Source organism: Curvibacter sp. CHRR-16 (genome assembly GCF_018474005.1).
Taxonomy (GTDB): Bacteria; Pseudomonadota; Gammaproteobacteria; order Burkholderiales; family Burkholderiaceae_C; genus Allorhodoferax.
On sequence record NZ_JAHCSH010000003.1, the window covers coordinates 456,973 to 512,574 of the forward strand.

Here is a 55,602-nt window from a genome sequence, read left to right on the forward strand (position 1 = left end):
CCGCTTGGCTGCTGTTCACACGCTGAACGTGGTCGATCCGGACTGACCCGCTTTTTCGCCCAGCCAGCGTATGCAAATTGCAGCCAACCAGCTAGCGCGGCACTTGCAAGGAGGGGTGCGCCCCTTGTACGTGCTGCATGGTGACGAAGCCTTGCTGCAGCAAGAAGCCGCGGACGCCATCCGCCAAGCGGCCCGCGCCCAAGGCTATACCGAGCGCACCGTGCACACCGTGGCGGGTGCCCACTTTGACTGGAGTCCGGTGCTGGCCGCAGGCGGTTCGCTCAGCCTGTTTGCCGACAAGCAGATCGTGGAGATCCGCATTCCCAGCGGCAAGCCCGGCAAAGACGGCAGCGTGGCTCTGCAGCAGGTGGCCCAAGACGCTGTGGGCAACGACAGCACCCTCACCGTGGTGGTGCTGCCGCGCTTGGACAAAGCCACCAAGAGCACGGCATGGTTTGTGGCGCTGGAGCAAAACGGCGCCAGCATCCAGCTCGACACGCTGGAGCGCGCTGCCTTGCCCAACTGGATTGCCCAGCGTTTGGGTGCCCAAGGCCAGCGCGTGGAAGCGGGTGAGGCTGGGCAGCACACGCTGCAGTTCTTTGCCGACCGGGTGGAGGGCAACTTGTTGGCCGCGCACCAAGAGATCCAGAAGCTGGCTTTGCTCTACCCCCCTGATCAGCACCCGGTACTGACGTACGAACAAGTAGAACAAGCGGTGCTCAATGTGGCACGCTACGACGTCTTCAAGCTCAGCGACGCGGTGCTGGCAGGCCAGCTGGCACGGGTGCAGCGCATGCTCGACGGGCTGCAAGCCGAAGGTGAGGCCGAGGTGTTGGTGCACTACACACTGGCCGAAGACATCCGTGCCTTGCAGCGCGTCAAGCTGGCTTTGCAAAGCGGCAAGCCCATGCCCATGGCCTTGCGCGAGAACCGCATATGGGGCAACAAAGAGCGTTTGTTCGAGCGCCTGTTACCGCGCTTGGAGGCTAGCCAAGTGAGCCAGTGGCTGCAAGCGGCGCACGCAGTCGATGGCATCGTCAAAGGACTCAAGCGTCCCGATTGGCCACTCGATGGCTGGCAAGCCCTGCACCAACTGGCGCAGCAGGTGTGCCAAGCCTGCGCACAGGCTTTGCAGGGCAAAGCACAGCGCAGCTAAGACCCACCAGTCCCCAGCGCTAGTCAGTAGCCATGGCGCGCTGGGTGACAAGCCACGCTTGCAGGCGTTGGTTGAACAGCGCCACATCTTCAATCTGGGGAATATGGCCAACGCCCTGCAGTACATCCAAGGTGCTGTGCGGTACTAAGCGGTGCAGTGTTTGGGCTTGCTCCAGCGGTGTGACGCTATCCAAGGCCCCCCACATGATGTGCAGCGGCATGCGAAGGCGCTGCCACTGCTGCGCTTGTTGGCTGGCGTTGCCATGGTCGTCAAAGGCGAATTGGTAGGCCCAATCGCCCAAACTGGCGCTGTATTGGCGCACCCGAAATGGCTGTTGGTAAATAGCGGTTCGCTCCGGGGTAACGACCTCGGTGCGGGCGACAAATTGGCTCAGCCAGTAGCTGCTCAGACTGGGTTGCAGAACCACGCTGGCCACCATGGCGCTGCGCAAAGAGCGTAGCGCCAGCAGCGTTTGCGCAGCGCTCCCAGACGCTGGTTTGCTCGGTGCTGGTGGGCTTTCTTGCAGTCCCAAAGCGGCATCGACCAATACCAAGGCGCGGACCTGCTCGGGTGCGCGCATCGCCAACTCGGCCGCAGGGCCTCCACCATACGAATGCCCCAGCACGATGGCGGGTGGCAACTGCAAATGGCGCAGCAGTGCGGCCAAGCGCTGGGCCTGCGCTGGGCGTGAATAGTCGCGGTTAGCGGGTCGCGTGCTAAAGCCAAAAGGTGGTAAATCCACTGCGATGACGCGGTAGCCCGCTTGCACCATGGCGCTGGTGTTGCTCACCCAGGTGCCACTCCATGCCCCGGTGCCGTGCACCAGCAGCATGGGCGGGTCTTGGGGATTGCCGAACTCTTGCACGTACACATCGACATCATGGGCGGCAACCCAGCGTCCTGGTGGTGCCGCTTGCTGGGGCGTTTGGTCTTCGCGCCAGAGCGTGCCAGCCCAAGCGATCAAGAACAACTCCAGCACTAGCCACAGCAGCAGAGCGAGGCTGTAGCCGAGCCAGCGCCAAGGCTGGGTGGTGAGGTACGAGCCGATGCTGCGCATAGCCTGTGCTCCCGCTTCAGTAGTCAAAAATGTGCTCGACAGGCACCCTCGCTGCTTGCCACTGCCGCAGGTGCTGGCTGAGGGATGCAACGGGCACCATCAACGCCACCCGTTGCCCTTGATTACCCGTGATGATGGGTTGGCTGAACAAGGTCTGCACATCCGCTGGTGCCTGCCAAGTGCGTGGCACCAAGAGGCTGACCAAAATGCTGCCGTTGTTGCCGGCAATGCGCTCTAGCTGCACGCCGTGCTGTGCCAAGTACTGGGCGTAGTGGGTAAAGGCTTCGTAACGCGGAACCGTCAGCAGGGTTTGGCCATCGTCCCAGCGTTGCAGTACCTGAACGTCGGGCCACTGTGGGTCTGCTGCCGGCAGCGTGCCTCGGGCAATCACGGCGGTGGTGGGCAAGGGAGCGTCGTACACGCTGTGCGTACCCAGTGTGATGAGCTGGGCGTAGAGCATTTTCACGGTGTACTCGGTGCTCAGTGCGAATTTGCGCTCCCACTTGCGCAAGGGGGCGTCACCCCACCAACCCGTCTGGCTCCACAGGCGCTGCAGCGGTGCTGCAAAGTCAAACTCGTACCAAGGCCGCACCCGAATGAAGTCCACGTACTCTTGGGCCACTTGGGCACCTAGGCGATCCTCTGCCGTTGCGTTGCTGGCGGTGCTTTCGGTCAGACGCCCCACCAGGCTCTCGTAGGCGCTGCGAATAGCGTATTCCACCGTGGTGCTAACCCCAATGACCATGATCATCAGGTGATAGCCTGGGTTGGGTGCCATGTCGCGGCGCTGGCTTTCGCGCGTGACGCTGGCGTAGCTCCCCCACAACTGCCCGATATGTCCCCACCAAGGGAACTGGCTCGGGGCGTTGGCGGCAGTCCACTGCGCGAATTCGTTGGGGCTAAAGACCAAAAACCACTCCGGAAAGGTCAACAGCGTTTGCTCTGCGCCGCGCACATGCTCGGCAGGTGTGCTGCCCACCGCAAGTGCTTGGGTAGGGGCTTGGGGTGGTGCGCTTGGGGTGCTTTGGGCGGCGCAGAGCGAAGTCCACAGCAGGCTGAACAGGCTCAAACAGCCAACCCACAGCCATGGGCGAAAGCGGTGCAATGGTGTCATGCTGCAGCTCCTGTTTGGGTGCTGGTTTTGCAAAACAGCAGCAGCACGTTGTCCGACGGATCATTGGCCTGCACCAAACGCATGCCTTGGTCGTGCAGGCCGTGCGCTGCCAAATAGTCCACCCACTGGGCCACACTGCGGAAATGCCGCAGTTCTTGCGCATTGGTTTCCCAGCTTTCGCCCAGCCCGGCGTTGAAAACGGCGTGGATCAGCGACACGAAGGTGTGCATGGCCGGATCGCGCACATCGTGCTCGCGCAGCACAAACAAACCACCTGGGCGCAAGACCCGCACGATGGAGCGGACAAAGGGATCGAGTTTGTCCAATGGGCAGTGGTGCAGGCCGATGTAGCAGGTCACCATGTCCACACTGGCATCGGCAATGTGCACTGGCAGGGGCTCGTACTGGGCCATGGGGACGTACTGCCCTATGCGGCGCAACCCACCGCGCTCGGCAATGTCCACGGGCGAGTTGGTAATGGCTTGCTCGTTGACCAAATACACCGGCCCACGGATCGCCAACTGTTGGCGCAGCGTGCTGATGTAGCGCCCTGTGGTTCCCAGTTCTAAGTAGCCATTGATCTCCTTGCGTGGCCCCAGCAGCGCCAAGGTTTGTCGCGCCATTTCGCGTTTTTGCTTGAACAGGGCTGGCAAGGCCAAGCGCACATCGGCCAAAAAGGGCTTGAGCTGTGCTTGTTCGCGCTGTAAGCGGCGGTAAATGGCCTCGTCGTTGCCCAGTTCACCCGTGAGTTTTTTGATCAGTGTGTGGTAGCGATCTTCGGGGTAGAGGCGGTAGATGTTTTGCAAAAACAAATACAGCTTGTCGTGCCACAGGGTATCGTCCAGCACGCGGTGGAACTCCCCATCGCCTGTGGCGGCGGGCTGGCTCGGTGGCGAATCGGGGGCACCCACTGTGGGGGCGTAGTACTTGTCCCACAACACGTTGCGCAAGCGAAATGCCGGGTCGTACTGTCGCTTGAGGGCAAACAGTGCCTGCGCTCCGGGATATGCGGAATGGAATTGGGCATGCGTGGCATGGGGTTGGTAAGGCAGGTAGTAGGTGCCCCCGCAGCGCAGTACCGCATCAATGAGTTCGCGCGTCCATACGCCCACCCGGTTGATGGCGTTGTCGCGCGTGCGCTGCTTGTAATAGAGCACAAAGGCAAAGGTCTCGCCACGGGCCCAAGCCATCAAGGCACCGCTGTCGGCCAGGGCATGCCGGATAGAGATGTTCAGCACATTGACCCGGTGGCGTTGCAGTATCTCGGCCATCAGTGGCACAAATGCGTCGAACTGGTCTACGGGCACAAAGTACTCTTGCAGCACATAGGTGGTGTGGTGGCGCGAGATGGGTTCTAGCTCGGCGGCGTCATAACTGGCCTCGAAGTTGCGCCAGTGCACTTTTTTGCGCAGGAATAGCAGTGGGTCGATGATGTGCTCACGCCGCCACTTGCCCAGTGGAGTCTCCGTGATGGCCCACAGAAAGTAGCGTTCCAGCGGGTAGTCACGCCCGCCGCTGTGCAAACGGCGGGGCTCCGTGACGGGCTCGTCGGTATGCACCCACGTCACCGCATGCACCTTGTTGTAATGTGGTGGGTACAGGTCAGCGTTGTGGAATACCGCTTCGCGCTGCGGCCGCACCATTTGTTTGAAGTAGGCCAAGTAGTCGGCTGTGCGCAGCGTGCGGTGGGTACGCAGTACTTTCACGTTGTCGGCCAACTCCAACTCGGCTTCCACGATGATGCCCAAGCCACCATAGCCACCCACCACGCCGTAAAACAGCGCGCTGTTGTGGCTGGGTGAGGCGTCTTCAATGCGGCCATCGGCCATGACCAAGCGGATGTGGCGCACAGACAAAATCACCGGCCCCAAACCCATGTAGCGGCCATGCACGTTCACACTCAGTGAGCCGCCCACCGTGAAGTTGGCGTAGGTTTGCATGATCTTGACGGACAGGTCATGTGGATCGATGAAGCGCTGGATATCGCACCACCGAATACCCGCTTGCACGCGGATGGTTTTGCTCTGGGGTGAGAAAGAAATCACTTGGTTCAGGTGCCGCATGTCGATGTGCAAGCTGCCGGGGCTGGCGGTTTGCCCACCCATGCTGAAGTGCCCGCCACCCACCGATATAGCCCCGTTGGCGCGCTGCACGGCCTGCACCACCTCGTCCACGCTGCGTGGTTGGCTAATGGCCCACACCGGCACAGGGTTGAGGCGGGTGACATCGTTCACGATCAAAGTAGAAGTGCTCATGCTCATCTCCTGGCGCTTATCGCTGCTTATTACTGTCTATTGCACGGTCAAAAAATCGCCGTGCTGGGCCTGTGGATTGGGCCCCCAGCGATTGCTTTGTGCATCGCCTTGGCGGCAGGCCAGTTGCCAGAGCAGCCACAGCGCCCCTCCTACCGGAACCACCACCACGGCCAGCCACCAGCCGCTGTAGTGGCGGTCGTGCAAGCGTCGGGCGCACAGGCAAACCAATACCCACACAACAGGGGCATTGATCAGCCATGTAGTCCAGCCATTGACGGGGATGGCAAGCCCTTCCCACAGGGCATAAAACAGTCCCCACAGCAGGGCGCTCTGCAGCCAAAAACCACCGCGTGACAGGCGTCCTTTCGCACTCAAAAACTGTCTCATCATCATCATTGCTCCTTGTGCATCAATTGGTCGATTTGCTGGCGCAGCGTGGGCAGCGTCAGCCCTTGGGGTACTAGGGCAGCACCCACTTGCAAATTCACCCGGTTGAGCCATCCGCGGCGCAGGGGTTTGACCATGGCGGTGGGGTTGCTGCCAACCAGCTCGATGCGGCTGAAGAACGATCCCCACAAGCCCTGCAAAGCCATGGGAATGACAGGTGCAGGGTGGCTCTCGATGATCTTCATGATGCCGCCTTTGAATTCCTGCATATGCCCATCGCGGGTAATGCCTCCCTCGGGAAATATGGCCAACAAATCCCCTTGCTCCAGCACCCGCTGGGCCGCTGCAAAAGCCGCTTCATAGGCCTGCGGGTCTTCGCTGCGCGGGGCAATCGGTATGGCCTTGAGCAAGCGAAACAGCCAGCCCAGCACCGGGGTTTTGAAGATGCGGTGATCCATCACAAAGTAAATGGGGCGGGGGCTGGCCCCCATCAGCAGCACTGGGTCTACAAAGCTCACATGGCTGCAGGCCAAGACCGCTGCGCCCGTGGCGGGTATGTGCTCTTGGCCACGCACCGCAAAGCGGTACACGCAGTGCGAGAGCACCCAGGCCAAAAACCGCAGCAGGTATTCCGGCACCAGCAAGAAGATGTAGGTGGCCACCACCGCATTGGCCAAGCCCACCCACAAGAAGACTTGCGACACGCTGAACTGCAGCGACAGCAGCAAGCCGGCTAAGAGCGAGCTGGCGATCATGAACAAGGCATTGAGGATGTTGTTGGCTGCGATGATGCGGGCGCGGTGTGTGGCAGGGCTGCGCATTTGGATCAAGGCATACATGGGCACGCTGTACAAGCCCGCGCACAGGCTGAGCAGCAGCAAATCGACCAGCACACGCCAGTGGGCATGCACCGCCAAAAACGCTGTCACATCCATGGTGGGGGCTGGTGGCAATTGGCTGGCCGCCCAGTACAAGTCGATAGAGAACACGCTCATGCCGATTGCCCCCAGAGGCACCAAGCCAATCTCCACTTGGTGGCGGCTAAGTTTCTCGCACAGCAAAGAGCCCGTGCCAATACCCAGTGAAAACACCACCAAAAGCAGCGATGCCACTTGCTCGTTGCCGTGCAGAACGTCTTTGGCAAAGCTGGGGAACTGGCTCAGAAATACCGCGCCAAAGAACCACATCCAGCTAATGCCCAGCAGCGAGCGAAACACGGACAGCTGGCTGCGCGCCACTTGCAAGTTGCGCCATGTCTCACTGATGGGGTTCCAGTTGATGCGCAGGTTGGGGTCAGTCGCGGTCATCTGCGGCACAGCCTGCACGCACAAGCGGCCCAGCACGGCCAAGGCCAAGCAGGCCCACGCCACCCACTGGGCACCCACTTCGGGCATGGCGATGAGCAAGCCCCCCGCCACATTGCCCAACAAGATGGCCACAAAAGTGCCCATTTCCACCAGCCCATTGCCGCCGGTGAGTTCGTGCTGCTGCAGCACTTCGGGCAGGTAGGCGTATTTCACCGGGCCAAACAGGGTGGAGTGCACCCCCATCAGCAGCACACACACCAACAACACCCCCACGCTGTGGCTGTAAAAGCCCCATGCCGCCAGCGCCATGAAGGCAATCTCCAAGTTTTTGATGGCGCGCATCATGGTGGCTTTGGGGTATTTGTCGCTCAGTTGCCCGCTGGTGGCACTGAGCAGCACAAAGGGCAAGATGAACAAGGCCCCAATGACCAAACCGGCCATGCTGGCGGGCAGCCAGTCCACGCTCATTTGGTAGGTGACCATGACGGTCAACGCAAACTTGAACAAGTTGTCATTGCACGCCCCCAAAAACTGGGTGCCAAAGAACGGGGCAAAGCGCCGCTGCGTGAGCAGGGCAAATTGACCAGAGCTGTGGGGTTGTTCGCTCATTGCGCAGTCTCCTTGAGGTGTCGGGCATTCTGCATGACGCTCTGCAGCGCCTGCACAACAGGCCATGCAGCGGCTGCAGCACACACGTGCTTGAGGGTGTGTCCAGCTACCCACCCATCCAGGGCATGCCACAGCAGATGGTCACCCCACTCGCACAGTTTGGCCAGCGTATAAGCCAGCACCACCCAGTGCCACGCCACACGCCAGCCTGCGCACTCTGCATGGCCGGGTGTGGGCTTGCATGCCAAGAGCAAGGCCACCATGCCACCGCCTTGCAGCAGCACCCACAGCAGCAAGTCGCCATGGGCGTACCACGACCACAGTGCAATGGCTCCCAGCAGCAGCGCACCGACGGCAACGCCATAGCCAGCGTGGGCTGCAGACAGTGCACTGCGACGGGGCCACCATTCATAAGCCCACAGACCCAGCAAGCCTGCAAAGGGCAGCACCATGCCCAAGCGATCGAGCAGCAGCCCTGCGTCGTTGGGCATCCAGTGGTAGTAGCCTGAACCCAGTGCGGTAGCCACCAAACCAGCAAAAAACAGCCCGCAACCATGCACCACAGGGCGTGCCAGCGCTGCGTGATGCTGCACCCTACGCAAGCACAGCAGGCCCCAAACGCCCATGATGGCAAAGGGCAGATTGCTCAACACATCGGCTATATGCGGTATGCCTAGCCAGGTGCGTTGGTCGGCAAACTGGTGGTAGTGCTCGTACTGCGGAAGCACCGGGGCACTGCGTGCGCCCAGCAGCAGCGCGAATGTCGCCAGCACTAGCAACGCCAACGGCGTCCAGTGGCTGGTGCGGGGTAAAGCGGGGTGTTTGAAGGGCATACCAATCCTTTCCTTATCAACAGCAGCACTGTGGGCGTGGATGCGCAAAAAAGGATTGTTTAAAGCTGCTAGATTGATTTTGGAATACGATGGGTATCAAAAAAGGATACTTTTATGGCCGCAGCCACCGAACTGGTACAGGCTTTGAAGCAGGAGCTCAAAGCCGCCCGCATGACCTACGCCGATCTGGCCCAGCAGCTTGGCATGGCCGAGAGCAGCGTCAAGCGCATGCTGGCCAAAGGCGATATGCCGCTGTCGCGCGTCGATGCCATTTGCCGTGTGCTGCGCTTGGATTTCGCCGATCTGGCCCGTCGCGTGGCCGACGCCCAGCCCTTGTTGCAACAACTTGGCCATGAGCAGGAAAAACTCTTGGTCACGGATCGCAAGCGTTTGCTCGTCGCCATCTGCGTGCTCAGCCAGTGGACCTTGGAGCAAATGTTGGCTACCTACCGCCTTACCGAGGCGGAGTGCGTGCAGCACCTCACGCAACTTGACCGCATTGGTGTCATTGAGTTGCGTCCACTCAATCGTTACCGCCTCAAGTTGGCCAAAACCTTTCGCTGGCGTCCCCATGGGCCTGTGATGGCGTATTTCCGCGAGCATGCTTTGCTGGACTATTACAGCGGCAGTTTCGATGGCCCTGCTGAGGGCTTGATGCTGGTGCATGGCAGCATCAGCCACAGTCTGGCACCCGCATTTTTGGAGCGCTTGCAGCGTGTAGCGCAAGACTATGCACAACAGCACTTGGCCGATCAGCGTTTACCCGAAGACGCCCGCAGCGGCTACACCCTGCTGCTGGGCATGCGCCGCTGGGTATTTTCGGAGTTTGCTGATCTCATGCGCTAGGCCTGATGACGCGATGGCCAATCCTCAGCACAATGGGGGTATGAGCCAAGCCAGTCTCCAGCGAGCTAGCGTTAGGATTAACCACATTACTATCCGTTTGCACTACTTGCATGACGGGCAGTGGCACATGGTGCGAGCGCAACGCTGGAACGCAACGGGTTTTTGCTTTTTCTACGACCAGCCTTTGCCACTGGGGCTGCTTCCATTCAAACGCAGCTTGCAGCATTTCGACGGTGAGCTGGTTTGGACTAGCGTGCAGCAAGACCCACTGCAAGTGTTGGAAATGCTGGTCAATGAACAAATTCACCAGTACGTCCAGTCGTTGCACGACCAGCCGGTACTGCAAGGGCGATTGCTCCAACTCGCGCGCGTGCATGGCATGGTCGATGACAAGCGGCGCGTATTGGCATCGTTGGGCGTCAAGGTGACAGAGCAACAGTGGCATCAGCAACTGGCCAATCGCATGGCCCAGCCTTTGTACCAGTCGGGTGTACATGTGCGCTCTGCTGTGTGGAAGGAGATCGTGCACGAAGCCAACAAGGTGGCTGGCGTGGTGCAGGACTTGGGTAACTGGCCCGGTTTCGGCGATAGCGCACAGTGAGCCTGGTACACAATCCAGTTCATGACTGCGAAACCCCGCATCCTCATTGTTGAAGACGAATCTGGCATTGCCGATACTTTGCAGTACGTGTTGTCTACCGACGGTTTTTCGCCCGTGTGGGCCAGTACCGCACACGATACCATAGCCCAGTTCAGTGCAGAGCCGCCAGCGCTGGTGGTGCTCGATGTCGGCCTGCCCGATCTCAACGGTTTTGAACTCTTTCGCCGCTTGCAAGGCCTGCCCGGTGGCAGCCACGTGCCCATGCTGTTCTTGACCGCTCGCAGCGATGAGATTGACCGTGTAGTGGGCTTGGAGTTGGGGGCGGATGACTACATCGCCAAACCCTTCTCCCCGCGCGAGCTAGTGGCGCGTGTGCGCACCATATTGCGCCGCAGTGCTCGTTTGGCCGCATCCAGCGCAACTGCAACCGTGCCAGCGGTGCCAACACCCGCTAGCAACCCCGCCATCTGGGCGCTTGATGAAGAGCGCTACCAAATCCGCTTTTACGGCAAGCTGCTGGAGCTATCCCGCTACGAATACGGCGTGCTGCGCCTGCTGGTGCAAAAGCCCGGCCGCGTCTACACCCGCGATGAACTGCTGCTGCAGGTCTGGGGTGGCGACAACGACAGCTTTGACCGCACGGTAGACGCCCACATCAAAACCCTGCGCGCCAAGCTCAAGGCCGTAGCACCCACGCTGGAGCCTATCCGCACCCTGCGCGGCACGGGCTATGCGCTGAACGAAGAACTGCCCGCCACTGCGGCATGAGCAAAAGAAGCCGCATCTTCTTAGGCTTGCTGCTCATCTACGCAGTGGGCATGGCCTTGGTGCTGTACCGCGTGGTGGCAGACCTAGACCCGCGCTACCGCGAGTCCGCCGAAGAGTCATTGGTCGAAACATCGCAAATACTGGCCAGTTTGGTCGAGCAAGACGAGCGCGATGGCGCCATCGACACGGCCCGACTGGACAGCCTCTTTAAGGCCAGTTACGCGCGCGAGTTCGACGTACAAATTTTCAACACCCGCAAAGCCCATGTCGAATTGCGCGTCTATGTCACCGACAAGCACGGCGCGGTGCTGTACGACTCTACAGGGCAGGCACAGGGGCAAGATTTTTCGCAATGGCGCGATGTTCGCCTCACCCTGCAAGGCGAATACGGAGCCCGCACCACGCTGGACATACCCGGCCACCCCGACTCTGCTGTCATGTACGTGGCCGCCCCCGTACGCAGTGCCACCAGTGGCGAGATCATCGGCAGCCTGACCGTGGGCAAGCCAGTGCAGAGTTTTGGCCAGTTTGTGGTGGCAGCACGCAGCCGCACGCTGTACGCGGGCCTTCTCTCCGTGCTGGCCGTGCTGGTGCTGGGTGTGACGGTTTCGGTATGGCTGGTGCGGCCCTTTGGCCTCACTGCCGACTTTGTGCGCTATGTGAAGGCCCAGCCGGGTTTTCACCCCGGCCGCCTGCTGCGCCGCGCCTGGGATTTGCTGCGCGCTGCGTTTGACGAAATGCGCGACGCCCTGGCCGGGCGCAACTACGTGGCCGACTATGTGCAGACCCTCACACATGAAGTGAAAAGCCCGCTGTCCGCCATCCGCGGCGCGGCCGAGCTGCTGCAAGAGCCCATGGAAGAAGCGCAACGCCAGCGCTTCCTTACCAACATCCAGCGCGAGACCCAGCGCATCCAAGAGATGGTGGACCGCATGATGGAGCTCACCGCACTGGAAACCCGCCGCGTGCTGGACAACGTGCAACCCGTGCCACTGCGCCCCCTGCTGGAAGAACTGGCCCATGCCAGCCAAGGCGTGGCCACGCAGCGTGGCATCCGCATCAGCGTGCAAGCCGAGGCCGACGCCACCGTGGAAGCCGACCCCTTCTTGCTGCGCCGCGCCGTGAGCAACCTGCTGGACAACGCCCTGGACTTCTCCCCCCAGGGCGGCACTATCGAACTTGGTTTGGCGCTAAATGGCCGCTGGGCCCAGATCAGCGTGCGCGACCAAGGGCCGGGCATTCCTGCGTACGCGCAAGACAAGGTGTTTGAGAAGTTCTATTCGCTCGCGCGGCCGCATTCGAAGAAGAAAAGCACGGGGCTGGGGCTGAGCTTTGTGAAAGAGATTGCTTCGCTGCACCGGGGGCGTATTGAATTAAGCAATCGGCCAGAGGCTGAAGGCACTGGCGCTGCTGCCACCCTGTGGCTGCGCACGCGTCAAGGCTAAGCCCGGCAGATACCTAGCGTTTCAGCTGCGTGTAGAAATTTTCATGCGGCCCCACGGCCAGCAGAACCAGCTCTGTGGGCTTTTTCTTGTCTGGCCGCAAGCTATACGCCAGCAAAGTTTCTTGCGCGTTCATTTTGAACTTGTAGACAAACACCTCAGCCAGATCGCCCCGCTTTTCTATGCCCAAGCTAAGGTCTGCAGCGACTGCCCGAATCGCCGCATCCAGCACCTTTTTGTCTTTGGCATGGAGCTTCTTGGCAATGCGTGTGAAAGACGGAGTGGCAACGACGTTCAAAGCCACAACGCATCAACCGAACTGATAGGGCTCAGCTTGCCCGGCCTTGGTTTCCTCCAGCGACAGCATGGTGTCCTGAATCATGCGCAGGGGCATGTCCGGGTTCTCCAGGACGCATTTGCCAATGCGAGCCCAGTATTCAATCTGCTTGGGCACTGACCGGTGCTCGGCCGCAGCAGTAGCCTTAGCGTCTTCTACCAATTCGTCCGATAACTTGAGTGCAACAGCCATTTGAAACTCCCATTGGATGGGGGTATTTTGCCGCAGAATGCAACCTTTTGCAACCAGGTATGGAATGGTCATTGAATTAAAGCCACTGAACTTAGTATCGGCAAGCCTTCGGGAACTACGGTGAACTGGCGAATGCAGGCTGACGGCATGTCAACTTGACGGCACCTTCGGTAGCGACCTGAGTGGAGCGGCTGCACGATGCACCTACCAAACATGAGAATCCCCTGCTATACGCAGGACAAGGTGTTTGAGAGGTTCTACTCACTGGCGCGACCGCACTCCAAAAAGAAAAGCACGGGGTTGGGGCTGAGCTTTGTGAAAGAGATTGCTTCTCTGCACCGGGGGAAGGTGGAGTTGGGAATACGCCAGAGGCGGAAGGCCCGGGTGCATGCGCGGTCCTTTGGTTGCCGCGAAGTGCAGAATAGCGTTTCAACTAGGTCCGCTTTGCGGCGATAACTGACTGTGATAGACCGCAGCAAATATGCCAACTCCGCCGCATAGCTGACATCCCTTTCTCTTGTAGTGCTGGCGTGGGCTACTGAGCTTGAAACCCCGGGAGTTTTTTGTGGACTACTGTATTTACATTCTCGTCAGCGCCAATGTCGAAAGGAAAAGACTCTCGCTTGAAGAGCGAGGAGGCGATATCAACCTTAATCCGAAGAGTCTTTTCGTCTGAGCAATTATTTAGGATGAAAACCCCGGCATGCGAACCAATAGTCGCTCTCGCGATTGCGTTCAATTGTTCATCAGTGGTATTCGGCGCCATCGTCAGAAAAGCGGCACTCAATGCAGCACCAAGCTTAGGGCGAAGTAGGAGGTCTTCATCGACGCGGTGATTTGGCGCAACGAGTGTTAGCGCTTTGAGTACGTCAGCATAGTTGCTCTCGAGGTCGCTTGGCTCTGAGGAGTCAAATTTTGCTGCCACTGCTGCCGCACGATCAGGTTTGCTCTTGTCTGATACTCCATCGTCGTAGTAGTTTTCGATCGCTCCGCGCGTGAGAAAAAAACATCCCAGTCTGGAGAGCGCTTCGAGAAGCACCAGATATCGAGTTCGTAGACCAGATGCATCTGCAACCGCAGATTCATCAAAAGAGTTTGGCTTCGTTAACAGGCGCGCAAGAGTAACCCGTCGAACGCTCGGCGACTTCGAACCACTGCTGGACCAGTCGTCGTACGCACTCGCGGCCGCGTCGACTGCAGTCTCGTGCTTAGTGATGAACTTCGACAAGTCAACGCGCAAGTCTCCGTCGAGGTCCGCGAGCGATGTTCGCCCGATACTTTGAGCAACCGATGATGCGTCTGGAAGGTCACTGAAGTCTCGGACCAGAGTGTTGTCATCTGCTAAAGCATCCAAATCTGCGAGTACGGCAACGTGCTTGCCCATCAATCGAAAGAGTTTCGCGACTTCCGGAAACTCGCCTTTACCTGTAACTGGGAGAATCTGTGCATTGCGAGCCAGAAGTCGTTGGTTCATGCGACTTGCGAGTTGTGACGCGATGATTTCGTCGCTGGGCCCCTCCACCAAAAGCACGCGCTCAGCGAATACCGCCATACGGTGGGTGGCGCTAAGTCGGGCCATCAGTGCTGAGAGCTTGGATCGTTTAAGTATCTCGTCGCTTGCATCGACTTGCGCGGGAGCTCGAAGAGCCGAACTAAAGAAAGCGATTGATGGCAACTCACTCAGTGAGCGGAACTGCATTAGAGCCGCCGAATGTGTTGCAATGACAATCAGTTTCTTACCTGGGTCGATAGGATCTCCCGCGACACGTTGCATCTCCTCAAGAACGAATGCCTGATGCTGAGGATGCAGTGATATTTCAGGCTCATCTATCAGAAGTGCGCCGATGTCATCATTGTGGATGGCGGCCAGTAGAGCAATCAGTTGGAGAACTCCACTTGCTTCATGGTTTGCCGCGTACGGGCTACCACCCAGCATCGGAGAAATCGCAACCGTCAGTCCAGCTTGCGACCAATTTAGTTCGATGCTTCGATCGAACAATTGTTGCAGTCGTGCCTCAACCTTAAGGCGTAAATCTGCTCTTTGATTAAGTGCTAGCAAGACACCGGTGATTGACTCCAGATTCCACCACTGACTTTGAAAGCCGATATGGCCAACGGCTGCATCCTCTAGGGGAATGTAGCTTGGATTGTCAACCGCCGATCGGAATCGCTCCATCGGACTGGTTCGCCCTGCTGCGAGTAAAAGGACCTTGCGTCCCGTATCCGAGATGCCCCGCACCGATGCAACGGCACTCTTGATCGCACGCAGTGCGCGTGTTTTGCCAGTACCGTTCGGGCCTACCAGAGTAGTCAGCCCTCGTTGAACGAAGACGGTACCCTGATTGGGGGACTGCCCAATCAAATTGATACTGACCTTCAAAGGCCAAGCCTGCTCAACTGACATGTAACCTCCCTTGTCTCTCTTTTTAGATAGCTAAATCACCTGATTGATTCTGCCTGTAGTTCTTGGATCCGCTAGCGCCGAATTCTGCTTTACTCCGAAAGCCATCGCTCGAAAGGCGCGAGGCGTATGGCAGCAACCAGCTTGCAGAAGACATTGGCGCCCCCTTCACCCCGTTTTCACTCAGACTTCACACAAGCCCCTAGCCCCTTCAAATTGACTTCTCGCTCGGGCGGGATGCTCTCTCCACCGTGCATGCGTGCACATCGACTGGAGAAGCTTCATGGCATTGGCCACCCCCCTTAGGGCTGCACAGCAAGCCCTTTTTCAGCAACCCAACACAGCCGGGCAGTCTGCCCGCGTTACCCGCATACCGGCGGCGCTGTCCCGCTGGTTGGGGGCCACTGCAGCGGCGGCAGTGTGTTTTGTGGGTTTGACTTTGCACCCACCAGTGCATGCCCAAGACTTGGATGCCGCGCCGCGCCAAAAGACCGAAAGCCCCTATTTCTTCGTCAAGAGTGATGACCCAGCGCTGGATCAGCTACCGCTCAAGTCCACCCAGGTGAATGTGAAGGTCAGCGGCGTGATTGCCGACGTGACCGTGGTGCAGACCTACAAGAACGAAGGCCAGCGCGCCATTGAGGCCAAGTACGTGTTTCCCGGCTCCACGCGCGCCGCGGTGTATGGCATGAATGTGCGTCTGGCGGATCGCCTGATCACCGCCAAAATCCGCGAGAAGCAGCAAGCCAAGATCGAGTACGACGCGGCCAAGCAAGAGGGCAAGACCGCCGCGCTGCTGGAGCAGCACCTGCCCAATGTGTTTCAGATGAACGTGGCCAACATCATGCCGGGTGACGACGTGAAGGTGGAGCTGCGCTACACAGAGCTGTTGCTGCCCACGGATGGCAAGTACCAGTTCGTCTTCCCCACCGTAGTGGGCCCACGCTACAACAGCCCGCAGAGTTCGCAGGCCAACGCCACCTGGGTGGCCCAGCCTTATCTGCCCAAGGGTAAGAGCACGCCTACCAGTGCTGCTGCACCAGCCTTGGATATCCACGTGGCGCTCAACACCCCGGTGGCGGTGAAAGAGGTGCGCTCTAGCTCGCACAGCATCAAGACCTATACAGAGCAAGGCGGCGCTACGGTGGTGGGTTTGACCCCCAGTGAAGAGCCCGTCAATAACCGCGACTTCATCCTGGATTACCGCCTAGCGGGCGACAAGATAGAGAGCGGCGTGATGCTCTACAAGGGCAAGGACGAGAACTTTTTCCTCGCCATGGTGGAGCCACCCAAAGCCCCGCCCGCCACGGCCATCACCCCGCGTGAGTACATCTTTGTGGTGGACATCTCGGGCTCCATGCACGGCTTTCCACTGGACACGGCAAAGGGTGTGCTGCGCGAGCTGATTGGCGGCCTGCGCCCCAGCGACACCTTCAACGTGCTGCTGTTCTCGGGCAGCAACAGCTTCCTGAGTCCGCAGTCCGTGCCCGCCACCAAGGCCAATATCGATCAGGCCATCCGCACCATCGACCAACAAGGTGGCGGTGGCAGCACCGAGCTGATCCCGGCGCTCAAGCGCGTGTACGCCCAGCCCAAAAACGCCGACACCTCGCGCACCGTGGTGGTGGTGACCGACGGCTATGTGACCGTGGAGCGCGAAGCCTTTGAGCTGGTGCGCAATAACCTCTCCAGCGCCAATGTGTTTTCGTTCGGCATTGGCTCCAGTGTGAACCGCCACCTCATGGAAGGCCTGGCCCGTGCGGGCATGGGCGAACCCTTCATCATCACCAAACCAGAGCAAGCGGCCGAACAAGCCAAACGCTTCCGCCAAATGATCGACTCCCCCGTACTCACCAATGTGAAAGTGCGTTTTGAAGGCTTGGACGTGTACGACGTGGAACCCCGCCAGTTGCCTGACCTGCTGGCCCAGCGTCCGCTCGTCGTGTTTGGCAAATGGAAGGGTGAGGCCAAGGGCGCGCTGGTGGTCGATGGCAATACGGCCAACGGCCCGCTGCACATGGCCTTGCCCATAGACGCCAGCAGTACCAAAGACACCGCTGCACTGCGCCAGATGTGGGCACGCCACCGCATTGCAGAGCTGAGTGACCAAGAAGCCATGCAAGGAGGCGATGCCATGCGCCAAGCCATTACCGATTTGGGGCTGCAATACAGCTTGCTGACCCAGTACACCAGCTTTTTGGCGGTAGACCAAGTGGTGCGGAACAAAGCCGCATCCGACACGCCCAGCGTGAACCAAGCATCCCCCTTGCCTGAGGGCGTGCAAGAGACCGCGCTGGGGGCCGAGGTGCCCAGCACGCCTGAGCCAGCCACTTGGGGAGCCATGTTGGTAACGCTGTCTGTTTTGGCCCTGCTGGTGCGCCATCGCCGCCGTGCAACCCGTTGCTCCAACCACTTCACACGCTAACCATGTCGTCCCTCATGCAAAAACCACGCTTCGTGCAGTTTGGGGTTGCCATAGACCGCGTGCCGCAGTGGCGCTGGTTGGCGCTCTTAGCACTGGCCTTGTGGCCCACTTGGTGGTGGATGGTGCAGCGAATGGTCGATGGCTCTGACGATCCACTGGGCGCGCTGGCCTTGGCCGCACTGGCTGTGCTGCTGTGGGGGCATCGCCGCCAGTTGCGGGCAGCGCCCCGGTTGGGCTTGCAGGCCACTGCCCTCATGGGGGCAGTGCTCACCACCGTCTTACATGGTCAGTGGCCTGATTTGTTGGTGGGCTTGGTCAGTCTGCTGGCCTTGGCCATGGGTTTACTGGCCTTTTTGCCTACACGGGTGGCTGTAGCGCCGGTGGTGGGCTTGTCGGTTTTGTCTTTGCCGCTGTTGGCCTCGCTCCAGTTTTACGCAGGTTTCCCTCTGCGCGTGGTTACGGCCGAGGTCAGCGCTTGGGTGCTGTCCTTGGTCCATAGCGTGGAGCGCACTGGCAGTAGCTTGGTGGTGGATGGGCAGCTCATCATCGTCGATGCCCCGTGCTCGGGCGTGCAAATGGTGTGGCTGGGTTATTTCACCGCTTGCACGGTAGCGCTGACGGTGGGGCTTGGCAATCGCAGTTTTGTACTGCGCTTGCCCGCAGTCAGCAGCTTGGTGCTGCTGGGCAATGTGGTGCGCAACACCGCGTTGGTGGGCTTGCAAGCAGGGGGTGTGCATGTGTCCTCTTGGGGGCATGACGCCATAGGCCTGCTGGTGTTGGCGGCTGTATGCACAGGCATTGCTGCGGCCATGGGCGCATTTGCTGGCCGGGAGACGGTGGTATGAACCTGTTTGCCAACCTTTTTGTGAACCGTGTGCTGCACAAAACCCTGTGGGCCGTGCTGCTGCCTGTGTGCGCGCTGTGGGGGCTGGCGCAGGCGGTAGGGCATCGCCACACGGATGCAACGCCATCGGCTCGCTCAGTGGCTGAGTGGCCAAGTCACTGGCAAGGCCAAGCGCTGCGGCCCTTGGCATTGAGTGATGTGGAGCAGCGCTTTGCCCAGCACTTTCCGGGTACGGTGACGCGCCTCACTACAGGATCGCAGGTGCTGGTGCTGCGCACGGTCGGCAAGCCGACCCGCATGCTGCACCCCGCCACGGATTGCTACCGCGCATTGGGCTATCGCATCCACAGCGAGCAGTTGGAGCGGCAAGCGGCAGAGCAGTTGTGGCGCTGCTTTGTGGCCGAGCGCGCTGGCCGCCAAGTGCGTGTGTGCGAACGCATAGAGGATGCGCAAGGCCACGGCTACACCGATGCCTCGGCTTGGTATTGGGCTTCCATCGTGGGGCAGTCCACCGGCCCATGGTTGGCCTACACGGTGGCCACCCCGTTGTAGTGCTGCGCTACGGATGAAGGACGATGCCATGTATCTCCCAAAACACCGTGTTACCCGCAGTTTGTTGCTGCTTGGGGTGGTGTTGATGCTGGGGCTGGGTGGGTTGTTGCTGGGAGCCCGTGCCCTGCTGCGACCCGCAGCGGGTGATTGGGCCACTACGTTGCACCTAGGCCCGGTGCGCATGGAGGTGGGGGTGGCTGCGCTGGTTCGGTGGGGTACTGCCCCGTGGGTGGCTAGGCAGTTGCACGGGCGCAGCGTGCCAACACGCTTGGGCCCAGTGCGCATGGCATGGGACGAAGCCAGCCAGCAGCTAAGCCTGCAATGCCAGCCCTGCACGCTGCGCAGCAGCAGTTGGGGTGGGCAGCCTTTGCGCTTGGATAGCGTCGTCATGACTGTGCAGCGCCATGCCCATGTGCTGCACGGCACTGTGCGCAGTGGGGCGGTGCGGGCTGCATGGCATGGCAATTTGCAGGCCAGTGGACTAGAGCTGCATATCGATGTGCCCGAGACGCCATTGGCCGATGGCTATGCCTTGTTTGCCAGCGTGATTCCTGAAGTAGCCCGTGTGCGCATTGGCGGTACTTTTGCACTCCAAGCCACATTGCAATTGCCCAGCAAAGTGCTGCGTCTGCAGCCGCGTATCAACGCCATGGTGGTGCGCGGATTGGGCACCGAGGCCTGGGGGCAAGCGCGCAGCCAGTGCAGCCGTGCATTGCCTGCGCCATTTGCACGGGCAGACCTCTCTACCAGCAGTGTGCTGGCCCGCGCCGTATTGGCCGCCGAAGACCAGCGCTTTTACGAGCACCCCGGCTATGACTTGGTGGAAATGGCCAAGGCGTTGCAGCGCAACCAAGACAGCGGCGCTACTGCGCCGCGTGGTGCCAGCACCTTGTCGCAGCAGGTGGCCAAGCTGCTCGTTACCGGTGGCGAGCGCTCGCCCGTGCGCAAGTTGCGCGAACTACTCTATGCGGTGGAAATGGAGCAAACCATGGGCAAGGCGCGCATCTTGCAGTTGTACCTGTCGCACGCTCCATGGGGGGCAGGGGTGTGTGGCGCGCAGGCGGCTGCCCATGCCTATTTTGGTTTGCGGGTGGATCAGATCAGCCCTGCCCAAGCGGTGTGGCTGGCCGCCATGCTGCACAACCCCACGCTAGAGGCCCAGCGTTGGCACCAGAGCGGGCGTATCAACTTGGAACGTGCCCAATGGGTGGCCTCGGCTGTGCGTGGTTTCTCACCCAGAAAACGGGCGCAGTTGTTCGAAGCCCTGCCGCAGCTTTTTCTTGACTTGCAGCAAAACACCCTGCGTCCAGTAGGCGCAGAGTAAGCACCATAGCAACCCGAAGGAGAGGAGAAAACCATGGTGCAAAAGATGAAGGCCGCTGTTGTGCATGAATTTGGCAAACCGCTGGCCATTGACGAAGTGGACGTGCCCGAGGTGCCCGATGGGCAGGTGCTGGTCAAGGTGGTGGCCTCTGGCGTGTGCCACACCGACCTGCACGCTGCCGATGGCGACTGGCCCGTTAAACCCGCGCTGCCCTTTATTCCCGGCCACGAAGGCGTGGGCTTTGTGGCGGCGGTGGGCAAGGGGGTGAAGCACCTCAAAGAAGGCGACCGCGTGGGCGTGCCATGGCTGCACACCAGCTGTGGCTGCTGCGAGCACTGCATGGGCGGTTGGGAAACCCTGTGTGACCACCAGCAGATGACGGGCTACACCGTCAACGGCGGCTATGCCGAGTACGTGCTGGCCGACCCCGGCTACGTGGGCCATTTGCCCGACAACTTGGAATTCGCCCCCGCCGCCCCGGTGCTGTGCGCCGGTGTCACGGTCTACAAAGGCCTGAAAGTGCTCGACTGCAAGCCCGGTGACTGGGTGGCCATTTCCGGCATTGGTGGTTTGGGCCACATGGCGGTGCAGTACGCCAAGGCCATGGGCTTTCATGTGATTGCGGTGGATGTGGCCGAAGACAAGCTGGCCTTGGCCCGCGAGTTGGGGGCGGATGTAGCGCTCAACGCCGCCACCCAAGACGTGGTGGCCGAGGTGCAGCGCCATGTGCGCGGGGCCCACGGGGTGCTGGTCACGGCGGTATCGCGCTCGGCCTTTGCGCAGGGCGTGGGCATGCTGCACAAGCGCGGCACCATGAGTTTGGTCGGCTTGCCGCCCGGCGGTTTTGAGTTGCCCATTTTTGACGTGGTGCTCAACGCCAAAACCATACGCGGCTCGATTGTGGGCACGCGGCTGGACTTGCAAGAAGCCCTGCAGTTTGCGGGCGAAGGCAAGGTGCGCTCGCACTACAGCACCGACAAGCTGGACAACATCAACAGCATCTTTGCCAGCATGAAACAGGGCCACATCGACGGCCGTGTGGTTTTGGAGCTCTAGTGAGAGAATCGGGGGATGAACGCATTCAACGTCGCTGAATATTCTTTATCCCTCGGTTCCAAGGCCAAAGTCGCCTCTGCGCTCATGGCCAAAGCCTCCACGGCTAGCAAAAATGCCGCGCTCAAGCGCTTGGCCCAGTTGCTGCGCGAGCAAACCGCTGCGCTGCAGGTGGACAACGCCAAAGACATCGAGCGTGCCGTGGCCGCTGGCCTGTCCGCGCCCATGGTCGATCGCCTCAAGCTCACCCCCAAAGTGCTGGAAACCTGCGCTCAAGGCTGCGAGCAACTGGCCGCCATGCCTGATGCGATTGGTGAAATCATCGGCATGCAGCAGCAGCCCAGCGGCATCCGCGTGGGCCAAATGCGCGTGCCCATTGGCGTGTTTGGCATGATTTTCGAGAGCCGCCCCAATGTGACCATTGAGGCAGCCAGCCTGTCCATCAAGAGCGGCAATGCCTGCATTCTGCGCGGTGGCTCTGAAGCCATCGACTCCAACCGCGCCCTGGCCCGCTTGGTGCGCCAAGCTTTGGCCGATAGCGGTCTGCCCGAAGACGCCGTGCAGCTAGTGGACACCACCGACCGCGAGGTGGTGGGGCAACTCATTGCCATGCCCCAGTTTGTGGATGTGATCATCCCCCGTGGCGGCAAGGGCCTGATCGAGCGCATCAGCCGCGACGCCAAGGTGCCCGTCATCAAGCACTTGGATGGCAACTGCCACACCTATGTGGACGACGCCTGCGACCTTGACATGGCCGTTACGGTAACGGACAACGCCAAAACCCAAAAGTACAGCCCCTGCAATGCCAGCGAAGGCTTGCTGGTGGCGCGCTCCGTGGCGGCTGCCTTTTTGCCCCGCATCGGCGCGGTGTTCGCCGCCAAAGGCGTGGAGATGCGCTGCGATGCCGATTCCAAGGCCATTTTGTCCAGCGTAGCCGGTGCCAAGCTGGTCGATGCCACCGAGCAAGACTGGTACGAGGAATACCTGGCCCCCGTCATCAGCATCAAGGTGGTGGCGGGTGTGGACGAAGCGATTGCCCACATCAACCACTATTCCAGCCACCACACCGACGCCATCCTCACCACCAACCACGTGCACGCCCAGCGCTTTTTGCGCGAGGTGGATTCGGCCAGCGTTATGGTCAATGCCAGCACGCGCTTTGCCGATGGGTTTGAGTTCGGTCTGGGGGCCGAGATCGGCATCAGCACCGACAAATTCCACGCCCGTGGCCCGGTGGGCATTGCGGGCCTGACCTCGCTCAAGTACGTGGTACTGGGCCAGGGCGAAGTTCGTACCTAATCACTGGAAGCACCCTATGGTTCCCCATTTGGCAACGGCCCTGACGGGGCCTATCAACGAGCTGGAGCAGCGCATTTTGGACTGCATGCCAGCCATCGAGCGCTGGTTCCGCTTGGAGTGGATGGAGCACACGCCACCGTTTTACACCGCGGTCGATGTGCGCAATGCGGGCTACAAGCTGGCCCCGGTGGACACGCATTTGTTCCCCGATGCGTGGCATTTGCTCAGCGAATCCATGATGCCGCTGGTGGTGCAAGCGGCCCAAGCCGCGGTGGAAAAAATATGCCCCGAAGCGCGCAATCTGCTGGTGGTGCCGCGCAGCAGCACGCTGGACGCCGGGCAGTTGGCCAACTTGGCCCAGCTGCGCCGCGTGTTTGCACAGGCGGGCTTGCACGTGCGCATGGGTTCCATCAGCCCCGATTTGAATGCCCCGCGCGAATACACCCTGCCCGATGGCGACAGCATCACGGTGGAGCCTGTGTTCCAGCAGGGCGGTCGCCTGATGCTGGCGGACTTTGATCCGTGCACCATCTTGCTCAACAACGACTTGCGCGCTGGTGTGCCGGGCATTTTGGAAGACCTGCACACCCAGTTCTTGTTGCCCCCCCTGCATGCAGGCTGGGATACCCGCCGCAAGAGCCGCCATTTGGCCAACTACGATGAGGTGACCAAGCGCTTTGGCAAGCTCATTGGCGTAGACCCTTGGCTCATGACCACACTGTCGCAAGGTTGCGGTGTGGCCGATATCCGCCAGCCACGCGATGTGCAGCAGCTCACCGACCAGGTGGCCGATTTGCTCGTCAAACTGCGCCGCCGTCACAAAGAATACGGCGTGGAGGAGGAACCCTATGCCGTGCTCAAGGCCGACAACCGCACGGCGGAAAACGCCATCATTTGTGTGCGCGACGCGCAAGAGGTGGCCCAGCGTTTGGCCCAGTTAGCACCCCAGTGCTCCAAGCGCGCCGAAGGCTCGCCACTGGAGTGGCTGGTGCAAGAAGGTGTGATGACCTGCGAGCGCTTGCACGGTGCCGTAGCAGAGCCTGTGGTGTACATGATGGACCGCTACGTGGTCGGTGGTTTTTACCGTGTGCATCCCGGTCTGCAACCCACGGATGGGCTGGTGGTGCCTGGCCATGCGACGGTGCCGCTGTCGTTTGAGCACAGCACGCAACTGCCCAAAACCGGGGTCAAACCTGGGGCCAGCGCACCCAACCGTTTTTACATGTACGGCGTGATTGCCCGCTTGGCCATGCTGGCTGCCAGTTACGAGTTGGAAGCGACTGACCCGCAGCTGGAGCTGCTAGAGGCACAATAGCGATCCCTTTTAGAACGGAAGCTGGGCCAACAGGCCCGGTCTGCAGTGTGAATTCGTCCAAGTCTTCTCTGGCGGCGCTTACCTTGGGTGCCATAGGTGTGGTGTATGGCGACATTGGTACCAGCGTGCTGTATGCGCTCAAAGAAGTGTTCGGCTCTGGCCACGTGCCTTTCACGCCGGACAACGTCTACGGCATCTTGTCCATTCTGTTCTGGACGCTGACCTTCATCGTCTCGCTCAAATACGTGGTGCTGGTGCTGCGCGCTGACAACGCGGGCGAGGGTGGCTTGATCGCCATGCTGGCACTGGCCTCGCAGGCCGTGAAAGACAAACCCCGGCTGCGCCACATGTTGCTGCTGGTCGGGGTCTTTGGCACCTGCTTGTTTTATGGCGATGGGGTGATTACCCCGGCCATTTCGGTGCTGGGTGCGGTGGAAGGCTTGGAGGTGATCGCACCCCAGTTCCACAAGGGCGTGGTGCCCATCACGGTGCTGATTTTGGTGGCCTTGTTTGCGGTGCAAAAGCGCGGCACGGCGGGCATTGGGCGCTTTTTTGGCCCTATCACACTGGTGTGGTTCTTTGTGCTGGCGGTGCTGGGCGTGGTGCACATCCTGGATCACCCGGTCATTTTGTGGGCGCTCAATCCCAGCTACGCCCTGACCTTTATTTGGAACAACCCCGGCATCACCTTCATTTTGCTGGGTGCCATTGTGCTGTGCGTCACGGGGGCTGAAGCCCTGTACGCCGACATGGGGCACTTTGGCAAAAGGCCCATCCGCTTGGCTTGGTTCAGCGTGGTCATGCCCTCGCTCACGCTCAACTACTTTGGCCAAGGCGCTTTGCTGCTGCAAGAGCCCGAAGCCGTGCAAAACCCGTTTTTCCGCATGGCCCCCGATTGGGCGCTGGTGCCCTTGGTGATTTTGGCCACCATGGCGGCGGTCATCGCCTCGCAAGCGCTGATCACCGGCGCGTTCAGCGTCACCAAGCAGGTGATTCAGTTGGGCTATTTGCCGCGCTTGAACATCATCCACACCAGCGCACGCGATGCGGGGCAGATCTACATCCCCTTTGTGAACTGGGCACTGTGCGTGGCCATCGTGCTGGCGGTGGTCACCTTCAAGTCATCGAGCAACTTGGCTGCGGCGTATGGCATTGCGGTGTGTACCGATATGCTCATCACCACGGTGCTGACCTTCTACGTCATCCGCTATGGCTGGAAGTACCCGCTCTACCTGTGCTTGGCCTCTACCGGTGTGTTTTTGGTGGTGGACACGGCGTTTTGGGCGTCCAACCTGCTCAAGCTGCTCGATGGCGGTTGGTTCCCCTTGCTCATTGGCGGTCTGGTCTTCTCGCTCATGATGACGTGGAAAGATGGCCGCCGCTTGCTCAATGACAAGATGCGCGCCGATGCATTGGACTTGTCCAGCTTTTTGGAGGCCGTCTTTGTCAGCCCGCCCGCGCGGGTGGAAGGCACAGCGGTCTTTTTGTCCGCCGAGCTGGGCATCGTGCCCAATGCGCTGCTGCACAACCTCAAGCACAACAAGGTGCTGCACCAAGTCAACCTGTTTGTGACCGTGCGCAGCCACGAGGTACCGTGGATTGGGCTGGATAAGCGCATCCAGATTGAATCGCTGGGCCATGACTGCTGGCAAGTGGTGCTGCACTACGGTTTCAAGAACGACATGGACGTGCCCAAGGCGCTGGAGCACATCCGTGGCCATGGTTTTGACTTCAACGCCATGACGACCAGCTACTTCCTATCGCGCGACACCGTGGTGCCCACGCTGGGCGAAGGCATGGCGCCGTGGCGTGAAAAGCTGTTTGCCCAAATGCACCGCAATGCGGGTGCGGCAGCGGACTTCCTGAACCTGCCCAATAACTCGGTGGTTGAACTGGGCTCCAAGATAGAAATTTGACCCCATGCGTGTGACCCCCCAGCGCTTTTGGCGTGACCTGAGCTTGTCCACCGTCAGCGCAGGCTTTGTCGCCGTGCTGGTGGGCATCACCTCCACCATTGCGCTGGTGTTCCAAGCCGCCCAGTCGCTGGGTGCCAGCCCTGAGCAAATGGCTTCGTGGATATGGGCACTGGGGCTGGGCATGGGCTTGGCCACGCTGCTGCCGTCGCTGTGGTGGCGTATGCCCGTCATGGTGGCGTGGAGTACTCCGGGTGCGGCGGTGCTGGCCACGGCGGCGGCGCAAAGTGGCTTTACCTTGCCGCAAGCCGTGGGGGCCTTCATCGCCAGCGCCGCGCTGGTCATGCTGTGCGGTGCCACGGGCTGGTTTGAACGCGCCATGCGCTTCATCCCCATGCCCTTGGCATCGGCCCTGCTCGCGGGCGTGTTGGCGCGCTTTGGCCTGTCGGCAGTCGGGTCGGTTTCCTCCGCCCCCGTGCTGGTGTTGCTCATGGTGGGTGCTTATTTGGCTGGGCGGCGTTGGTTGCCGCGCTACGCGATACCGCTAGCGCTCTTGTCTGCTATGCTTTTTGTAGCTGCTCAAGCAATGCTGGCGGGCTCTGCAGGCCAAAATGGCTTGCAAAACTGGAGCGCTGGTTTGGCTTGGCCTGTGTGGGTTACACCGCAGTGGAGCTGGCATGCCATGGTGTCCATGGCCTTGCCGCTGTTCGTGGTGACCATGGCCTCGCAAAACCTGCCGGGTGTGGCCACCATCCGCGCCACGGGCTTTGAGGACAAGCGCGCCCAAGGCGGCGAGGCGGGCATTCCGGTATCGCCCATGATCACCGTGACGGGCCTGACTACGCTGCTGCTGGCCCCCTTTGGTTGTTTTTCCTTGAGCCTGAGCGCTATCACCGCCGCCATTTGCATGGGGCCCGAAGCGCACAGCGACCGCCTGCGCCGCTACACCGCATCGGCTATGTGCGGGTTTTTCTACATCACGGTGGGCTTGTTTGGTGGGGCGGTCATCAGCCTGCTGCTGGTTCTGCCCAAAGAATTGGTCGCCACCATTGCGGGCTTGGCCTTGCTGGGCACCATTGCCAACGCCTTGCAAATGGCGCTGGCCGACGAACACCGGCGCGAAGCGGCCATCATCACCTTTTTGGTGACCTTGAGCGGTGTCGTGGTAGCTGGTGTGGGCTCTGCCTTTTGGGGCATAGTGGCGGGATTGGTGGCGTTGGGTGTGAGCCGTTTGCACCGCACCTGAGAACAAGGAGTACACGGTATGGATATTTTGTTTGTCGCCGATCCATTGGAGAGCTTCAAAACCTACAAGGACACCACCTTCGCCATGATGCGCGAGGCCCAAGCACGCGGCCACCGCATCCATGCCTGCGAGCCGGTGGATGTGCTGTGGAGCCAGGGCGCTTTGGTCAAAGCGCGCGTGCGTTCCATCACCCTCACCCTCACCGGGCAAGACGATGCGTGGTTCACCGTCTCGGCCACCGATGTGCGTTCGCTCAGCAGTTTTGACGCCGTGCTGATGCGCAAAGACCCCCCCTTTGACAGCGAGTTTTTCTACGCCACCCACTTGCTCGAACAAGCCGAGCGCGAGGGTGCCAAGGTGTTCAACAAGCCTGCGGCCCTGCGCAACCACCCCGAAAAGCTGGCCATTTTGGAGTTTGCCGAGCACATTGCCCCCACGCTGGTCACACGCAGCGCGCAGGCTATCCGCGACTTCCATGCCGAGCACCACGACATCATCCTCAAGCCGCTCGATGGCATGGGTGGTATGGGCATTTTTCGGATGAAGGAAGACGGCCTGAATCTGGGGGCCATCATCGAAACCCTGAACCAAGACGGTGCCCAAACCGTGATGGTGCAGCGCTATCTGCCCGCTATTGCCTATGGCGACAAGCGCGTGCTGCTCATCGACGGCGAACCCGTGCCGTTCTGCTTGGCCCGCATCCCACAGGGCGGCGAGGTGCGTGGCAACTTGGCCGCTGGGGGCAAAGGCGTGGCGCAAGAGCTTAGCGAGGCCGATTGGCGCATCGCCCGTGCTTTGGCCCCCACGCTGGCCGCGCGTGGCCTGCTGCTGGTGGGCTTGGACATCATTGGCGACAAGCTCACCGAGATCAACGTCACCAGCCCAACCTGCTTCCAAGAAATCACCCAACAAACCGACTGCAACGTCGCCCAACTGTTTATTGATGCGCTAGAGCGCCACTGTTTATAAGCCAACTTGTATGAGCCAACTGCCTGCCCATTCCGAAAGCTTGCCGCAGTATCCGGTCGATCAGCAGCTCAAGGCCTACAACGCGCGTGATATCGACGCTTTTATGCCATGGTGGGCCGATGACTGCCAGTACTACGCTTGGCCCAGTACCTTGTTGGCCGATGGGGCGCAGGCCATTCGCGCACGCCATGTGGAGCGCTTTTTAGAGCCGGACTTGCATGGCCAGCTCTTGCACCGCATCGTGCTGGGGCAGATGGTCATTGACCACGAAACCGTGACGCGCAATTTCCCCGAGGGCAAGGGTGAGGTGGATGTGGTCTGCATCTACCAAGTGGAGCAGGGCAAGATCACCAAGGCCTGGTTTCAATTGGGCGAGCGCCGCTTGCTCTAGGCGCGCTACAGGAGCATTGCCATGGATACCTTGCTCAGTCTGCGCGTGCTCGATACGGTGGCGGAGCTGAAAAGTTTTGGCGCGGCTGCTGAGCGCCACAGCATGTCGCCTGCTATGGTCACCAAGCATGTGAAGCACATCGAGGCGCGTGTGGGGGCTCGCTTGCTCAACCGCACCAGCCGCAATGTGAGCCTGACCGAGGCCGGCGCTTTGTACTTGCAGCGCATGCGCCCTTTGCTGGGTGGACTCGATGAGGTGGAAGCCCAGCTATCGCAAAGCGTGATTCGCCCATCGGGTACTTTGCGCGTGAGCCTGCCAGTGTGGATGGCCAACCAAGCTTTTGCCAAACTCACTGCGCAGTACAAGCAGCGTTGTCCCGATGTATTGCTGGAGTTGGATTTCAACCCCCGCCCGGTGGGCTTGGTGGAGGACGCTTTCGATTTGGCTATCCGTGTCAGCATGTCCCTCGAACCGGGACTGATTGCGCGCAAGCTCGGTGATATCCAATTCCGCTTGGTTGCTGCGCCCGCGTGGCTGCAGCAGCACGGGCATCCTGCTGGGCTAGCGGATTTGGATGGCGCTCCTTTCTTGGCCTATACCCAAGTGGCGCGCGATGGGCGGGTGCGTTTGCAGACAGAGCAAGGCCCGCACGAAATCCAATTCCACCCCGTTTTGCTCTCTAGCAATGAGGCACTGCTGATGCACGCCGCTATGGAGGGCATGGGCTACAGCTTTATGCCGCATTGGTTGGTCGATGGTGACATTGCCGCAGGCCGACTCGTGCACGTGTTGCCCGATCTGGTGCGCCCATCGATACCCTTGTCAGCGGTGTACCCGGATCGCAGTTTTTTGCCGGCCAAGGTGCGCAGTTTTCTGGACTACTTGGCGCACAGTGGTTTTCCTGGCGCGGGCGATTGACGCCACGCAATCCATTTGATCGTTTACTGTTGGTAAATTCATGCTTGAAAAAACAGTGGATGATTTCTTGCTGGAAACCCCATATCGTTCAGGTTCTGGCCAAGAGGTTTGATTGAACAGACTGCGGCTTTAACCCACTCAACATTGAGGAGTCCGCCATGAAAGCTACCATCGTTGCCAAAGCACTGATTGCTGTTGCATCTGTTGCGTTCATTGCCCCATCGGCAATGGCCCAGCAAACGCAAAAAGAAAAGATTCGCCTTTTCTACGACGCGTTCGAGAAGTCTGACGCCAATTTGCTCGACAAAGTATTGGCCCCCAACTGGGAAGACATTCCCATGAACCCCGGACAAGGCCCCGGCCTGGCGGGTTTCAAGCCACTGGTTCCCCAGTACGCCAAGGTTTTTGCCAACATGAAAATGACCAATGAAGACGTCATTGAAGAAGGCAACAAGGTGGTGGTGCGTTCCACTTTTGAAGCCACCAACATCGGCAGCTTTGCAGGTTTTCCTGCCAAGGGCCGCAAAATCAAGCTCATGACCATCGATATCCACGAGTTCAACAAAGACGGTCTGGTGGCCAAAACATGGCACGTGGAAGACTGGTTTGGTGGTCTCTACCAAATGGGCGCTTTCGATAAATAAACACCAAGGACTTAGATCATGAAACTGTACTTCGCGCCTGGCGCTTGCTCTCTGGCTGTTCGCATTGCATTGCTGGAGGCCGGCATTCCTTTCACCTCCACCCAAGTGGATTTGATGGCCAAAACCTACGACAACGGTGCTGACTACCGCGCCGTCAATGCCCAAGGCTCCGTGCCTGTGCTGGAGCTGGACAATGGCGAACGCGTGACCGAAGTGGCCGCTATCTTGCAATACGTGGCTGACCAAGCCCCCGCTGCAGCGCTGGCTCCTGCCCAAGGCAGCTTTGCCCGTGTGCGCTTGCAAGAGACGCTCAACTTCATCGCCAGCGAAATCCACAAAGGCTGGAGTCCCCGCTTCAACCCCACTTTTGACGATGCGACCAAGGCATTCTTCACGGAGCGTTTGGTGAGCAAATACGCTGTTTTGAATGCCCGTCTGGACAAGACCACCTGGGTCAATGGCGAAACCTTTAGCGTGGCCGATGCATACCTGTTCGTGACTTTGCTGTGGCGCAACTTCATCCCAACCGAGCTGCCCGGACAAACTGCGCTGGATGCCTTTATGCAACGCATGATGGCGCGCCCCGCTGTGCAACAAGCCTTGGCTGCCGAAGGCTTGGTGAAATAAGCGTCTGCGGTCGCTGTGGGTGAGGGGCAGGCTTTGCGCCTGCCCCTCAGTCCTTCCAGCGCAAGCCCAGCGCGGTGGCGGTAGCGGCAATACACAAAGCCACTACTCCCACCCACCCCCACACGGCATACAGCTGGCTGGCAAGCGCAGAGCCTAGCGCCATGCCCAAGAACATGCCAGTCACCAGCAGCGCATTGAGGCGGCTGCGGGCCGCCGTTTCCAGCTTGTAAATGCTGGTCTGGTGGGCGACCAAGGCGATTTGTGTCCCAAAGTCAAACAGCACCGCCACTGCAGCGATAACGACCAACTGCCCCCCCGTTGGCAAACCAGCCGCCAGCAGCAACGCGACAAAAGAGCCTGTGCTGATCAGCACCCCCCAGCGCACAACGTAATGGGGGGTGCGCCGGTCTGCCCATTTGCCAGCCCAAGGGGCTGCCAGCGCACCGGCAGCACCAGCCAACCCAAAGGCTCCGGCGGCGGCACTGCCCAAGTGGTGGTGCTGGCCCAAATAAATAGCCAAAGTGGACCAAAAAGCGCTGAAAGCTACCGACAAAGCAGCTTGCGCCAGCACGGCTTTGCGCAGGTCGGTGTAACGCAGCCACAGCCCCCAGAGCGAAGCCAGCAAAGCCCCGTACGTTAGCTTTGAATGCACTGGAATGTGCGGTAAGCCCCGCGCGCACACCACCCCAACCACCAGCACCAAGGTGGACGCCACGCCAAAAGCAGCGCGCCAGCCCAAAGCTTGGCCCAGCAGGCCGCTAAACACCCGTGACAGCAAGATGCCCACAAACAAGCCCGTCATCACCCGTCCTACCACGTGGCCACGCTCAGAATCGGCGGCCAGCATGGCAGCAGCAGGAACTATGTCTTGCGCCAGTGTGGCCAGCAAGCCTGTGACCAAAGCCGTCAGCCACAGCGCGTGGATGCCCGGTGCCACGGCGGTGGCAAGCAAGGCCAAAGCCAAGCCAATGGCCTTGCCACCAATGAGCAAGCGCCTATCCCACCTGTCGCCCAAGGGAATCAGGAAAAAAATGCCGCTGGCATAGCCCAGCTGCGTCAGCGTGGGCAGCAGCCCCACATCGGTCGAGGCCACATGCATATCCAGTGCGATGGTGTTGAGCAGCGGCTGGCTCAGGTACAGGGTGGATGCGCCCAAGCCGGCTCCAGCAGCCAGCAGGGTCACCAAGGATGGGGAAGGGGTATGGGTCATAGCCATTATTCTCTCGGTGCATGCAATATGTGTGTAGTACGATGAATTGCATAATTTCCATACGTTCAACGCATGACTGCCGACATCAACCTGGATAGATTGGATTTGCTGCGCACGCTGGTGTGCATCGTGGAGTCCCGCAGCCTGACGGGGGCCGCACAGGTGCTGGGAACCAGCCAGCCAACGGTCAGTCGCAGGCTCAAGCAATTGGAGCGCTATTGGGGCATGCAACTGCTGCAGCGCTCTACCCATTCCCTGCAGCTCACGGTTGATGGTGAGCGTTGCTACCAGCAGGCCAAAGATTTGCTTGAACAGTGGGCAGCCATGGAGGCTTCGTTGCGTGGCAGCCTTTTGCAATTGCAGGGGCGCTTGCGCGTGCGTGTCCCCACGGTTTTTGGGCAGGAAAAATTGATTCCGGCCCTAGGCGGCTTTATGCGCCAGCACCCGCAGGTGGTGGTGGAGTGGTATCTGAGCGATGGCATGCCGGACTTTGTGGCCGATGGCATCGACTGCTGCATCCGCGTGGGTGAGGTGCATGCGCCGCATGTGGTGGCAATCCGCATGGCCTGGATAGACCGCATCGTGGTGGCCGCCCCCAGTTTCTTGCACCAGCACACACTGCCCAATGCCATGGGGCCAGCGGACGTGCAAGACTTGCCGTGGCTGGCCATGGACACGTTTTACCGCCACACCGTGCAGCTCAGGCAGCGCCAGACAGGTGCCACGCACAGCATTGACATTCGCCCTTGTCTGGTCACGGACAACCTGCACACCCTGTGCAATGCCGCAGTGCAGGGCTTGGGGCTGGCCGTTGTGTCAGCGTGGGCGGTGGCTGAGCATTTGCACAGCCAGCGTTTGGTGCAGGTGCTTCCAGATTGGTATGCGGCCCCCTTGCCCTTGAGCTTGGTCTACCCGCACAGCCCATTTCCGGCTGCGCGGCTCAAGGCTTTCATCAGCAGCATGCGCGAGCACTTTCCCATGGTCGAGGGGATGCTGCCGCCCGATACCCCACAGGAGGGGGGCTAGCCACACTGCGGTTGGTTTCAGGCGGCGGCTGGCGCAGCCGCGTCTACCGGTGGATTGACCCAATGCGTGGGCGGGCAGTGCTTGACCACCGCTGACTGGCCATCCACGAAAGCGCGCAACTCGCCGTTTTGCATCGCCACCCACGGTTCGTTCACGGTCAGGGGTTCGGTGGTGATGATGACTTGGCGGTCTTCGGGGCTGTTGAGCTTGGCCAAGTCCACGGCCACATCTTCGTCGCGCATTTGCACCTCTGGGAAGGGCGGCTGGCGCAGCACGTACTGCAGCTTGGTGGTGGCGTGCGCCCACAGGGCTTCGCCGTTGCTGAGCAAGAAGTTGAAGGTGCCGTAGCAGGAAATTTGCGGCACCAGTTCGGCCAAGGTGTGCGTCATTTCCTGTACCGACGGCATGCTGGCGTGGGCTTTGTTGAGCTCTTGCAAAAGCCAGCAGAAAGCGCGTTCACTGTCGGTGCTGCCGACGGGGTGAAAATGCGAGTGCAAGTTGGGTTGGTAATTCTTCAAGTCGCCATTGTGGGCGAACACCCAGTAGCGGCCCCACAGCTCGCGGGTAAAGGGGTGGCAGTTTTCCAGCGTGACCGCGCCGATGGTGGCCTTGCGCACGTGGGCAATCACGTTGTGGCTCTTGATCGGGTAGGTTTTGAGCATCTGCGCAATGGGCGAAGTGGCCGCACTCTGCTTGTCCATGAACTGGCGGGCGCGGCGGCCTGGCTGATCACCCTCGGACTCGAAAAACGCGATGCCCCAGCCGTCGGCATGGTGGTCGGTGCAGCCGCCACGCTGGGTGAAACCGCTGAAGCTGACGGTTAGACTGGCGGGCAAATGGCTGTTCATGCCGAGTAGCTGACACATAGAAGATGCTCACATCTTGGAAACAACGACAGGAAAATTCTACAGCGTCATGAAGGGTTTACGACTTTCTGCTAAAGCAAGTTTTTTGCTATTGCTTATCACGCTGCTGCATGTGGGCTTGGGCGTTGTCATGGGCTTGTCGGTCGATGAGGCGCATTACCTCTTGTATGCCCGCCATCTTGATTGGAGCTATTTTGACCACCCACCGCTGGTGGGGTGGGTGCAGTGGCCCCTGGTAGCGCTGGGCGCACCCGTGGGGTTGCTGCGTGTGTTGCCAGCTTTGTGCTGGTTGCTCACGGCGTGGGGTGTGTACCACTTGGCGCTGCGTTGGGCCCGTGCGGCAGACCCGGATGCGGGTGACGCCGCGGCTGCGGGCATGTGGGCTTTGCTGGCCTTGGCTTTGGCCCCGCTGTTGCACGTGCTGGCTGTTGGCATGCTGCCCGATACCTTGCTCATGGCGCTGCTGGTGGGCTTGCTGGCCCAAGTGTGGAGTTTGCTCGATCCTCGCCAAGTCCAGCGCTGGCCAGCCTGGTTGCGCCTAGGGCTGTTGCTGGGGCTGGCAGGTTTATCCAAATACACCGCTGCGTTTGCGTTGCTACCCATAGCGGCGGTGCTGTTGTACCAGCACGGCTGGGCGCTGCTGCGCCGCCCGGCGCTGTGGGCCGCTTTGCTGCTGGCGGCTGTCTGCATTGCGCCGGTGCTGGCTTGGAATGCTGCCAACGACTGGGCCTCTTTCCGCTACCAGTTGGCGCATGGCAAAGGCAGCCACTGGCAGGTGCTGGAGTTGGTGCGTTTTGTGGTGCTGCAAGTGCTGCTCTATGGCCCTTTGCTGTGGGCTGCATTGCCGGGCTTGTGGCACAGCCGTCGTGCCAGTGCGGTGCCTGCGGATGGCGCTGCAGCAGTGCCCTTGCGCAAACTGCCCTTGTGGGCGCTGGGCATGGTGGGCGTGTGGCCGTGGTTGCTGCTGGCCTACATGGCTGGCGGTGGCTCCAGTTTGCCGCATTGGACAGCGCCGAGTTGGGTGGTTCTGGCCCCGGTAGCTGGGTGGGCCTTGAGCCGCTGCACAGGCTGGCGACGCACGCTGTGCAGCGCGCTGGTGCTGGTGCAGCTGCTGTGGTTGTTGGTCTTGCTGGGCCTCACGCTGAGCGCTGGGCGGCCCTTGCTGGCGCGCAGCGATGCTTGGCCCGCCACGCCAGCCAACCCCTTTGCCGACTTGTATGGCTGGGACAGTGCGGGCCAGCATGCCTTGCAACTGGCGCAGCAAGAAGGCTTGACCAGCGTGAGCGTGCAAAACTGGACACTGGCCAGCCGCATCGCTTGGTATGGCGCGCCGCTGCCCGTGCATGTGCTGGCACCGGGCCAAAGCCAGTTTGACTGGTGGAGCACACCGCTGCGCAGCGACGAAGCGACGCTGCTGCTGGACTGGTCACACATGGCCTATGAAGTGCCGCTGCGCACAACCTTGCCACCCGGTGCCGATGCTGCCGCAATAGCGGCCAACAGTAGCGAGCCCGGGGGCTTTACCAGCTGCCGTATGCTTGACGAATGGACCGTGCGCCAAGCGGGCTTGCCGCTGTCGCGTTTTCGTTTTTGGGCTTGCAAGGGCTGGGCGGGTGTTCCCCAACCACGTCTGACACCCACTGGACAGTGATCGTGCTGAATCGTTTGTTCGCTTTTTTATCTGCCGCTACAGTGACCCCATCGGCGCAAGAGTGCGCCCGCGACCCCATAGCCAACGCGCCATCGTGGCATGTGCTGTGGCTGGTGCCGCTGGGGCTGTTGCTGGGCGCGCCTTTGTGGCTGCATTGGTTGGAACCCGGCATGTTTTTGGCCATCAACGGCTGGGGCGCTGCGTTGCCTGCGGCCTGGTGGGTGGCTTGGTCGGATATTGGCAATGCCTGGATGGTGCTGGCCGCCAGCGCCCCCTTGTTGCTGCTGGCACCGCGTTTGCTGTGGGGCTGGCTGTGTGCGGCACCGTTTGCCATGGTGCTGGCGCGCTTGGGCAAGGATTTGATAGAGAGCCCGCGCCCCGCTGCGGTGGTGGACAACAGCCAAATGCGCGTGGTGGGCGAGTGGCTGCACAACGTGTCCATGCCCTCGGGCCACACCCTGACGGCCTTTGCCGTGGTGGGCGGCATCTACTTTGCACTGCCTGCACTGCGCCGCTGGCGCTATGGTTGGCTGTGGTTGCTGGCGGGCATGACGGGGTTGGCCCGCATCGCTGTAGGGGCGCACTGGCCCGGTGATGTGGCGGTGGGGGCCTGCCTGGGCCTGCTGGCCGCCGTGCTGGGGCACCGCTTGTTGCTGGTGCGCATGGGGCCGCAGTGGCTGCAAGCGCGCCACTGGGGGCTGCGGGCGGTGGCGGCGCTCATGCTGGTGGCGGTGTACATCATGCTGACCGACGAGATCGACTTCCCCGACAACGCTCTGTACGAGCACGTGCTGGCGGCGTGGGCCAGCCTGTGGCTGCTGGCTTATGGCTGGCGTGTGGTGGTGTTGGGCCGCATCGACAGGGCTAAGCGGCTCAAAGCCTCATAAGCCGCACCAGCATCGGCATTCCACTGGCTGACGCTGGCCGCTTGCGCGGCAATGTGGGCGGTATCGCCCCGGGCCGCAGGGCCGGTGAGTGCGCCTACGGGGCCCAAGGCCAGCACGTTGTCCACGGCGTTGCGCAGCAAGCGCTCGCGCAGTCCCGGCAGGGCCTCTGGCGGCACGCCACTGGCCAGCCAGGCTTGCTCGGCCACCTGCTGCAGCACGGGCACAAAGTTGGTGGCAAACACCGCCGCTGCGTGGTAGAGCAATTTGTCGTGCGCGGCCACGGTGCAGCAGCATGCGCCCAAGGCTTCTAGCAGCCCAGCCAGGGTGGCGCAGGCGCTGGGGGGGCCTTCTAGTGCACACAGCGTGCCCGCAAATTGCGCTTTGGCGCGCTGCACATCGGCAAAACTCAAAATAGGGTGGGCGCTGGCCAACTGCAGTGAGGGCTGCTCTGAGGCTAGGGAGCCTAAAGCAAGCATGGCCGTGCTGGCTTGCGCGCCGCTGCAGTGCCACACCACAGTGGGCTGGGCCGGGTGCTGCGCTGCATGCCTTGCCAAATGGCCGGTCAGAGGCGCTGCCAGTTGTGCCGCTACGGTGGCTATTTGCGCATCGGGCACGGCCAGCAGCCACAGATCAGCCGGGCGCATGGTGGCGATGTGCTCCACCGCATGGCCGCTGCCTATGCTCTGGCAAGCAGCTTGGGCACTGGCCAGGCTGCGTGTACACACGTCTTGCACTTGCACCAAACCGTGGCTGTGCCACAGCCCGGCCAAGGTTTGGCCGACTTTGCCAGCGCCAATCAGGTTGAGCGTGGCTTGCTGGGAACGCTTCACAGGCGTGGGCTGGGTTTGCTTTGGGCTTTCCATTCGGCGCGGGTGTGGGGTTTGTCGCGGCCCGACAGCAGCAGGGCGATGCGCACTTCCAATTTGCGGGTGGGGACGTAGGTGGCCGCCGGGCTGTGCAGCGAACCCAGCAGCACCAGCGGGGCCAACAACAGGGCGGGGTGGCGCAGTGGTGCTGGCGGCAGGCGGTACAGGGTGCGCAGCGTAAAGCCGCTCACCAGCAGGCCCAGCAGCCAGCCGGCCAGCGCTTCGCTGGGTGTGTGGGCCCGCAGTTCCACGCGCGAAAAAGCCACCAGCATGGACAGCATGCCGCCCAGCAGGGCAGGCAAGTAGCGAGAGCCGCGTGGCCAGCGGTACAGCGCAGCAGGCCACGGCAGGCTGTGGGTGAGCAGTGGCAGCACGGCCGCAGCCAGCATGGAGTGGCCGCTAAAGCCCGTGAAGTCGATGGCGCGTATGCCCCAGCCCCAGCCCAAAAAAGCGATTTTGCTCGCCAGCGTGAGTGCGCTGCACGCGAGCAAAGCCGGCACAAAGTGGGCCACCGCGCTGCGCGCAGCGCCAAACCACCATCCCCATAGCAGCAGGGCGCTGGCAGGCAGCAGCAAACCGCTGGTGCCCCAGTAGGTAATCGTCCACCAAGAGAGATCGTCCAATGCGTCCATAGCGTCAGACTACCAGAGCCGGTTCGTGCATGGCTTCTATTTGGGCATGCAGTTGTTGCGTTTGGTTGCGCCAATAGTCGCTGCTGCCAAACCACGCAAAGGTTTGTGCAAATGCCGGGTCACCCCAGCGGCGCGCCAGCCAAGCGCTGTAGTGCAGCAGGCGCAGGGTGCGCAGCGGCTCAATGAGCACCAACTCTTGGCGCGGAAAGGGGCGCACCTGCTCGTAGCCGTCCAGCAAGCCGCAGAGTTGTTCGGTGCGCTGGCGGCGCTCGCCGCTGAGCAGCATCCACAGGTCTTGCATGGCCGGGCCCATGCGGCAGTCGTCCAAGTCCACAAAGTGCGGGCCACCGGTTTGGCCAGCGGGGGCGGCATCGGGTGGTGTCCACAAAATATTGCCCGCATGGCAATCGCCGTGCAACCGGATATAAGTGGGAAATGAGCCGCTAGAGCCCGTCAGTAAAGCTTGGCCAGCTATGAAATTGATAGCATCTTGGGCGGCGCTTTGCCAGTCGCTGCGCACGTCCAGCGGCACCATGTCGTGCTCCAGCAGCCATTGCACGCTGTCTATGCCCAGCGTTTGCAGCGTGGTGCTGGGGCGGTGGACGAAGGCGCGGCGCTCGCCCACGCTGTGCAAGCGGGCAATGAAGCGCCCTGTCCACTCCAGCACCTCGAAGTCATCCAGCTCGGGGTAGCGGCCACCGCGCAAGGGGCTGACGGCAAAGGCAAAACCGCCGTGGTGGTGCAGGGTTTGGCCGTGCAGCACCACGGGGGCGACCATGGGCACTTCGGCAGCGGCCAGTTCCAGCGCAAAGTCGTGTTCCTCTTGTATCTGGGCATCGCTCCAGCGCGCGGGGCGGTAGAACTTGGCTACGACGCTGGGGCCGTCCTCCAGTTGCACCAAGTAGACGCGGTTTTCATACGACGACAGCGGGTAGAGCCGCCCATCGCCGCGCAGGCCCACGCTGTCCAAGGCATCGAGAACCAAGTCGGGCGTGAGGGCGTCAAAGGGGTGGGGGCTGGGGGAGTCGGTGCGCATATAGCCTGCAATTGTGACCCTTGCATTGCCCCTTCATGACAAAGTGGATTTGGTTCCAAGGTTTTATGCCCCTGTGCCAGCATGCACACGCATTTTGCACAACCTAGGAGTATTTATGCACAAGACGATGACAGTGGCGGCGTTGGCGGTTTTGGCTACTTTGGCGACTGGCGCGCAGGCCAAGAGCGAGGCATGCCGAGCCACCAATGACAAGGAAATCGCGGCCTTGTTTGACCGCTGGAATGCTTCCCTGCAAACCGGCGATGCGCACAAAGTGGTGGCCAACTACGCCAAAAAATCCATTTTGTTGCCCACGGTGTCCAACCAACCGCGCCTGACAGCAGAGGAAAAGCTGGACTACTTTGAGCACTTTTTGCAGCGCAAGCCAGTGGGCACCATCGACATGCGCAATATCGAAATTGATTGCAACACCGCCGTGGATGCCGGCTTGTACACCTTCAAGTTTGGTGACGGCAGCAGCGTCAAAGCGCGCTATACCTACACCTACAAGTGGAATGGCAAACAGTGGCTGATCACCAGCCACCACTCTTCAGCCATGCCCGAGGCGGTCAAATAAACCTTGGCGCTGGTGGGCAGTGCAGCGCTCATGCGCTAACCAATCGGCCCCGCATCATCGCTGCCAGCAGCGGCCTCGCCTGGGGCGCGCTGGCGTTCACTCAGGCGTTCAAACGGCAACTGCTGTTTGACCAAAATGATGGTGCAGGGTGCTTCCATGGCCACTTTGATGGGCACCGTGGCCACAAAACGCTGGGTTTTCAGGCCATGCGTGGCCGCGCCCATGACGATCACACTCACGTTGTTGCCGTGCGCGTAGTCCAGCAGGGCTTGGGCGGTGTCGTTGCTCTCTAGCACGTGGTAGGAGGTTTGGTGCCCCGATAAGTCCAGCGGCTCGGCCCACTGGCGCAGCTTGCTCAAGAAGCGGCGGTGCACCAGCGTTTCGCTCTTGCTGGCATCGGTGCTGCTGGTCAGACCCGGCGATATGACGGTGACGCAGGCCAAGCGCGCGCCGGGCCGTGTGCCCATGGAGCGGGCTACCGCTTGGCGCAGCGAATACAGCGTGGCATCGCTCACGTCTTGGTGTGGCACGGCCACCATGACGATGGGCACTTCCTCAATCTGCTGCGCCGCCATGGGGCTGGGTTGGTAGTGCATGCCCGCAGCCCGCAGCCAACGCATGAAGTGCACGCGAAACGGTGTGCCTTCGGTGTGCGTACCGCGCCGCGTCACGTGCACTTGGCTGGGGTTGGCCAAGTCGAACGCCAAATGCGCAGCCGAGGGGTAGCGCTTGGCCGCTTCGGGCTCTAGGCAGCGCAGGACGATTTCTTGCAGCCAAGCGGGAATGTCGGGCCGCAGGCGGCGCGGCGGCACCGGGTCCATCCACAGCCGTTGGCGCAAGCCGCCCATGGTGGTGGGCGCGCCAAAGGGCAGTTCTCCGGTGCACAACTGGTAGAGCATGACGCCGATGGCGAACACATCGCTGCGCGGGTCGCCGCGCACACCCACCACTTGCTCGGGCGCTATCCACGCGGGCGAGCCGATGGCTTTGCGCAGTTGTTCGGCCAGCAGGTCGGGAAACTGGGCGTGGCAAGACAGGCCAAAGTCCAGCAGCACGCCGCTGCCGTCTGGGCGTATCAGCACGTTGGCAGGCTTCAAGTCCAGGTGCACCACGTTTTGTTGGTGCACGGCGTGGGCAGCGCGGGCGGTGGCGAGTCCCAAGCGGGCGATCTCGTCCACCGTGATGGCTTGGCGCTGGTTTTGCGCTTCCTCCAGCCATTCGTCCAGTGTGCGGCCGCTGATGTACTCCATGACCAAATACGGCACGCGCAGCAAGTCGCCAGCAGCCACAAAGCGGGGTGTGTGCGGGTCATTCAGGGCCTGCATGATTTGGCATTCCACTTCGAAGCTGACGATGTTCTCGGCCCCGTCGCCCGCGGTCATGCGCGGCACTTTCATGGCCATGTCAAAGCCCGGGCCGGGCCTGCCATCGCTGTAGTGCACGCGGTAAATGTGCGCCATGCCCCCGGAGTGGATGCATTCATCCACCATAAAGCCGTCTAACTCGGTGCCCGGTTCCAGCAGTTTCATCGCCCCTCCTCCAGTCGGTCGGCAAAGAATGGTGGCAGCCCTGCAGCGCGTATGGCTTGCGCTGCCGCAAGGTAGTCGTAGTCCACGCGGTGGAAGGTGATCTGGGCTTTGCTGGTGTCTAGCACGCAGTACATGGCCGCGGGGTTGCCGTCACGCGGCTGGCCGACCGAGCCGACGGTGGCCAGCCACTGCCGATGCCGTGGCACGGGAATGGGCACCCCCGCTTGCGGGGTAAAGCGCATGAGTTGGTCGCCAGCGCCTCTGTAATAAAGCATTTGCTGGTGCACGTGGCCGCCCAACACCCAGTGGATGTCGGGGCTGCAAGCACCCAGGCTGTCGCTGGCCACGCGCTCGTCGTACACATAGCGCCACTGCGCTGGGGCATCGGCACTGGCGTGCACCAGCAAGGCTGCGTCTATTTGGTGTGTCAAGGGCAAATCGCGCAGCCAGCGTTGTTGGGCCAGGTTCAATTGCCTGTGTGTCCACTGCGCGGTCACTTGGCCCAGGTTGCGTGTTTGCTCAGGTGGCTCGGCAGCACTTTGGTCGTGGTTGCCTTGCAGCACGGTCGCGCCTGCTGCTTGCAAGGCCATGGCGCGTTCCACCACGGCGCGTGGGTCGGCCCCATAGCCCACCAAATCACCCAACAGGGCGATGTGGTCAATGTGTTGGGTTGATAGGTGTTCTAGGCAAGCCTCGAAGGCTTGCATATTGCTGTGGATGTCTGACAGCAAAGCCAGTCGCATGGTTGTCCCCGTATTCTTTTCCTGCATCATGCCGCAAACTGCTTACCCTGCGCGGCTATAAAGCGCAGCTTTGGTGGAGACAAGCATGACACAGGTATGGCAAACCGGCACCATGGCGGTGCGGGCCGGAGAAAGCGCCTTGCGCGCCCACGATGCACTGGCGGTGCCCGTGGAGTTTGCGGTGGCCCACGGCTACCCCGATGTGCCCAGTTGGGAGTCGGTGGCGCGCGGTGAGCGTGACTGCCCCTTGTACGCCCGCAATACCGCGCATCCCACGGCGCTGGCACTGGAAGCCAAACTGGCTGCGCTGGAAGGGGCGGCCGATGCGGTGTCGTTCGCCAGTGGCATGGGGGCCATTGCCAGCACCTTGCTGGCTTTGCTAAAGCCCGGTGCGCACGTGGTGGCAGGGCACGACACCTATGGTGGCACGCACTACCTGTTCCAGCACACGCTGCCGCACTGGGGCGTGCGGGTGACGCTGTGCGATACCACCGATGAAGAGGCCTTTGCCCGTGCGCTGGCGCAAGGGGCGGATGTGCTGTACCTCGAAACGCCTACCAATCCCATGCTCAAGGTGCAAGACATAGCCGCCTTGGCTCGCCTGGGCCATGCTGCGGGGGCCAAGGTCTTGATAGACAGCACCTTTGCCACGCCCATGAACCAAAACCCATTGGCTTTGGGGGCTGATGTGGTGTTGCACAGTGCCACCAAGTTTTTGGGCGGGCATGCAGACGCCATGGGCGGCGTGGTCTGCGGCGATGCGCCCACCATGCAGCGGGTGCGCCAGTACCGCGAGATACACGGGGCTTGCTTGGACCCCATGAGCGCTTTCCTCATTCTGCGTGGCATGAAAACGCTGCACCTGCGCATGCGCCAGCACAACGACAACGCTTTGGCGCTGGCCCAGTGGCTGGAGCAGCACCCCGCGGTGCAGCGTGTGCACTACCCAGGTTTGGCCAGCCATGCACAGCATGCCGTGGCCAAGGCGCAAATGCGCGGTTTTGGGGGGGTCTTGAGTTTTGAGCTGCGCGGTGGCACAGCGGCTGTGCAGGCGTTGTTGCCGCGCTGCGCCCTGCTGCTGCGGGCGGCGACTTTGGGGTCGGTGGATACGCTCTTGGGCATTCCCAGCACCACCAGCCATGTGGAATGCACCGAGCAGGAGCGCGTCGCGCTGGGCATTCCGGCGGGGCTGGTGCGCTGCTCGGTTGGCATCGAGGATGTGCAGGACATCATTGCCGACCTAGCGCAAGCCCTTGCGGGCTTGTAAGCCTGCAGTGTGCAGGCAGGCGTGGCTTAGTCCTTGGCCAGTGTCAGGGTCACTTCCACGTTGCCACGGGTGGCGTTGGAGTAGGGGCACACTTGGTGGGCCTTGGCGATCAGGTCTTCAGCCACTGCGGTGTCCAAACCGGGCAGGTGGATGACCATTTGCACTTCAATGCCAAAACCTTGGGGGATGGGGCCGATGCCCACGGTGGCATCGATGCTCACGTTGGCGGGCAGTGCAATCTTGGCTGCACCAGCCACATGGCGCATAGCGCCGATAAAGCAAGCGCTGTAGCCAGCGGCAAACAGTTGCTCGGGGTTCACGCCCACGCCTGCGCCGCCCATTTCTTTGGGAACGCCCAGTTTGATGTCCAGCTGGCCGTCAGAGCTGCGGGACACGCCATCACGGCCGCCGGTGGAAGTGGCTTGTGCGCGGTAGACGACTTTGTCGAGTTTGTTGACCATGGTGTGGTGCCTTTCAGGGTTGTGCTGCCGCCTGTGGGGGCAGCGGTTGGGAATCGTTGGCGGCGGGTGCTACGCTGCTAAGCAGTCGCTGGCGCAGGCCTTGGATTTGGCGCGTGAGCTCCACCAACTCCGACAGGGGGCAGCTGGTGGCGCTGAAGACGCAAAACGGGATGCTGCGGGCTTTTTCTTTGAGTGCTTGGCCCGCCGCAGTGAGGTGGATGGTCACGCGTCGCTCGTCGGCTGGGCTGCGTTGGCGTTGCAGCAGGCCAGCCTGCTCCATGCGTTTGAGCAGGGGTGTGAGCGTGCCGGAATCCAAAAATAGTTTCTCTCCCAAGCTGGAGACGCTTTGCCCATCTTGCTCCCACAGCGCCAGCAGGGCGAGGTATTGGGGGTAGGTGACATCGAGCGCTTGCAGCAAGGGCTTGTAGAGCTTGGTCATGGCCAGCGATGTGGAATACAGCGCAAAGCACAATTGCTTGTCCAGTTGCAGTGCTTGGTCGGTGTGAAGGAGTTCTTTATCGCTTGGCATAGGGTGAATTATTGCACACAATTAAATTGCACACAATTTGATTGCCATGACGATAGCAGGGTGACTTGGGCAGGCGCGTCTTGGGACTTAGCGAGTGTGTTGGTCTTGCTGGAGTCGCTCTAGCAGGGCATCTTTGTCATGCCAGACTTGGTTCACCCACGTAGCAAAGCGGGCGCGAAATTCGGGGTCGTTGGCATAGTCCCCCTGGCGCACATCGGGGGGGATGGGTCGCGCGTGGACATGCACTTGCAACCGTGCCACACGGCCCGTGAGCAAGTCCCACAGAGTGGGGATGCCATCAGGATAGTGGATGGTCACATCCAGCACGGACTGGAAACGCTCACCCAACACCTGCAGGGCCAAGGCAAAGCCGCCGGCTTTGGGGGTGAGCAGGTGCTGGAAAGCAGATTGCTGGCGCGCCCGTTTTTCGGGCGTGAAGCGCGTACCTTCAAGAAAGTTCATCACGCTGGTCGGTGTGCGTGAGAACTTTTGGCAGGCAAGGCGTGTGGTTTCCAAGTCTTTGCCACGCATTTCGGGGTGTTTGCGCAGGTAGGACAGGCTGTAGCGTTTCATGAAGGGGTAGTCCAACGCCCACCATGCCAAGCCCAAAAACGGCACCCAAATGAGTTGCTGCTTGAGGAAAAATTTGAGAAACGGAATGCGGCCATTGAACACGTGCTGGAGCACCACAATGTCAACCCACGACTGGTGGTTGCACACCACCATGTACCAAGCATCACGCGCCAAAGTGGTGTCGCAGTGGAGTTGCCATTGGTTGCCCTGTGCCCACTGCAGCCAACCCACGTTGAAAGCGTTCCACGTTTGGGCAATCCACGTGATGCCTTTGGCCAGAGCTGGGCTTACATAGGGGACAGGCAGCGCTAAGCGCACCAGCGCCAGCAGCAGCAGCCAAGGAAACCAGAACAGCGTATTGAGCAACAACAACAGGGCAGTTAGCACGCCCATGACCGCAGCAGGTAAAAATTTCAGCATGGTCTAAGTGTAGGGTGTCCATGACCGTGGTGTGACACAACGCAAACCAAAACCCATGCCACCAATAACCCGTTTCACCAATATTTATAAGCGTGTTGGGCCAATGCAGAGTTGAAGTAGCGCACATCGTGGGTGACTTCTGCCCCAACCCAATCGGGCAAGGCAATGGCTTGGTGTTCATCGGCCAACTCCACCTCGGCAACCACCAACCCAGCGTTGTCACCGTGGAATACATCCACTTCCCAAACCAGATTGGCATGGGGGATGCGATAACGGGTTTTATCAATCAGCGGGCCATCGCACAGGGTCAGCAAAGTGTGTGCATCGGCAACGGGTATCGGGTACTCAAACTCGTTGCGCACCGCGCCCTGGCTAGCGCCTTTGATGGTTAACCATGCGGTATCACCCGCAATGCGTACCCGCATGGTACGGGCCTTGTCGCGGTTGAGGTAGCCCTGTTGCAAGCGTTGACCGATCAGGCCCTGCCAAGGCTGGCCGTTCACTAAAAATTTGCGTTCAATCTCAAGTGCCATATTCAGTACCCAAAGGCGAACGGAGCCCAACCCGTTTAAAAAGAACGAGGGCTGCTCACCAAGGGAGCTGGTATGCACTACTGACTCGTCGTGGCGGTTGGCGGCTTGCCTTTGGGGGGCTGACCGCTGCCGGCACCCTGCTCAGGGCGGGGTGGCATGCATGCCAAGGCTTTGCCTTCAGGGCCACCGCAAGTACCGGTGAGCTTTTTGCCATCGGGGCTGCTCATGGTGCAAGTAGCACCACGGCTGGCATTTTGGCATGCAGCAAAAGCCTCGGCAGGCGGCAGGCGAGGTTCACCGCCAGCCGCATTGCTAGGGGGAGTTGCGGTGGAGCTAGTACTGCTGCTGTTTTGGGCGTTGACCCAGCTCGATACCACCAGCAATGCCAGCACGCTTAAGCGCATAGTCCATATCGTTGAGCGGAACAAAGGCATGTATATCTCCAGTAAACACTGGGAACTTTGACCGATGATTGCGGAGCATGATGGTAAAAAAAGCGTAGGCTTGGTAAATCATTACAGCAACGTTCACCAACAATTTATGCACGACTTGCCCACACCCATAGCGCCCCAGTCCTATACCGATGCCGATGCCGCATTGGCCCAAGTTCAGCACATCTACAACACCGGCATCCAGCACTTGCGCGCAGGCATGCAGCGCTTTGTCACGGGTGATGACAGTCGTGGCCCTGTGCACGCTTACTATCCGCTGGTGCGCATGCGCACCCACACCGTTGCACGCCAAAAAGTGGGTGAGCAAGCGCGGGTAAGTTTCGGTTTTGTGGCCGGGCCCGGTGTTTACGAAACCACGCTGACGCGGCCTGATTTGTTTGAGCACTATTACCGTGAGCAATTTCGCTTGCTCTTGCTCAACCATGCAGTGGAGTTGGAAGTGGCCGTGAGCAACCAACCCATACCAGTGCATTTCTCGTTTGCCGAGAGCGACCACATTGAGGGCTCGCTCAGTCCCGAGCGACGCCTGAAGATGCGTGACTGGTTTGACCTGCCTGACCTGACCACCATGGACGATGGGATTGCCAACGGCACCCACCAGCCACGCCCCGGTGAGCCTCTGCCACTGTCGCTCTTTACAGCACCGCGCATGGACTATTCACTGCACCGCCTGCGCCACTACACCGGCACGCGGCCAGAGTATTTTCAGAACTTTGTGCTGTTTACCAACTACCAGTTCTACATCGACGAATTCATCCGCTTGGGGCACGAAAGCATGCAAGAGGCCAGCAGCCCCTACACCGCTTTTGTGGAGCCGGGCAACTTGGTGACGCGCCGTGTGGGTGAGACAGTGCAGGCCGAAGATGCACTGGGCAAAGCCTTACCGCGTTTGCCGCAGATGCCGGCCTATCACCTTGTGCTACCCAATGGCAATGGCATCACCATGGTCAACATTGGGGTGGGTCCAGCCAACGCCAAAAATATCACCGACCACATCGCCGTGCTGCGCCCGCATGCTTGGCTCATGCTGGGCCACTGCGCGGGCTTGCGCAACAGCCAACAACTGGGCGACTATGTGTTGGCCCACGGCTATGTGCGCGAAGACCATGTGCTGGACGAGGAACTGCCCCTGTGGGTGCCCATCCCTGCACTGGCCGAGGTGCAATTGGCGCTGGAGCAGGCGGTGGCCGATGTGACGGGCCTCAGCGGTGCGGCCCTCAAAGGCGTGCTGCGCACCGGCACCGTAGCGACTACCGACAATCGCAACTGGGAGCTGCTGCCCGACAACCAGCCGCAGCGCCGCTTTAGCCAGAGTCGCGCCGTTGCACTGGATATGGAGAGTGCCACCATTGCCGCCAATGGTTTTCGCTTTCGCGTGCCCTATGGAACCTTGCTCTGTGTGAGTGACAAGCCGCTGCATGGCGAAATCAAACTGCCTGGCATGGCCAACCACTTTTACCGCGAGCGGGTGGATCAGCACTTGCGCATCGGCATTCGTGCCCTGGAGTTGCTGCGCCAAGGCGGTGCGGATCAGCTGCACAGTCGCAAGCTGCGCAGTTTTGCCGAGGTGGCGTTTCAGTAGATCAGATTCATGGGGCTTCACAGTCCGGTTCGGGGCGGCGCGCACGACAGATGCGTGCGCGCCACGTCGATTCAACGCTGGTTGAGCAGGATGTCGGCCATGCGCTCGCCGATGATTACGGTGGGCGCCATGGTGTTCCCCGTGGAGACCTGAGGCATGACCGAGGCGTCGGCGATCGACAGCCCCTCCACGCCACCACGCACCGACAATTTGCCGTCTACCACTGCCATCTCGTCGCGGCCCATCTTGCAGGTGCAGCTTTGGTGAAAGTAGGTTCCTGCGGCATCACGCAGGAAGGCAGTCATGTCGTCTCGGCTGAGCGCGCCGGGCATGACTTCTCGCTTGACGAACGGCTTCATCGCCTGTGAGTTGCCGATTTCTCGGCAAAGTTCAATGCCACGCAGCAGCGCCTTCACATCGTCGGGGTGGCTGAGGAATGCGCCGTCGACCAGCGCCATATCGGCCGGATTGGCTGAGGCCAGAGTCACGCGGCCGCGGCTCTTGGGTCGCACTAGGCCAGGGGCAATGGTCCACGAACTGGGAGGCGTCTTGAATCGCGGGCCAGTGACTTCCGACGTGAACGGCACCTCGATCTGGAACGGTTGGAGGTCCGGCGTGGGAAGCGAAGCATCGCTCTTCCAGAAGAAGGTCGCCTCGGCGGCGTTGTTGGCTGGCAGCAGCGGTTTATCGTACTCCCACACGCAACCGCCGACTAGCACATGGTCCTGGAAGTTGCGACCCACGCCGGGCAGGTGAACTACGGTGCGGATGCCATGGCGCTTGAGCTCGGCCTCGTCGCCGATGCCCGACAACATCAGGATCTTGGGCGTGTTGATGGCACCTGCCGACAGCACGACGCGCCGCGCGGCGCTGACCGTCTCGACCTTGCCGTTGCGCAGGAAGCGCACCCCGGTCACCTTGCGGCCTTGCATCGACAGCGACTGCACCTCGGCACCTGTGAGCAGCGTGATGTTGGGCCGCTTCAGCGTGGCATAGAGGTAGTCGGAGGGCAGGTTGCGTCGTCGGCCATCCTTGATGCGCAGATTGGCAATGGCCACACCGCCGTTGCCTTCCATCATGGCACCGTTCTGGTCAGCGAATTTTGGGATGCCCACGGCAGTGGCGGCATCGAGCATGGCGGTTGCGATGGGATTGGGGTTGCGCGCCGGCTCTACCCAAAGGCGACCACCCTTGCCCCGCCGTGCAGGGTCGGCCACGCCCTGCCAGTCCTCGATGCGGCGGTAGATGTCAAGCACGCGCGCGTAGCTCCAGTCTATATCGCCGGTCTCGGCAGCCCACAGGTCGAAGTCGTTCTTGTGGCCCCGTGCCCAGACGGTGGCGTTGATCGATGAGCCGCCGCCCACCACCTTGCCCATCGGGAGGATCAGGCTGCGGTTGTTCACCGAGGCGGCAGGCGCGGCCGAATGTCCCCAGTCACGTTCGCTGCGGATGTTGGTTGGCCACATTCCAGGGGTCAGCACAGCCGGAACCTGGTCGGTGCCTCCCGCTTCCAGCACCAAGATACGTGCATCGGTCTCGGCCGCCAGTCGGCCGGCCACCACAGCACCACCGCTACCGCTGCCGACGACGATGTAGTCGTACTCGGCCTGCAGGTTGCGTGCGTTGTATAGCTGGGTCACGGCTGCATCTGTGCCGTCCTGGGCCATGGCTTGCGCCAAGGGTAGGCTCAATCCGGCGGCGATCGCCCCGCGCAGAAACGCGCGACGGTCAATGCGGCCGCGGTAGAGGGCCGCTTCAAGTTCGTTGATCTGGTCACCGTGTTGGGTGTCGGATGTAGGGATGGGGTTCACGTTGTCTCCTGTTCTTTTGCAAAACGCGCAGATGCATCTGCGCTAGCTGCGCGCCGCAACTGCCGTGCCAATCAGATTGACCTGGCTCTTTCACGTGAGGCGGACGTGTCTTTCCCGTCAAGCCGTCCCGTAAAAGGTCTCAAATCAAGACTCGAAGTTGCAGTTTGAGACGGGTGGTGTTTTTCAAGGGGGCGGCGTGTCGAACTCTTGAAGACTATGGAGGTGCAGGTGCGCCTCTAGCACGCCCACATGGGGCGAGCTAGGGCAAAAATTGTGCGGATGCCACTCGATTTGCCGAATCGGGATACTTGTTCAGCCTTGTCTTAGACAATCGACGATGGATGCTTGGCCAGCGGCGTGACCGAGATTTGCATGAATGGAAACAGTGGAAGGCCGGCGAGCGTATCGTGCAGCTCATCGTTGCTGGCCACGTCAAACACGCTGTAGTTCGCGTATTCGCCCACCACACGCCATAAATGAGGCCACTTGCCGCTATGCTGCAGCGCTTGCGAATAGGCTTTCTCTTCCGCCTTGATGCGTGCCGCTTCTTCGGCAGGCAGGCTTTGGGGGATATTTACCACCATGTGGACCAAGTACAGCATTGCATCTCCTTGTAGGAATTCAGTGAAAAGAATGGGTTTATGCGCGTGCAGCGAGGTTGAGGAACGGCAGCACAGCCGCCGTGAAGGCCTGCGCAGCTTCGATGTTGGACAGGTGCGAAGCCGGCAGCACCACGGTGCGAGCGCCGGTGATGGCGGCCTGCATGGCCTGTGCATCGGTCACCGTCGTTACCGGATCGACCTCGCCCGCCACCAGCAGGGTGGGGGTGGCAATGCAGGAGAGCTCGCTGCGCAGGTCGGACAGTGCCAATGCCTCGCAGCAAGCGGCGTAGCCTTCGGGGCTTATCGTCGCCAACACCGCTTGTACGGCTTGCACGGTAGGAGCACGGTCCCGTACGAAAGCGGGGCTGAACCAGCGTCCCGGTGCGGTATCGGCAAGTGCTTGCATGGCCATGGCGGTGCCCACACGTACCGATGCTGCGCGGTCTTGCCAAACTTGCGCAGTGCCGATACGGGCAGCGCTGTTGCACACGACTAGCTTGCGCAAGCGCTGGCCTGCATGTACCCCTAGCCACAGGCCGGTGTGTCCGCCCATCGATACGCCACAGAATGCCGTTGTAGACACGTCTAGCGCGTCCAGGATCGCCACCACATCCTGCCCCAAATCCGCCATGGAATACGGGCCTGGGGTCACGATGCTGCCTCCATGGCCACGCGTGTCGTAACGGATGACACGGTGGTGTTGGGCAAATGCCTCAACCTGTGGAGCCCACATTTCTAGGGTGGTACCGAGTGAGTTGCTCAGGACTACCGCCGGAGCATTGGTTGCACCGTCGATTACCACCCGAAAGTGGCCTCGGGCTGTGTGCAGGGTAAAGGGCGTAGCGACGGCGGATGCGTGGTGCATGGTGGTCAGGCTCCGCTTGCGGTGGGGGGGGGGGTCAGGGGGGCCGACGACGCTACGCTTCGCTGGCTAATGATGAAGACGCCGATTGCGAGGGCAGCCACCAGGCCGGGGATGGCGAACACCAAAAAGTTGAGATTCAGAGGCAGTGCAGCCGCCATGAGGGAGCCACCAAGCAGCGGTCCGACGATGGCACCGATGCGTCCGACACCCGACGCCCATCCCAAGCCGGTGGAACGGATGGCCAGTGGGTAGAACTGCGCGGTGTTGGCGTACAGCAGGATTTGGGTGCCAATGGTGGTGGCGCCCGCGATGCCGATCAATAAGTACAGCACCAGCATAGGGCTGTTATAGCCCAGCAGCGCAATGGCCACCGTGCTCAGGGCAAAGTAGCTTGCCACGACCTTGGGCAGGTTGTAACGATCCCCCAGCCAGCCACCGGCAATGGCACCGACAACGCCGCCAAAATTCAGCATCAGCAGGAAGGATAGGCTCGAACCGAGGCTGTAGCCAGCATTGGCCATGAGTTTGGGCAGCCACGAGCTCAGGGCATACACCATCAGCAGGCAGCAAAAGAAGGACAGCCAGATCATCAGGGTTCCGAGCAGGCGCCCATCCTTGAGCAAGTCCAGCATCGGTGCATTGGTGGGCTTGACGTCCGACTGTACGAGGCGGGGCGCTGGCGTAGTGACGATCTGCGGATCGACCTGGTGCAGTACGTCAAGTGCCTGTTCGGTCTTGCCCTGCCGCAGCATAAAGCCTACCGATTCCGGCAACTTCCACACAATCAAGGGCAGCAGCACGAGTGGCAATGCGGCGGCGAAGAACATCGACTGCCAGCCAAAGCGCGGCAGCATGAAGATGCCAAGGCCCGCACACAGTACCCCACCCAGCGAATAGCCACTGAACATGATGGCCACGAGCGTACTGCGCGAGCGCTTGGGGGCGTATTCATTCATCAACGCCACGGCGTTGGGCATAAGGCCGCCACAGCCTAGGCCCGCGATGAAGCGGAAAATGCCGAACTCGGTGGCGGAGCTCGCGAAGCCACTTATGACGGTCGCGCAACTGAACAAGACGAAGCTGATCAGAATGCCTTTCTTGCGGCCGATGCGATCGGCCAGCGGGCCGAATACAAAGGCGCCGAACATCATTCCAAACAGCGCGTAGCTGCCCAATGCGCCGGCCTGCACAGGGGTCAGCGTCCATTCCTTCATGAGCGTTGGGAGTACCACACCAAAGATGAATAGGTCGTAGCCGTCAAAAATCAGCAGCAATGCGCACAGGCATATCACCATCCAGTGAAAGCGTGTGAAGCGTGCGGTGTTGATCACCGCATTCACGTCCAAGGTTTTCATGTTGTCTCCTTTTGTTGGGTTTGTTAGTTGCTTCAACCCTGATCGCCGCCACCTACCGGCAACACGGTGCCCGTGATGTAAGAGGCGCGTTCAGAGGCTAGGAATAGGATGGCTTCGGCCTGCTCATCAAGCGTGCCGTAGCGTTTCATGAGGGTGCTGGAAACGGTCTGATCTACGATTTGCTGGTACCAGGCCTTGTCCTTGCGGCTGGGCGCGGCGGTGTTGCGCGGTACACGGCGCGGTGGGGCCTCGGTACCGCCAGGGGCTACGGCGTTGATACGGATGCCGCGCTCCCCGTTTTCGAAGGCCAGACATGCCGTAAGCGCGTTGACGCCGCCTTTGGCAGCGCCGTAAGGCACCCGGTTGACACTGCGGGTGGCAATGGATGAGACGTTGACGATCGCCCCCTTTTTCTTCTTGAGCATGTACGGCAGTACTGCTCGGCAGCACCACAATGTGGGGAACAGCGAGCGGCGCACTTCGGCTTCGATTTCGTTCGGGGCGTAGTGCTCGTAGGGCTTAGTCCATATGGTTCCGCCCACGTTGTTCACCAGCACATCGATGCGACCAAAGGTTTGAATAGCCTTGGCAGCCGCTTGTTCGGCGCCTTCGAACTGTTCCAGATCAGCCTCCATGGAGACGACATCATTGGTAGCTGACAGGCGATCGCGCACCTCGTGTACCAGTGGGGAGCGGTCCACGAGTACGAGGCGTGCCCCGCGCTCGGCCGCCAGTTCGGCCACCCGCTCGCCGATGCCTTGGGCAGCTCCGGTGATCAGCATCACCTGGCCTTTGAATTCTTCCGTCATAGTGCGGGCTCCTGGTGTGCCGTAGCTACGGCCGAGGCCGTAGGCGCAAATTTTTCGTAGTAAAAATGGGCGGGTTGGATGGCCTGCACCACAAAGTGCTTTTGCACTGCGTCAACCATTGCGGGGGGGCCGCAGAGGTAGACATCGACGTTGCCGGCGTGCAAAACATCGGGCTGCATGTGCTGCGTGACGAAACCCTGGCGCGGATGCTTGGTGGCCGCATCGGCCACACAGGTGGTGAATGTGAATAGCGGAAAGCGGCTGGCAAAATTTTCCAATTGATCAATCCGCACCAGATCCTGGTCACGCGTGACGCCGTACACAAGGTGAACTGGTTGGGTGAGTCCTTGCGCTGCCAGTACTTCCAGCATGGACAGAAACGGTGCCAATCCGGTTCCTCCGGCCAACAGCAGCAAAGGTCGCGTAACCGGGCGAAGGTAAAAACTACCCAGCGGACCGATGATTTGCAGTGATTGCCCTTTCTGCGCACCGTCCAGCCATGTGCTCATCAGCCCTCCGGGTACGTTTTTGATCAGAAAACGCATGGATGCGCTGCCCGGTGCCGAGCTGAACGAATACGAACGGTGCTGTGCTGTGCCGGGCACGCCAATGTTGACGTACTGTCCTGGCAGGAAGCTGGGTGCGTCGGGCCCGCATCCCAGTACCAGCTCAAACGCCGCGTCGCCAAAGCGCACCACGTCCTGCACGGTTGCAGCGGTTTGCGCCGTGCCGGTTTTGCAGGCCGTGGAAGGCACCGGTACCGCAATCACGCAGTCTGAGCGCGGCACCATCTGGCAGGTAAGCACCAGTCCCTGATCCGCTTCATCTTGGGTCAGCGCGTCCTCGATGTAATCGTCTCCCATGTCATAGGAGCCGCTTTCCGCACGGCACTTGCAGGTGCCGCACACGCCGTCCGAGCAGTCCATAGGCAGGTTGATGCGTTGTCGGAAGGCGCTGTCGAGTACTTTCTCTGTGGCTCCGCAGTCGATGAAACGGGTTACCCCATCCTCGAAGTTGAGTGCAATGCGGTAGCTTTTCATACTGATTGCTCCCGGATTCAGATGTGGTAAATGTCGATGACCTGACGGATGTAGTCGTCCTTCAAGACGATCTTCTTGCGCCCGATCAGGTAGCTGCCGTCAGCCTGTACCCGCAGGGTCAGAAAAATCGTTCCAAAGTAGTGGTCAGTGATGCGGTAGCGGTGGCTCAGCGTGTGAAAGTTGTAGCGCACCTCGACGCTGTCGCCCTGTGCCGCCAGCACTTCCACATTGCTCACCATGTGGCTGGTGCGGGGCTCCGGCATCGATGCGCTCGAGCGTTCAGTCTTGATGCGAAACACCCGGTCTTCCAACCCGTTACGGTTCGGGTAATAGATCAGCGATATCTGGCTTTGGGGGTCTTCGGTGAGCAGGTCGTCGTCGTCCCAGGAAGGCATCCAGTATTCGGCGTCGGGCGCGTAGAGGTTGAGCCACTCCTCCCAATTGCGGTCATCGAGGTAGCGCGCTTCGCGATAAATGAAAGCGCAGATTTCTGCGTAACGGGCGTTCATTGCGATTCTCCTGCGCGTTCGGCTGCAACGGCTTTGCGCATGGTTTGCGCCCAGTAATCGTGCTGGCACACAAACAAGCCTTCGTCTTCGCTACGGCCGCCGCTGAGTAACGGGTTCATGCCCATGGCCTTGGCGTTTTCGTCTGGGCCTTGTATCCACAAAGGCGCTCCCCGGCTCAGGTCGTTCCAAGGCGCGGCTTTACCTGCATAGCCGACTTGGCAGGAACGGAACTCCTCGAGATCGTCGGCAGTACCCATACCGCTGACGTTGAAGAAGTCCTCGTACTGGCGAATGCGGGTGGCGCGGTCTTCGGCACTCTCTCCCTTAGGGGCGAAGCAGTAAATGGTGATTTCTGTTTTGTCTACGCTGATTGGACGGGTGACCCGGATTTGCGTCGAGAACTGATCCATCAAATACACGTTCGGATACAGACACAAATTGCGCGTCTGGCTCACGATGAAATTGGTCTTGTCCTCGCCCAGACGTGCTTTGATTTCGTCGCGTTGATGGAAGACCGGGCGCACCTCGGGATTCATGGTCTTGGTCCACAAGAGAATGTGGCCGTTTTCGAACCCATACACCCCACCTACGCTCTTGCTCCAGCCATTGGCATCGACCGCCTTGGTGCCGCCCTCCTTGCGCCGACCCATGGTAGCGGCGTAGTTCCAGTGAACCGAACTCACGTGGTAGCCATCGCTGCCGTTTTCCATTTGCAGCTTCCAGTTGCCGTCGAAGGTATAGCTGGAATTGCCGCGCAGCACTTCCAGGCCGTTGGGGGCCTGGTCGACGATCTGGTCGATGATCACTTTGGTGTCGCCCAAAAAATCGGACAGGGGCTGCACGTCCGGGTTCAAGCTGCCGAACAGGAAGCCCTTGTAGCTCTCAAAGCGCGCTACCTTCTTGAGGTCGTGCGAACCCTCCGTGTTGAACTGGATCGGGTACTCGG

Annotated in this window: 56 protein-coding genes (2 of these 56 cut by a window edge); 27 read left to right on the forward strand and 29 right to left on the reverse strand. The window is 60.8% G+C overall.

What is annotated here, in order from left to right:
• On the forward strand, positions 1-46 hold the 3' portion of the coding sequence (locus tag KIK84_RS09005) for an LPS-assembly lipoprotein LptE (RefSeq protein ID WP_214122726.1). The gene continues 536 nt to the left of window position 1, outside the view; the window shows 46 of its 582 coding nt (coding positions 537-582); the start codon falls outside the window, past its left edge; it ends in the stop codon at positions 44-46.
• Positions 47-70: 24 nt separating this feature from the next.
• Positions 71-1,156, forward strand: a complete 1,086-nt coding sequence (holA, locus tag KIK84_RS09010) for a DNA polymerase III subunit delta (protein ID WP_214122727.1) — start codon at positions 71-73, stop codon at positions 1,154-1,156.
• Between the two features lie 19 nt (positions 1,157-1,175).
• On the opposite strand, the gene KIK84_RS09015 is transcribed toward holA, so the two are convergent.
• From KIK84_RS09015 to KIK84_RS09040, 6 genes are read right to left on the reverse strand one after another with little or no spacing between them, the layout of a single operon-like run.
• Positions 1,176-2,213: an alpha/beta fold hydrolase gene (locus tag KIK84_RS09015; RefSeq protein ID WP_214122728.1), complete on the reverse strand. Its 1,038-nt coding sequence runs from the start codon at positions 2,211-2,213 to the stop codon at positions 1,176-1,178.
• Positions 2,214-2,229: 16 nt separating this feature from the next.
• Positions 2,230-3,327 (reverse strand): hypothetical protein, encoded by a 1,098-nt coding sequence (locus KIK84_RS09020; RefSeq protein ID WP_214122729.1) that lies wholly within the window; start codon positions 3,325-3,327, stop codon positions 2,230-2,232.
• Positions 3,324-5,582, reverse strand: a complete 2,259-nt coding sequence (locus KIK84_RS09025) for an FAD-binding protein (protein ID WP_214122730.1) — start codon at positions 5,580-5,582, stop codon at positions 3,324-3,326. Before KIK84_RS09025 ends, KIK84_RS09020 begins: the two co-directional genes overlap by 4 nt.
• A gap of 36 nt (positions 5,583-5,618) precedes the next feature.
• Positions 5,619-5,975: a DUF805 domain-containing protein gene (locus tag KIK84_RS09030; RefSeq protein ID WP_214122731.1), complete on the reverse strand. Its 357-nt coding sequence runs from the start codon at positions 5,973-5,975 to the stop codon at positions 5,619-5,621.
• Positions 5,975-7,885 carry an MFS transporter gene (locus tag KIK84_RS09035; RefSeq protein ID WP_214122732.1) on the reverse strand — a complete coding sequence of 637 codons (1,911 nt, stop codon included), beginning with the start codon at positions 7,883-7,885 and terminating at the stop codon, positions 5,975-5,977. The genes KIK84_RS09030 and KIK84_RS09035 overlap by 1 nt, the downstream gene beginning before the upstream one ends.
• Positions 7,882-8,718, reverse strand: a complete 837-nt coding sequence (locus tag KIK84_RS09040) for a hypothetical protein (RefSeq protein ID WP_214122733.1) — start codon at positions 8,716-8,718, stop codon at positions 7,882-7,884. The genes KIK84_RS09035 and KIK84_RS09040 overlap by 4 nt, the downstream gene beginning before the upstream one ends.
• 114 nt (positions 8,719-8,832) lie before the next feature.
• On the opposite strand from KIK84_RS09040, the gene KIK84_RS09045 reads away from it, so the two are divergent.
• Genes KIK84_RS09045 through creC form a run of 4 tightly spaced genes read left to right on the forward strand, consistent with a single transcriptional unit; the run spans position 8,833 to position 12,378 of the window.
• Positions 8,833-9,564: a helix-turn-helix domain-containing protein gene (locus KIK84_RS09045; RefSeq protein WP_214122734.1), complete on the forward strand. Its 732-nt coding sequence runs from the start codon at positions 8,833-8,835 to the stop codon at positions 9,562-9,564.
• A gap of 40 nt (positions 9,565-9,604) precedes the next feature.
• Positions 9,605-10,165, forward strand: a complete 561-nt coding sequence (locus KIK84_RS09050; protein WP_214122735.1) for a hypothetical protein — start codon at positions 9,605-9,607, stop codon at positions 10,163-10,165.
• A gap of 21 nt (positions 10,166-10,186) precedes the next feature.
• Positions 10,187-10,933 carry a two-component system response regulator CreB gene (gene creB / locus KIK84_RS09055; RefSeq protein ID WP_214122736.1) on the forward strand — a complete coding sequence of 249 codons (747 nt, stop codon included), beginning with the start codon at positions 10,187-10,189 and terminating at the stop codon, positions 10,931-10,933.
• Positions 10,930-12,378: a two-component system sensor histidine kinase CreC gene (gene creC / locus KIK84_RS09060; RefSeq protein ID WP_214122737.1), complete on the forward strand. Its 1,449-nt coding sequence runs from the start codon at positions 10,930-10,932 to the stop codon at positions 12,376-12,378. The genes creB and creC overlap by 4 nt, the downstream gene beginning before the upstream one ends.
• 13 nt (positions 12,379-12,391) lie before the next feature.
• Here the strand turns inward: creC and KIK84_RS09065 are convergent, their stop codons facing one another.
• Together KIK84_RS09065 and KIK84_RS09070 are read right to left on the reverse strand one after the other, a co-directional pair.
• Positions 12,392-12,679: a type II toxin-antitoxin system RelE/ParE family toxin gene (locus KIK84_RS09065; protein WP_214122738.1), complete on the reverse strand. Its 288-nt coding sequence runs from the start codon at positions 12,677-12,679 to the stop codon at positions 12,392-12,394.
• Between the two features lie 6 nt (positions 12,680-12,685).
• Positions 12,686-12,904, reverse strand: coding sequence for a TA system antitoxin ParD family protein (locus KIK84_RS09070; RefSeq protein ID WP_214122739.1), 219 nt, complete (start codon positions 12,902-12,904; stop codon positions 12,686-12,688).
• A gap of 213 nt (positions 12,905-13,117) precedes the next feature.
• Here KIK84_RS09070 and KIK84_RS16915 point away from each other — a divergent pair, with 213 nt between their 5' ends.
• Positions 13,118-13,360 (forward strand): ATP-binding protein, encoded by a 243-nt coding sequence (locus tag KIK84_RS16915; protein WP_349815924.1) that lies wholly within the window; start codon positions 13,118-13,120, stop codon positions 13,358-13,360.
• 79 nt (positions 13,361-13,439) lie between these two features.
• Here the strand turns inward: KIK84_RS16915 and KIK84_RS09075 are convergent, their stop codons facing one another.
• Positions 13,440-15,308, reverse strand: a complete 1,869-nt coding sequence (locus KIK84_RS09075) for an ATP-dependent nuclease (protein ID WP_214122740.1) — start codon at positions 15,306-15,308, stop codon at positions 13,440-13,442.
• Positions 15,309-15,588: 280 nt separating this feature from the next.
• Between KIK84_RS09075 and KIK84_RS09080 the strand changes: the two genes are divergently transcribed.
• From KIK84_RS09080 to gstA, 14 genes are all read left to right on the forward strand, one after another.
• Positions 15,589-17,730: a VIT and vWA domain-containing protein gene (locus KIK84_RS09080; protein ID WP_214122741.1), complete on the forward strand. Its 2,142-nt coding sequence runs from the start codon at positions 15,589-15,591 to the stop codon at positions 17,728-17,730.
• 14 nt (positions 17,731-17,744) lie between these two features.
• Positions 17,745-18,575, forward strand: a complete 831-nt coding sequence (gene xrtQa, locus KIK84_RS09085) for an exosortase Q (protein ID WP_250207866.1) — start codon at positions 17,745-17,747, stop codon at positions 18,573-18,575.
• Positions 18,572-19,126, forward strand: a complete 555-nt coding sequence (gene xrtQb / locus KIK84_RS09090) for an exosortase Q subunit 2 (protein WP_214122743.1) — start codon at positions 18,572-18,574, stop codon at positions 19,124-19,126. Before xrtQa ends, xrtQb begins: the two co-directional genes overlap by 4 nt.
• Before the next feature lie 28 nt (positions 19,127-19,154).
• A complete protein-coding gene (locus KIK84_RS09095; protein ID WP_214122744.1) occupies positions 19,155-20,450 on the forward strand; it encodes a biosynthetic peptidoglycan transglycosylase in 1,296 nt (431 codons plus the stop codon).
• Positions 20,451-20,483: 33 nt separating this feature from the next.
• Positions 20,484-21,506 (forward strand): alcohol dehydrogenase AdhP, encoded by a 1,023-nt coding sequence (gene adhP, locus KIK84_RS09100; protein WP_214122745.1) that lies wholly within the window; start codon positions 20,484-20,486, stop codon positions 21,504-21,506.
• A gap of 15 nt (positions 21,507-21,521) precedes the next feature.
• On the forward strand, positions 21,522-22,802 hold the full coding sequence (locus tag KIK84_RS09105) for a glutamate-5-semialdehyde dehydrogenase (protein WP_214122746.1): 1,281 nt from the start codon (positions 21,522-21,524) through the stop codon (positions 22,800-22,802).
• Between the two features lie 16 nt (positions 22,803-22,818).
• Positions 22,819-24,117 (forward strand): glutamate--cysteine ligase, encoded by a 1,299-nt coding sequence (gene gshA, locus KIK84_RS09110; RefSeq protein WP_214122747.1) that lies wholly within the window; start codon positions 22,819-22,821, stop codon positions 24,115-24,117.
• Positions 24,118-24,164: 47 nt separating this feature from the next.
• Positions 24,165-26,033 (forward strand): potassium transporter Kup, encoded by a 1,869-nt coding sequence (locus KIK84_RS09115; RefSeq protein ID WP_214122748.1) that lies wholly within the window; start codon positions 24,165-24,167, stop codon positions 26,031-26,033.
• Positions 26,034-26,037: 4 nt separating this feature from the next.
• On the forward strand, positions 26,038-27,276 hold the full coding sequence (locus KIK84_RS09120; RefSeq protein WP_214122749.1) for a benzoate/H(+) symporter BenE family transporter: 1,239 nt from the start codon (positions 26,038-26,040) through the stop codon (positions 27,274-27,276).
• Between the two features lie 18 nt (positions 27,277-27,294).
• Positions 27,295-28,245: a glutathione synthase gene (gene gshB, locus KIK84_RS09125; protein ID WP_214122750.1), complete on the forward strand. Its 951-nt coding sequence runs from the start codon at positions 27,295-27,297 to the stop codon at positions 28,243-28,245.
• Between the two features lie 10 nt (positions 28,246-28,255).
• Positions 28,256-28,636, forward strand: coding sequence for a nuclear transport factor 2 family protein (locus tag KIK84_RS09130; RefSeq protein WP_214122751.1), 381 nt, complete (start codon positions 28,256-28,258; stop codon positions 28,634-28,636).
• 21 nt (positions 28,637-28,657) lie between these two features.
• Positions 28,658-29,554: a LysR family transcriptional regulator gene (locus tag KIK84_RS09135; protein WP_214122752.1), complete on the forward strand. Its 897-nt coding sequence runs from the start codon at positions 28,658-28,660 to the stop codon at positions 29,552-29,554.
• A 158-nt stretch (positions 29,555-29,712) separates the two neighbouring features.
• Complete coding sequence (locus KIK84_RS09140; protein ID WP_214122753.1) at positions 29,713-30,198, forward strand: ester cyclase; 486 nt, start codon at positions 29,713-29,715, stop codon at positions 30,196-30,198.
• Between the two features lie 18 nt (positions 30,199-30,216).
• Positions 30,217-30,825 (forward strand): glutathione transferase GstA, encoded by a 609-nt coding sequence (gene gstA, locus KIK84_RS09145; RefSeq protein WP_214122754.1) that lies wholly within the window; start codon positions 30,217-30,219, stop codon positions 30,823-30,825.
• Positions 30,826-30,871: 46 nt separating this feature from the next.
• Here the strand turns inward: gstA and KIK84_RS09150 are convergent, their stop codons facing one another.
• Positions 30,872-32,035: an MFS transporter gene (locus KIK84_RS09150; protein WP_250207867.1), complete on the reverse strand. Its 1,164-nt coding sequence runs from the start codon at positions 32,033-32,035 to the stop codon at positions 30,872-30,874.
• 72 nt (positions 32,036-32,107) lie between these two features.
• Here KIK84_RS09150 and KIK84_RS09155 point away from each other — a divergent pair, with 72 nt between their 5' ends.
• Positions 32,108-33,061: a LysR family transcriptional regulator gene (locus tag KIK84_RS09155; RefSeq protein ID WP_214122756.1), complete on the forward strand. Its 954-nt coding sequence runs from the start codon at positions 32,108-32,110 to the stop codon at positions 33,059-33,061.
• A 17-nt stretch (positions 33,062-33,078) separates the two neighbouring features.
• Here the strand turns inward: KIK84_RS09155 and KIK84_RS09160 are convergent, their stop codons facing one another.
• The gene (locus tag KIK84_RS09160; RefSeq protein ID WP_214122757.1) at positions 33,079-33,927 is read right to left on the reverse strand and encodes a class II glutamine amidotransferase; all 849 of its coding nucleotides are present in this window, start codon (positions 33,925-33,927) and stop codon (positions 33,079-33,081) included.
• 85 nt (positions 33,928-34,012) lie between these two features.
• On the opposite strand from KIK84_RS09160, the gene KIK84_RS09165 reads away from it, so the two are divergent.
• Both KIK84_RS09165 and KIK84_RS09170 read left to right on the forward strand, forming a co-directional pair.
• Positions 34,013-35,578, forward strand: coding sequence for a glycosyltransferase family 39 protein (locus tag KIK84_RS09165; RefSeq protein ID WP_214122758.1), 1,566 nt, complete (start codon positions 34,013-34,015; stop codon positions 35,576-35,578).
• A gap of 2 nt (positions 35,579-35,580) precedes the next feature.
• Positions 35,581-36,465 (forward strand): phosphatase PAP2 family protein, encoded by an 885-nt coding sequence (locus KIK84_RS09170; protein ID WP_214122759.1) that lies wholly within the window; start codon positions 35,581-35,583, stop codon positions 36,463-36,465.
• On the opposite strand, the gene KIK84_RS09175 is transcribed toward KIK84_RS09170, so the two are convergent.
• From KIK84_RS09175 to KIK84_RS09185, 3 genes are read right to left on the reverse strand one after another with little or no spacing between them, the layout of a single operon-like run.
• Positions 36,402-37,328, reverse strand: coding sequence for a Rossmann-like and DUF2520 domain-containing protein (locus KIK84_RS09175; RefSeq protein ID WP_214122760.1), 927 nt, complete (start codon positions 37,326-37,328; stop codon positions 36,402-36,404). The genes KIK84_RS09170 and KIK84_RS09175 overlap by 64 nt on opposite strands.
• Positions 37,292-37,963: a phosphatase PAP2 family protein gene (locus tag KIK84_RS09180; RefSeq protein WP_214122761.1), complete on the reverse strand. Its 672-nt coding sequence runs from the start codon at positions 37,961-37,963 to the stop codon at positions 37,292-37,294. The genes KIK84_RS09175 and KIK84_RS09180 overlap by 37 nt, the downstream gene beginning before the upstream one ends.
• Before the next feature lie 4 nt (positions 37,964-37,967).
• The gene (locus tag KIK84_RS09185; protein ID WP_214122762.1) at positions 37,968-38,999 is read right to left on the reverse strand and encodes a serine/threonine protein kinase; all 1,032 of its coding nucleotides are present in this window, start codon (positions 38,997-38,999) and stop codon (positions 37,968-37,970) included.
• Positions 39,000-39,114: 115 nt separating this feature from the next.
• On the opposite strand from KIK84_RS09185, the gene KIK84_RS09190 reads away from it, so the two are divergent.
• A complete protein-coding gene (locus KIK84_RS09190; protein ID WP_214122763.1) occupies positions 39,115-39,576 on the forward strand; it encodes an SgcJ/EcaC family oxidoreductase in 462 nt (153 codons plus the stop codon).
• 35 nt (positions 39,577-39,611) lie between these two features.
• Here KIK84_RS09190 and KIK84_RS09195 read toward each other — a convergent pair whose 3' ends face one another.
• Entirely contained in the window at positions 39,612-41,105 is a 1,494-nt protein-coding gene (locus KIK84_RS09195; RefSeq protein ID WP_214122764.1) for a bifunctional serine/threonine-protein kinase/universal stress protein, read from the reverse strand.
• Positions 41,102-41,848: a metallophosphoesterase family protein gene (locus KIK84_RS09200; RefSeq protein WP_214122895.1), complete on the reverse strand. Its 747-nt coding sequence runs from the start codon at positions 41,846-41,848 to the stop codon at positions 41,102-41,104. Before KIK84_RS09200 ends, KIK84_RS09195 begins: the two co-directional genes overlap by 4 nt.
• Positions 41,849-41,933: 85 nt before the next feature.
• Between KIK84_RS09200 and KIK84_RS09205 the strand changes: the two genes are divergently transcribed.
• Positions 41,934-43,115 (forward strand): PLP-dependent transferase, encoded by a 1,182-nt coding sequence (locus tag KIK84_RS09205; RefSeq protein WP_214122765.1) that lies wholly within the window; start codon positions 41,934-41,936, stop codon positions 43,113-43,115.
• A 26-nt stretch (positions 43,116-43,141) separates the two neighbouring features.
• Here KIK84_RS09205 and KIK84_RS09210 read toward each other — a convergent pair whose 3' ends face one another.
• The 5 genes from KIK84_RS09210 to KIK84_RS09230 form a co-directional block, all read right to left on the reverse strand.
• Positions 43,142-43,576, reverse strand: coding sequence for an organic hydroperoxide resistance protein (locus KIK84_RS09210; protein ID WP_214122766.1), 435 nt, complete (start codon positions 43,574-43,576; stop codon positions 43,142-43,144).
• A 13-nt stretch (positions 43,577-43,589) separates the two neighbouring features.
• The gene (locus KIK84_RS09215; protein ID WP_214122767.1) at positions 43,590-44,105 is read right to left on the reverse strand and encodes a MarR family winged helix-turn-helix transcriptional regulator; all 516 of its coding nucleotides are present in this window, start codon (positions 44,103-44,105) and stop codon (positions 43,590-43,592) included.
• 87 nt (positions 44,106-44,192) lie between these two features.
• On the reverse strand, positions 44,193-45,098 hold the full coding sequence (yihG, locus tag KIK84_RS09220; protein ID WP_214122768.1) for a 1-acylglycerol-3-phosphate O-acyltransferase, YihG family: 906 nt from the start codon (positions 45,096-45,098) through the stop codon (positions 44,193-44,195).
• 74 nt (positions 45,099-45,172) lie between these two features.
• The gene (locus KIK84_RS09225) at positions 45,173-45,631 is read right to left on the reverse strand and encodes a CYTH domain-containing protein (protein ID WP_214122769.1); all 459 of its coding nucleotides are present in this window, start codon (positions 45,629-45,631) and stop codon (positions 45,173-45,175) included.
• A 77-nt stretch (positions 45,632-45,708) separates the two neighbouring features.
• Positions 45,709-46,065: a hypothetical protein gene (locus tag KIK84_RS09230; RefSeq protein WP_214122770.1), complete on the reverse strand. Its 357-nt coding sequence runs from the start codon at positions 46,063-46,065 to the stop codon at positions 45,709-45,711.
• A gap of 106 nt (positions 46,066-46,171) precedes the next feature.
• Here KIK84_RS09230 and KIK84_RS09235 point away from each other — a divergent pair, with 106 nt between their 5' ends.
• On the forward strand, positions 46,172-47,665 hold the full coding sequence (locus KIK84_RS09235; protein ID WP_214122771.1) for an AMP nucleosidase: 1,494 nt from the start codon (positions 46,172-46,174) through the stop codon (positions 47,663-47,665).
• 71 nt (positions 47,666-47,736) lie between these two features.
• Here the strand turns inward: KIK84_RS09235 and KIK84_RS09240 are convergent, their stop codons facing one another.
• The 8 genes from KIK84_RS09240 to KIK84_RS09275 all read right to left on the reverse strand — a co-directional run.
• Positions 47,737-49,476: a GMC family oxidoreductase gene (locus KIK84_RS09240; RefSeq protein WP_214122772.1), complete on the reverse strand. Its 1,740-nt coding sequence runs from the start codon at positions 49,474-49,476 to the stop codon at positions 47,737-47,739.
• Positions 49,477-49,799: 323 nt separating this feature from the next.
• Positions 49,800-50,078 carry a muconolactone Delta-isomerase gene (gene catC / locus KIK84_RS09245; protein ID WP_214122773.1) on the reverse strand — a complete coding sequence of 93 codons (279 nt, stop codon included), beginning with the start codon at positions 50,076-50,078 and terminating at the stop codon, positions 49,800-49,802.
• Between the two features lie 37 nt (positions 50,079-50,115).
• Complete coding sequence (gene pcaD / locus KIK84_RS09250) at positions 50,116-50,943, reverse strand: 3-oxoadipate enol-lactonase (RefSeq protein ID WP_214122774.1); 828 nt, start codon at positions 50,941-50,943, stop codon at positions 50,116-50,118.
• Positions 50,944-50,948: 5 nt separating this feature from the next.
• A complete protein-coding gene (locus tag KIK84_RS09255; protein WP_214122775.1) occupies positions 50,949-52,298 on the reverse strand; it encodes an MFS transporter in 1,350 nt (449 codons plus the stop codon).
• A gap of 32 nt (positions 52,299-52,330) precedes the next feature.
• Positions 52,331-53,107, reverse strand: a complete 777-nt coding sequence (locus tag KIK84_RS09260) for a 1,6-dihydroxycyclohexa-2,4-diene-1-carboxylate dehydrogenase (protein WP_214122776.1) — start codon at positions 53,105-53,107, stop codon at positions 52,331-52,333.
• The gene (gene benC / locus KIK84_RS09265; protein ID WP_214122777.1) at positions 53,104-54,147 is read right to left on the reverse strand and encodes a benzoate 1,2-dioxygenase electron transfer component BenC; all 1,044 of its coding nucleotides are present in this window, start codon (positions 54,145-54,147) and stop codon (positions 53,104-53,106) included. The genes KIK84_RS09260 and benC overlap by 4 nt, the downstream gene beginning before the upstream one ends.
• A 17-nt stretch (positions 54,148-54,164) precedes the next feature.
• Entirely contained in the window at positions 54,165-54,656 is a 492-nt protein-coding gene (gene benB, locus KIK84_RS09270) for a benzoate 1,2-dioxygenase small subunit (RefSeq protein ID WP_214122778.1), read from the reverse strand.
• Positions 54,653-55,602: the 3' portion of a Rieske 2Fe-2S domain-containing protein gene (locus KIK84_RS09275; protein WP_214122779.1), read on the reverse strand. 421 nt of this gene lie beyond the right edge of the window; 950 of the gene's 1,371 nt are visible here — the last part of the coding sequence; the start codon falls outside the window, past its right edge; its stop codon occupies positions 54,653-54,655. The genes benB and KIK84_RS09275 overlap by 4 nt, the downstream gene beginning before the upstream one ends.

What these genes read in the sequence shown, in the direction of transcription:
- holA (WP_214122727.1), top strand. Translation starts at nt 71, where the DNA reads ATGCAAATTGCAGCCAACCAGCTAGCGCGGCACTTGCAAGGAGGGGTG.
- KIK84_RS09015 (WP_214122728.1), bottom strand. Translation starts at nt 2,213, where the DNA reads ATGCGCAGCATCGGCTCGTACCTCACCACCCAGCCTTGGCGCTGGCTC.
- KIK84_RS09020 (WP_214122729.1), bottom strand. Translation starts at nt 3,327, where the DNA reads ATGACACCATTGCACCGCTTTCGCCCATGGCTGTGGGTTGGCTGTTTG.
- KIK84_RS09025 (WP_214122730.1), bottom strand. Translation starts at nt 5,582, where the DNA reads ATGAGCACTTCTACTTTGATCGTGAACGATGTCACCCGCCTCAACCCT.
- KIK84_RS09030 (WP_214122731.1), bottom strand. Translation starts at nt 5,975, where the DNA reads ATGATGATGAGACAGTTTTTGAGTGCGAAAGGACGCCTGTCACGCGGT.
- KIK84_RS09035 (WP_214122732.1), bottom strand. Translation starts at nt 7,885, where the DNA reads ATGAGCGAACAACCCCACAGCTCTGGTCAATTTGCCCTGCTCACGCAG.
- KIK84_RS09040 (WP_214122733.1), bottom strand. Translation starts at nt 8,718, where the DNA reads ATGCCCTTCAAACACCCCGCTTTACCCCGCACCAGCCACTGGACGCCG.
- KIK84_RS09045 (WP_214122734.1), top strand. Translation starts at nt 8,833, where the DNA reads ATGGCCGCAGCCACCGAACTGGTACAGGCTTTGAAGCAGGAGCTCAAA.
- KIK84_RS09050 (WP_214122735.1), top strand. Translation starts at nt 9,605, where the DNA reads ATGAGCCAAGCCAGTCTCCAGCGAGCTAGCGTTAGGATTAACCACATT.
- creB (WP_214122736.1), top strand. Translation starts at nt 10,187, where the DNA reads ATGACTGCGAAACCCCGCATCCTCATTGTTGAAGACGAATCTGGCATT.
- creC (WP_214122737.1), top strand. Translation starts at nt 10,930, where the DNA reads ATGAGCAAAAGAAGCCGCATCTTCTTAGGCTTGCTGCTCATCTACGCA.
- KIK84_RS09070 (WP_214122739.1), bottom strand. Translation starts at nt 12,904, where the DNA reads ATGGCTGTTGCACTCAAGTTATCGGACGAATTGGTAGAAGACGCTAAG.
- KIK84_RS16915 (WP_349815924.1), top strand. Translation starts at nt 13,118, where the DNA reads ATGAGAATCCCCTGCTATACGCAGGACAAGGTGTTTGAGAGGTTCTAC.
- KIK84_RS09075 (WP_214122740.1), bottom strand. Translation starts at nt 15,308, where the DNA reads ATGTCAGTTGAGCAGGCTTGGCCTTTGAAGGTCAGTATCAATTTGATT.
- KIK84_RS09080 (WP_214122741.1), top strand. Translation starts at nt 15,589, where the DNA reads ATGGCATTGGCCACCCCCCTTAGGGCTGCACAGCAAGCCCTTTTTCAG.
- xrtQa (WP_250207866.1), top strand. Translation starts at nt 17,745, where the DNA reads ATGCAAAAACCACGCTTCGTGCAGTTTGGGGTTGCCATAGACCGCGTG.
- xrtQb (WP_214122743.1), top strand. Translation starts at nt 18,572, where the DNA reads ATGAACCTGTTTGCCAACCTTTTTGTGAACCGTGTGCTGCACAAAACC.
- KIK84_RS09095 (WP_214122744.1), top strand. Translation starts at nt 19,155, where the DNA reads ATGTATCTCCCAAAACACCGTGTTACCCGCAGTTTGTTGCTGCTTGGG.
- adhP (WP_214122745.1), top strand. Translation starts at nt 20,484, where the DNA reads ATGGTGCAAAAGATGAAGGCCGCTGTTGTGCATGAATTTGGCAAACCG.
- KIK84_RS09105 (WP_214122746.1), top strand. Translation starts at nt 21,522, where the DNA reads ATGAACGCATTCAACGTCGCTGAATATTCTTTATCCCTCGGTTCCAAG.
- gshA (WP_214122747.1), top strand. Translation starts at nt 22,819, where the DNA reads ATGGTTCCCCATTTGGCAACGGCCCTGACGGGGCCTATCAACGAGCTG.
- KIK84_RS09120 (WP_214122749.1), top strand. Translation starts at nt 26,038, where the DNA reads ATGCGTGTGACCCCCCAGCGCTTTTGGCGTGACCTGAGCTTGTCCACC.
- gshB (WP_214122750.1), top strand. Translation starts at nt 27,295, where the DNA reads ATGGATATTTTGTTTGTCGCCGATCCATTGGAGAGCTTCAAAACCTAC.
- KIK84_RS09130 (WP_214122751.1), top strand. Translation starts at nt 28,256, where the DNA reads ATGAGCCAACTGCCTGCCCATTCCGAAAGCTTGCCGCAGTATCCGGTC.
- KIK84_RS09135 (WP_214122752.1), top strand. Translation starts at nt 28,658, where the DNA reads ATGGATACCTTGCTCAGTCTGCGCGTGCTCGATACGGTGGCGGAGCTG.
- KIK84_RS09140 (WP_214122753.1), top strand. Translation starts at nt 29,713, where the DNA reads ATGAAAGCTACCATCGTTGCCAAAGCACTGATTGCTGTTGCATCTGTT.
- gstA (WP_214122754.1), top strand. Translation starts at nt 30,217, where the DNA reads ATGAAACTGTACTTCGCGCCTGGCGCTTGCTCTCTGGCTGTTCGCATT.
- KIK84_RS09150 (WP_250207867.1), bottom strand. Translation starts at nt 32,035, where the DNA reads ATGACCCATACCCCTTCCCCATCCTTGGTGACCCTGCTGGCTGCTGGA.
- KIK84_RS09155 (WP_214122756.1), top strand. Translation starts at nt 32,108, where the DNA reads ATGACTGCCGACATCAACCTGGATAGATTGGATTTGCTGCGCACGCTG.
- KIK84_RS09160 (WP_214122757.1), bottom strand. Translation starts at nt 33,927, where the DNA reads ATGTGTCAGCTACTCGGCATGAACAGCCATTTGCCCGCCAGTCTAACC.
- KIK84_RS09175 (WP_214122760.1), bottom strand. Translation starts at nt 37,328, where the DNA reads ATGGAAAGCCCAAAGCAAACCCAGCCCACGCCTGTGAAGCGTTCCCAG.
- KIK84_RS09180 (WP_214122761.1), bottom strand. Translation starts at nt 37,963, where the DNA reads ATGGACGCATTGGACGATCTCTCTTGGTGGACGATTACCTACTGGGGC.
- KIK84_RS09185 (WP_214122762.1), bottom strand. Translation starts at nt 38,999, where the DNA reads ATGCGCACCGACTCCCCCAGCCCCCACCCCTTTGACGCCCTCACGCCC.
- KIK84_RS09190 (WP_214122763.1), top strand. Translation starts at nt 39,115, where the DNA reads ATGCACAAGACGATGACAGTGGCGGCGTTGGCGGTTTTGGCTACTTTG.
- KIK84_RS09195 (WP_214122764.1), bottom strand. Translation starts at nt 41,105, where the DNA reads ATGAAACTGCTGGAACCGGGCACCGAGTTAGACGGCTTTATGGTGGAT.
- KIK84_RS09200 (WP_214122895.1), bottom strand. Translation starts at nt 41,848, where the DNA reads ATGCGACTGGCTTTGCTGTCAGACATCCACAGCAATATGCAAGCCTTC.
- KIK84_RS09205 (WP_214122765.1), top strand. Translation starts at nt 41,934, where the DNA reads ATGACACAGGTATGGCAAACCGGCACCATGGCGGTGCGGGCCGGAGAA.
- KIK84_RS09210 (WP_214122766.1), bottom strand. Translation starts at nt 43,576, where the DNA reads ATGGTCAACAAACTCGACAAAGTCGTCTACCGCGCACAAGCCACTTCC.
- KIK84_RS09215 (WP_214122767.1), bottom strand. Translation starts at nt 44,105, where the DNA reads ATGCCAAGCGATAAAGAACTCCTTCACACCGACCAAGCACTGCAACTG.
- yihG (WP_214122768.1), bottom strand. Translation starts at nt 45,098, where the DNA reads ATGCTGAAATTTTTACCTGCTGCGGTCATGGGCGTGCTAACTGCCCTG.
- KIK84_RS09225 (WP_214122769.1), bottom strand. Translation starts at nt 45,631, where the DNA reads ATGGCACTTGAGATTGAACGCAAATTTTTAGTGAACGGCCAGCCTTGG.
- KIK84_RS09230 (WP_214122770.1), bottom strand. Translation starts at nt 46,065, where the DNA reads ATGCCTTTGTTCCGCTCAACGATATGGACTATGCGCTTAAGCGTGCTG.
- KIK84_RS09235 (WP_214122771.1), top strand. Translation starts at nt 46,172, where the DNA reads ATGCACGACTTGCCCACACCCATAGCGCCCCAGTCCTATACCGATGCC.
- catC (WP_214122773.1), bottom strand. Translation starts at nt 50,078, where the DNA reads ATGCTGTACTTGGTCCACATGGTGGTAAATATCCCCCAAAGCCTGCCT.
- pcaD (WP_214122774.1), bottom strand. Translation starts at nt 50,943, where the DNA reads ATGCACCACGCATCCGCCGTCGCTACGCCCTTTACCCTGCACACAGCC.
- KIK84_RS09255 (WP_214122775.1), bottom strand. Translation starts at nt 52,298, where the DNA reads ATGAAAACCTTGGACGTGAATGCGGTGATCAACACCGCACGCTTCACA.
- KIK84_RS09260 (WP_214122776.1), bottom strand. Translation starts at nt 53,107, where the DNA reads ATGACGGAAGAATTCAAAGGCCAGGTGATGCTGATCACCGGAGCTGCC.
- benC (WP_214122777.1), bottom strand. Translation starts at nt 54,147, where the DNA reads ATGAAAAGCTACCGCATTGCACTCAACTTCGAGGATGGGGTAACCCGT.
- benB (WP_214122778.1), bottom strand. Translation starts at nt 54,656, where the DNA reads ATGAACGCCCGTTACGCAGAAATCTGCGCTTTCATTTATCGCGAAGCG.